At 62.3% G+C, this 46,841-nt stretch carries 46 protein-coding genes and 3 pseudogenes; 26 read left to right on the top strand and 23 right to left on the bottom strand.

What is annotated here, in order from left to right; all coding sequences use genetic code 11:
• Window positions 1-153: 153 nt before the first annotated feature.
• Window positions 154-1,134: a hypothetical protein gene (locus RCCGE510_RS10390; protein ID WP_007629684.1), complete on the top strand. Its 981-nt coding sequence runs from the start codon at window positions 154-156 to the stop codon at window positions 1,132-1,134.
• A 41-nt stretch (window positions 1,135-1,175) separates the two neighbouring features.
• Here RCCGE510_RS10390 and RCCGE510_RS10395 read toward each other — a convergent pair whose 3' ends face one another.
• Window positions 1,176-1,700 (bottom strand): DUF6428 family protein, encoded by a 525-nt coding sequence (locus RCCGE510_RS10395; RefSeq protein WP_007629685.1) that lies wholly within the window; start codon window positions 1,698-1,700, stop codon window positions 1,176-1,178.
• A 42-nt stretch (window positions 1,701-1,742) separates the two neighbouring features.
• Here RCCGE510_RS10395 and RCCGE510_RS10400 point away from each other — a divergent pair, with 42 nt between their 5' ends.
• Genes RCCGE510_RS10400 through arsC form a run of 3 tightly spaced genes read left to right on the top strand, consistent with a single transcriptional unit; the run spans window position 1,743 to window position 3,254 of the window.
• Complete coding sequence (locus RCCGE510_RS10400) at window positions 1,743-2,099, top strand: metalloregulator ArsR/SmtB family transcription factor (protein WP_007629687.1); 357 nt, start codon at window positions 1,743-1,745, stop codon at window positions 2,097-2,099.
• A 37-nt stretch (window positions 2,100-2,136) separates the two neighbouring features.
• Entirely contained in the window at window positions 2,137-2,835 is a 699-nt protein-coding gene (locus RCCGE510_RS10405; RefSeq protein ID WP_007629688.1) for an MIP/aquaporin family protein, read from the top strand.
• A complete protein-coding gene (arsC, locus tag RCCGE510_RS10410) occupies window positions 2,832-3,254 on the top strand; it encodes an arsenate reductase (glutaredoxin) (RefSeq protein ID WP_007629690.1) in 423 nt (140 codons plus the stop codon). Before RCCGE510_RS10405 ends, arsC begins: the two co-directional genes overlap by 4 nt.
• 8 nt (window positions 3,255-3,262) lie before the next feature.
• On the opposite strand, the gene RCCGE510_RS10415 is transcribed toward arsC, so the two are convergent.
• The 5 genes from RCCGE510_RS10415 to RCCGE510_RS10435 form a co-directional block, all read right to left on the bottom strand.
• On the bottom strand, window positions 3,263-3,529 hold the full coding sequence (locus RCCGE510_RS10415; RefSeq protein ID WP_007629692.1) for a hypothetical protein: 267 nt from the start codon (window positions 3,527-3,529) through the stop codon (window positions 3,263-3,265).
• Between the two features lie 112 nt (window positions 3,530-3,641).
• On the bottom strand, window positions 3,642-6,176 hold the full coding sequence (locus tag RCCGE510_RS10420; RefSeq protein WP_007629694.1) for a mechanosensitive ion channel family protein: 2,535 nt from the start codon (window positions 6,174-6,176) through the stop codon (window positions 3,642-3,644).
• Window positions 6,177-6,379: 203 nt separating this feature from the next.
• Window positions 6,380-6,931 carry a DUF924 family protein gene (locus tag RCCGE510_RS10425; RefSeq protein ID WP_007629697.1) on the bottom strand — a complete coding sequence of 184 codons (552 nt, stop codon included), beginning with the start codon at window positions 6,929-6,931 and terminating at the stop codon, window positions 6,380-6,382.
• 242 nt (window positions 6,932-7,173) lie between these two features.
• Entirely contained in the window at window positions 7,174-8,238 is a 1,065-nt protein-coding gene (locus RCCGE510_RS10430) for a histidine kinase dimerization/phosphoacceptor domain -containing protein (RefSeq protein ID WP_007629699.1), read from the bottom strand.
• Window positions 8,239-8,404: 166 nt separating this feature from the next.
• Window positions 8,405-9,850, bottom strand: a complete 1,446-nt coding sequence (locus tag RCCGE510_RS10435; protein ID WP_007629701.1) for an MFS transporter — start codon at window positions 9,848-9,850, stop codon at window positions 8,405-8,407.
• A 539-nt stretch (window positions 9,851-10,389) separates the two neighbouring features.
• On the opposite strand from RCCGE510_RS10435, the gene RCCGE510_RS10440 reads away from it, so the two are divergent.
• The 13 genes from RCCGE510_RS10440 to RCCGE510_RS10500 all read left to right on the top strand — a co-directional run bounded on the left by RCCGE510_RS10440 (window position 10,390) and on the right by RCCGE510_RS10500 (window position 22,219).
• Window positions 10,390-11,715, top strand: a complete 1,326-nt coding sequence (locus RCCGE510_RS10440) for an ABC transporter substrate-binding protein (RefSeq protein WP_007629704.1) — start codon at window positions 10,390-10,392, stop codon at window positions 11,713-11,715.
• A gap of 134 nt (window positions 11,716-11,849) precedes the next feature.
• Window positions 11,850-12,818 carry a sugar ABC transporter permease gene (locus RCCGE510_RS10445; RefSeq protein WP_007629705.1) on the top strand — a complete coding sequence of 323 codons (969 nt, stop codon included), beginning with the start codon at window positions 11,850-11,852 and terminating at the stop codon, window positions 12,816-12,818.
• A complete protein-coding gene (locus RCCGE510_RS10450) occupies window positions 12,815-13,768 on the top strand; it encodes a carbohydrate ABC transporter permease (protein WP_007629706.1) in 954 nt (317 codons plus the stop codon). The genes RCCGE510_RS10445 and RCCGE510_RS10450 overlap by 4 nt, the downstream gene beginning before the upstream one ends.
• Window positions 13,765-13,977: a hypothetical protein gene (locus tag RCCGE510_RS10455; protein WP_007629707.1), complete on the top strand. Its 213-nt coding sequence runs from the start codon at window positions 13,765-13,767 to the stop codon at window positions 13,975-13,977. Before RCCGE510_RS10450 ends, RCCGE510_RS10455 begins: the two co-directional genes overlap by 4 nt.
• Before the next feature lie 3 nt (window positions 13,978-13,980).
• The gene (locus RCCGE510_RS10460; RefSeq protein WP_007629708.1) at window positions 13,981-15,078 is read left to right on the top strand and encodes an ABC transporter ATP-binding protein; all 1,098 of its coding nucleotides are present in this window, start codon (window positions 13,981-13,983) and stop codon (window positions 15,076-15,078) included.
• Entirely contained in the window at window positions 15,071-16,078 is a 1,008-nt protein-coding gene (locus RCCGE510_RS10465; RefSeq protein ID WP_007629715.1) for an ABC transporter ATP-binding protein, read from the top strand. The genes RCCGE510_RS10460 and RCCGE510_RS10465 overlap by 8 nt, the downstream gene beginning before the upstream one ends.
• Window positions 16,079-16,131: 53 nt before the next feature.
• Entirely contained in the window at window positions 16,132-17,772 is a 1,641-nt protein-coding gene (locus tag RCCGE510_RS10470) for a dihydroxyacetone kinase subunit DhaK (protein WP_007629716.1), read from the top strand.
• A gap of 46 nt (window positions 17,773-17,818) precedes the next feature.
• On the top strand, window positions 17,819-18,439 hold the full coding sequence (dhaL, locus tag RCCGE510_RS10475) for a dihydroxyacetone kinase subunit DhaL (protein ID WP_037078271.1): 621 nt from the start codon (window positions 17,819-17,821) through the stop codon (window positions 18,437-18,439).
• Window positions 18,436-18,834, top strand: coding sequence for a dihydroxyacetone kinase phosphoryl donor subunit DhaM (gene dhaM / locus RCCGE510_RS10480; RefSeq protein WP_007629718.1), 399 nt, complete (start codon window positions 18,436-18,438; stop codon window positions 18,832-18,834). Before dhaL ends, dhaM begins: the two co-directional genes overlap by 4 nt.
• Window positions 18,834-19,178 (top strand): HPr family phosphocarrier protein, encoded by a 345-nt coding sequence (locus RCCGE510_RS10485; protein ID WP_007629722.1) that lies wholly within the window; start codon window positions 18,834-18,836, stop codon window positions 19,176-19,178. Before dhaM ends, RCCGE510_RS10485 begins: the two co-directional genes overlap by 1 nt.
• The gene (locus RCCGE510_RS10490; protein WP_007629724.1) at window positions 19,162-20,766 is read left to right on the top strand and encodes a putative PEP-binding protein; all 1,605 of its coding nucleotides are present in this window, start codon (window positions 19,162-19,164) and stop codon (window positions 20,764-20,766) included. The genes RCCGE510_RS10485 and RCCGE510_RS10490 overlap by 17 nt, the downstream gene beginning before the upstream one ends.
• A gap of 1 nt (window position 20,767) precedes the next feature.
• Window positions 20,768-21,175 (top strand): hypothetical protein, encoded by a 408-nt coding sequence (locus RCCGE510_RS10495; protein ID WP_007629725.1) that lies wholly within the window; start codon window positions 20,768-20,770, stop codon window positions 21,173-21,175.
• 51 nt (window positions 21,176-21,226) lie between these two features.
• Window positions 21,227-22,219, top strand: coding sequence for a dihydroxyacetone kinase subunit DhaK (locus RCCGE510_RS10500; protein ID WP_007629726.1), 993 nt, complete (start codon window positions 21,227-21,229; stop codon window positions 22,217-22,219).
• Between the two features lie 21 nt (window positions 22,220-22,240).
• Here RCCGE510_RS10500 and RCCGE510_RS33285 read toward each other — a convergent pair.
• From RCCGE510_RS33285 to RCCGE510_RS10510, 3 genes and pseudogenes are all read right to left on the bottom strand, one after another.
• A pseudogene (locus RCCGE510_RS33285) lies at window positions 22,241-22,699 on the bottom strand (hypothetical protein); the annotation flags it as partial.
• A complete protein-coding gene (locus RCCGE510_RS10505; protein WP_007629727.1) occupies window positions 22,696-23,655 on the bottom strand; it encodes an acetylxylan esterase in 960 nt (319 codons plus the stop codon). The pseudogene RCCGE510_RS33285 and the gene RCCGE510_RS10505, both read right to left, overlap by 4 nt.
• A 129-nt stretch (window positions 23,656-23,784) precedes the next feature.
• Window positions 23,785-24,567: an alpha/beta hydrolase gene (locus RCCGE510_RS10510; RefSeq protein WP_007629728.1), complete on the bottom strand. Its 783-nt coding sequence runs from the start codon at window positions 24,565-24,567 to the stop codon at window positions 23,785-23,787.
• A 789-nt stretch (window positions 24,568-25,356) separates the two neighbouring features.
• On the opposite strand from RCCGE510_RS10510, the gene RCCGE510_RS10515 reads away from it, so the two are divergent.
• The 3 genes from RCCGE510_RS10515 to RCCGE510_RS10525 all read left to right on the top strand — a co-directional run bounded on the left by RCCGE510_RS10515 (window position 25,357) and on the right by RCCGE510_RS10525 (window position 27,265).
• Entirely contained in the window at window positions 25,357-26,127 is a 771-nt protein-coding gene (locus RCCGE510_RS10515; RefSeq protein WP_007629729.1) for a siderophore-interacting protein, read from the top strand.
• 146 nt (window positions 26,128-26,273) lie between these two features.
• Window positions 26,274-26,780, top strand: coding sequence for a MarR family transcriptional regulator (locus RCCGE510_RS10520; protein ID WP_007629731.1), 507 nt, complete (start codon window positions 26,274-26,276; stop codon window positions 26,778-26,780).
• Between the two features lie 71 nt (window positions 26,781-26,851).
• Entirely contained in the window at window positions 26,852-27,265 is a 414-nt protein-coding gene (locus RCCGE510_RS10525) for an NUDIX domain-containing protein (protein ID WP_007629733.1), read from the top strand.
• A gap of 46 nt (window positions 27,266-27,311) precedes the next feature.
• Here the strand turns inward: RCCGE510_RS10525 and RCCGE510_RS10530 are convergent, their stop codons facing one another.
• From RCCGE510_RS10530 to RCCGE510_RS10540, 3 genes are all read right to left on the bottom strand, one after another.
• Window positions 27,312-28,610, bottom strand: coding sequence for an epoxide hydrolase family protein (locus RCCGE510_RS10530; RefSeq protein WP_037078279.1), 1,299 nt, complete (start codon window positions 28,608-28,610; stop codon window positions 27,312-27,314).
• 114 nt (window positions 28,611-28,724) lie between these two features.
• Window positions 28,725-29,810 (bottom strand): DUF3095 family protein, encoded by a 1,086-nt coding sequence (locus tag RCCGE510_RS10535; RefSeq protein ID WP_007629736.1) that lies wholly within the window; start codon window positions 29,808-29,810, stop codon window positions 28,725-28,727.
• Between the two features lie 107 nt (window positions 29,811-29,917).
• Window positions 29,918-30,313 (bottom strand): Ohr family peroxiredoxin, encoded by a 396-nt coding sequence (locus RCCGE510_RS10540; RefSeq protein WP_007629737.1) that lies wholly within the window; start codon window positions 30,311-30,313, stop codon window positions 29,918-29,920.
• A 261-nt stretch (window positions 30,314-30,574) separates the two neighbouring features.
• Between RCCGE510_RS10540 and RCCGE510_RS10545 the strand changes: the two are divergent.
• Window positions 30,575-30,983, top strand: a pseudogene (locus RCCGE510_RS10545) (methyltransferase domain-containing protein); the annotation flags it as partial.
• Window positions 30,984-31,000: 17 nt separating this feature from the next.
• Here the strand turns inward: RCCGE510_RS10545 and RCCGE510_RS10550 are convergent.
• The 3 genes from RCCGE510_RS10550 to RCCGE510_RS10560 form a co-directional block, all read right to left on the bottom strand.
• Window positions 31,001-31,348: a hypothetical protein gene (locus RCCGE510_RS10550; RefSeq protein WP_007629739.1), complete on the bottom strand. Its 348-nt coding sequence runs from the start codon at window positions 31,346-31,348 to the stop codon at window positions 31,001-31,003.
• A gap of 137 nt (window positions 31,349-31,485) precedes the next feature.
• Window positions 31,486-32,790 (bottom strand): extensin family protein, encoded by a 1,305-nt coding sequence (locus RCCGE510_RS10555; RefSeq protein ID WP_007629741.1) that lies wholly within the window; start codon window positions 32,788-32,790, stop codon window positions 31,486-31,488.
• 150 nt (window positions 32,791-32,940) lie between these two features.
• Complete coding sequence (locus RCCGE510_RS10560) at window positions 32,941-34,761, bottom strand: methyl-accepting chemotaxis protein (RefSeq protein WP_007629742.1); 1,821 nt, start codon at window positions 34,759-34,761, stop codon at window positions 32,941-32,943.
• 288 nt (window positions 34,762-35,049) lie between these two features.
• Between RCCGE510_RS10560 and RCCGE510_RS10565 the strand changes: the two genes are divergently transcribed.
• Both RCCGE510_RS10565 and RCCGE510_RS10570 read left to right on the top strand, forming a co-directional pair.
• A complete protein-coding gene (locus RCCGE510_RS10565; RefSeq protein ID WP_007629743.1) occupies window positions 35,050-35,436 on the top strand; it encodes an acyl-CoA thioesterase in 387 nt (128 codons plus the stop codon).
• A gap of 19 nt (window positions 35,437-35,455) precedes the next feature.
• Entirely contained in the window at window positions 35,456-36,043 is a 588-nt protein-coding gene (locus tag RCCGE510_RS10570; protein ID WP_007629744.1) for a hypothetical protein, read from the top strand.
• 122 nt (window positions 36,044-36,165) lie between these two features.
• Here RCCGE510_RS10570 and RCCGE510_RS10575 read toward each other — a convergent pair.
• From RCCGE510_RS10575 to RCCGE510_RS10595, 5 genes and pseudogenes are all read right to left on the bottom strand, one after another.
• Window positions 36,166-36,863: pseudogene (locus tag RCCGE510_RS10575) on the bottom strand (DUF4405 domain-containing protein).
• Window positions 36,864-36,896: 33 nt separating this feature from the next.
• Window positions 36,897-37,379 carry a cytochrome P460 family protein gene (locus tag RCCGE510_RS10580; protein WP_007629746.1) on the bottom strand — a complete coding sequence of 161 codons (483 nt, stop codon included), beginning with the start codon at window positions 37,377-37,379 and terminating at the stop codon, window positions 36,897-36,899.
• A 73-nt stretch (window positions 37,380-37,452) separates the two neighbouring features.
• Entirely contained in the window at window positions 37,453-37,869 is a 417-nt protein-coding gene (locus RCCGE510_RS10585; protein ID WP_007629748.1) for a carboxymuconolactone decarboxylase family protein, read from the bottom strand.
• 23 nt (window positions 37,870-37,892) lie between these two features.
• Window positions 37,893-38,981 (bottom strand): alpha/beta fold hydrolase, encoded by a 1,089-nt coding sequence (locus RCCGE510_RS10590; protein ID WP_007629749.1) that lies wholly within the window; start codon window positions 38,979-38,981, stop codon window positions 37,893-37,895.
• Window positions 38,982-39,122: 141 nt separating this feature from the next.
• On the bottom strand, window positions 39,123-40,022 hold the full coding sequence (locus RCCGE510_RS10595; RefSeq protein WP_007629750.1) for a LysR family transcriptional regulator: 900 nt from the start codon (window positions 40,020-40,022) through the stop codon (window positions 39,123-39,125).
• A 140-nt stretch (window positions 40,023-40,162) separates the two neighbouring features.
• On the opposite strand from RCCGE510_RS10595, the gene RCCGE510_RS10600 reads away from it, so the two are divergent.
• Window positions 40,163-41,152 carry an aldo/keto reductase gene (locus tag RCCGE510_RS10600; protein WP_007629752.1) on the top strand — a complete coding sequence of 330 codons (990 nt, stop codon included), beginning with the start codon at window positions 40,163-40,165 and terminating at the stop codon, window positions 41,150-41,152.
• 221 nt (window positions 41,153-41,373) lie between these two features.
• Here RCCGE510_RS10600 and RCCGE510_RS10605 read toward each other — a convergent pair whose 3' ends face one another.
• The 3 genes from RCCGE510_RS10605 to RCCGE510_RS10615 all read right to left on the bottom strand — a co-directional run bounded on the left by RCCGE510_RS10605 (window position 41,374) and on the right by RCCGE510_RS10615 (window position 44,732).
• Complete coding sequence (locus RCCGE510_RS10605; RefSeq protein ID WP_007629755.1) at window positions 41,374-42,558, bottom strand: DUF1501 domain-containing protein; 1,185 nt, start codon at window positions 42,556-42,558, stop codon at window positions 41,374-41,376.
• A gap of 111 nt (window positions 42,559-42,669) precedes the next feature.
• Window positions 42,670-44,181 carry a DUF1800 domain-containing protein gene (locus tag RCCGE510_RS10610; protein WP_007629757.1) on the bottom strand — a complete coding sequence of 504 codons (1,512 nt, stop codon included), beginning with the start codon at window positions 44,179-44,181 and terminating at the stop codon, window positions 42,670-42,672.
• 203 nt (window positions 44,182-44,384) lie between these two features.
• Window positions 44,385-44,732, bottom strand: coding sequence for a DMT family protein (locus RCCGE510_RS10615; protein ID WP_007629759.1), 348 nt, complete (start codon window positions 44,730-44,732; stop codon window positions 44,385-44,387).
• A 299-nt stretch (window positions 44,733-45,031) separates the two neighbouring features.
• Between RCCGE510_RS10615 and RCCGE510_RS10620 the strand changes: the two genes are divergently transcribed.
• Together RCCGE510_RS10620 and RCCGE510_RS10625 are read left to right on the top strand one after the other, a co-directional pair.
• On the top strand, window positions 45,032-45,865 hold the full coding sequence (locus RCCGE510_RS10620) for an RDD family protein (RefSeq protein WP_037078276.1): 834 nt from the start codon (window positions 45,032-45,034) through the stop codon (window positions 45,863-45,865).
• A 106-nt stretch (window positions 45,866-45,971) separates the two neighbouring features.
• On the top strand, window positions 45,972-46,841 hold an 870-nt coding region (locus RCCGE510_RS10625; RefSeq protein WP_007629761.1), incomplete at its 3' end, for an IS1182-like element ISRsp20 family transposase.

The raw sequence follows: 46,841 nt of genomic DNA on the forward strand, positions 1-46,841 counted from the left end.
ACACGGTTGCTGAGGTGCCCCGGAAGGGCCTCGAAGGACGGGAGTGGGGGTCGCCTGTGGCGAGACACCGCTCCCGCGCGCCCATCGGCTGGCGGCACCCGGCCGAAGCGATTATAAACGGGCCATCAACCCGACCCGCCGAGAGGTTCTCCCATGACCCAATCCGACCCGGTGATCGCATGGCTCCTCGACTCCGATCCGTCGATCCGCTGGCAGGTGATGCGCGACCTCATCGACGCCCCGGAGCGGGAATGGATGGCTGAGCGGGCCAGGGTGGAGACGGAGGGCTGGGGGGCAAGGCTGCTTGCCTGCCGAGATGAGGACGGGCAATGGGCGGGCGGCGCCTTCCTGCCCGCCGGTTTCGACCCCCGGGAATGGCGTGAGCACGGCCAGCCATGGACGGCCACGACCTTCTCGCTGTCGCAACTCAGGGAATTCGGTCTCGATCCCGCCTGCGAGCAGGCCAGGCGCACCGTCGAATTGATCGGCGCCAATGCCCATTGGGAAGAAGGCGGCCAGTCCTATTGGCAAGGCGAAGTCGAAGAATGCATCAACGCCCGCACCGTCGCCGACGGCGCCTATTTCGGCATCGATGTCGCGCCGATCGTCGACAGGCTGGCCAGCGAGCGTCTCGACGACGGCGGCTGGAACTGCGAGCGAACCCGCGGCTCGGTTCGCTCGTCCTTCGCCACCACTATCAACGTGCTGGAAGGGTTGCTGGAGTTCGAAAAATCGACCGGGGGCACGACCCGATCCCGGGAAGCGCGCGGAACGGGTGAGGAGTTTCTGCTCGAGCGCAGCCTCTTCCGCCGCCTCGGCACCGGCGAGCCCGCCGACAAAAACTTCCTGCAATTCTTGCACCCGAGCCGCTGGCGCTACGACATCCTGCGTGCGCTCGACTATTTCCGCGCAAGCGCCATCCTGACCGGCACCGATCCCGATCCGCGCCTTGGCGAGGCGATCGACCACCTTCGTTCCCGGCGCCTTCAGGACGGCCGCTGGCCGCTCGACTGGAGCCTGCCGGGGCGCGTGTGGTTCGATGTCGACGACGGGCAAAGCGAGCCCTCGCGATGGATCACGCTCCGCGCGATGCGGGTGCTCAAATGGTGGGATGCTCAAGCATCTATCGCCTGACGCGGCGAGCCGCTGCCTTGCCGGGCACGATGTGAACCTCTTTAGGCGCAGCAGCGGCTCCGTACCGTGTTAGGCCCGCAGCAGGCCGTCGCCTTGCTGTTTTCTTCAGCCAACCAGCGTTCACGCGGCTTGCAGCTTGCCGGCCGCGGTGAAAGCGCCACATGCACGGCACCGGCGCGGAGAACGGGCGTCGCCGCGCAATAAAGCTGCATCGGCCTCACGCCGTCGCTGACTTCGAAGGTAAGCTTGGCCGAAGCGTCGAGCCGCACGTGCTCCGTCACCTTGCGGACGATGGAACAAAACTTACCGGCCGGCATGTGCTTGCGGTCGCCTTCATCGATATCCCAAAGCTGGATGAAGATCTCCGTCCAAGCCTCGGGATTGGCGCCGCAATCGAGGCCCGCGAACTGGCCCGCCTTGACCTCGGTGACATGATAGCCTGATTTCACCGGCTGGCCGTCGTAGTAGAAAATCAGCGGCGCTTCCTTCTGGCCGGCGAGCATATCGAGCAGCAGGCCGAGACTGATATCATTCTCTTGAATTTTTCCGTTGTCGATCGCGTCCATATCGGCTAATCCTAATTTCAACGATTAAAGGATTATTGAAATATGGACCAACGTCAAGCCCTCGCCGCATTCAGCGCGCTTTCGCAGGAAACGCGCCTGCACATCATCCGCATGCTGGTTGTCTCCGGCCCGGATGGAATGGCGGCGGGCGCCATTGCGGAAAAGGCGGAGGTCTCGCCATCCAACGTCTCCTTCCACCTGAAGGAGCTGGAACGGGCCGGCCTGATTGCCCAGCAGCGCGAATCCCGCTCGATCATCTACACCGCCAACTACGATGCGCTCGGTGGCTTGATCCGTTTTCTGATGGAAGATTGCTGCGGCGGAAACCCGGAGATCTGCGCTCCGGCTGCCGCCGTCGCCGCATGCTGTACACCTGCAGCCAAGGAGGAACTGCAATGACTACAGGCGCAACCACAACACCGGTGACGGCCGGTTGATGGCGCCGTTCGATCTGCCGCGCCGGCTGGTCGCAGAAGCCATCGGCACCGCCATGCTGGTCACAACCGTCGTCGGTTCCGGCATCACGGCGACGTCGCTGACTGAGGATACGGGGCTTGCCCTGCTCGGCAATACGGTTGCGACCGGCGCCATTCTGGTGGTGCTGATCACCATATTCGGGCCGATCTCCGGCGCCCACTTCAATCCAGCCGTCTCGCTGGTCTTTGCGATGTCGCGTTCGCTGCCAAAACGCGACCTGACGGGATATGTGCTGGCACAGATTGCCGGCGGCGTGGCCGGGACGATCGCCGCTCACCTGATGTTCGAACTCCCGCTCGTCGAATTCTCCAGCAAGGTTCGCACCGGCAGCGCGCAATGGTTCTCCGAAGGTGTGGCGACCTTCGGCCTGGTCGCGGTCATTCTCGCCGGCATCCGGTTCGAGCAGAAAGCGGTGCCATGGCTGGTCGGCCTCTACATCACCGCCGCCTACTGGTTCACCGCCTCCACCTCGTTTGCCAATCCGGCCGTTGCGCTCGCCCGCTCCCTGACCGACACCTTCTCCGGCATCCGCCCGGCCGATCTTCCGGGCTTCTGGCTCGCCGAAATCGCCGGCGCGCTCGTTGCTCTCATTCTTTTCACCTGGCTGCTGCAGCCGGCCGAGACATCGTCAACCCTATCCTCTAAGGCGAAGCTGTGAACGTCACCATCTACCACAACCCGGCGTGCGGCACCTCGCGAAACACGCTGGCGATGATCCGCAATGCCGGCATCGAACCGACAATCGTCGAATATCTAAAAAACCCGCCGTCACGTGAGGAGCTGGTCGGGATGATTGCCGATGCCGGCCTCAGCGCGCGCGAAGCCATTCGCCAGAAGGATACGCCCTATGCTGAGCTCGGCCTCGGCAATCCCGACCTGACCGACGACCAGCTTCTCGACGCCATGCTCGCGCAGCCGATCCTGATCAACCGGCCCTTCGTGGTGACACCGCTCGGCACGCGCCTGTCACGCCCTTCCGAAATGGTTCTGGAAATCCTGCCGGAGACGCATAGGGGCGCCTTCATCAAGGAGGACGGCGAGAAGGTACTGGACGCCGAGGGCAAGAGGATCATCTGATCCCCCAACTACTTGACGACGGCCGAGCCCTTGACAATGTCGATCGTCTCGCCGCCGTCGAGACCGATGCGATCTCCGTCGGGCGTCGTCATGAAGCAGCCGGAAGCGCAGAGGTTTTCCGAAGCGCCGGCATCGACCGCGACTTCGACGCGCTGACCGCTTTCGGTGATGACGAGCACCACGGCGGCTGGATCGGTGTTGGTGATGGATGCTGCGTCAGCCGCGGGCGCGACAAGCAGCGGGACAAGCAGAACGGCGGCAAATCTTGCCATCATGTGCGGCGGCGCTGGCGCGCCCTCCCCTCGAACGATCGGTGCTGCCCCCGGCAGCGATCCCGATAGTGAAGATCATGCACATATAGCTGTGAACGATGGCTGAATGACCCGTTCAGCCTTTCCGATTGCCGTCTGCCGTCTTGCTGCGCAATTGCCGCACCGGCTGCTCTCCCTCTTCCATCGGCGTGTCCGCCGAATTTTCCTGCTCGTTGGGTTGATCCCTGCCTGCATCGGCAAGCGCGGGACGGGCCTCCCGATGGATGGTAAGATCGGTCTGTGGCAGCGGGATCTCGATGCCCTCGGCCTTGAAGCGCTTGAGGATCTCGATCCTGAGATTGTTGCGCACCGCCATGCCGTCACCCATGTCGGCCAGGAAGAAACGCAGCTCGAAATCCAGCGAATAGGGCCCGAAGCGCAGGAATTCGACATGCGGCTCGGGATTGCGCATGACGAGCGGTATCCTGGCCGTCAGTTCCAGCAGGATGTCCATCACCTGCTGCGGATCGGCGTTGTAGGCGACGGAAACCGGAATTTCCGAGCGGCCGATCTTGTTGCGGTGTGTCCAGTTACCGACGAGGCCGTTGATCAACTCCGAATTCGGCACGATGATCGACTGCTTGCGGAAGGTCTCGATCTCCGTGGCGCGCACCGAAATGCGTTTGACGATGCCTTCGGCCGTGCCGGAAACGACATGGTCGCCGACCTTGAACGGCCGTTCGACGAGCAGGATCAGGCCGGAGACGAAGTTGGAGACGATGTTCTGCAGGCCAAAACCGATACCGACGGAAAGTGCCGAGGCGACGAGCGCGAAGCTCGATAGGTCGATGCCGGCGGCGGAAACGCCGATGATCGCCGCGATGCCGACGCCGAGATAGCCGATGCCCGTTTTGACCGAATTGCGCACGCCGAGATCGACATGGCTTCTGGCCATCACATTCCCGTCGAGCCAGCGCTGCAGCCAGCGCGTCAGCAGGTAGACGCCGGCAAACAACAGGATGCCGGTGCAGATGCCGAGCAACGAGATGCTGATGCCGCCGAGCCTAACCTCGGTGAACAGCCTATAGGCAAGGATCTGCAGGTCCTGCACATGGAAACCCCAGAGCAACAGGATCAGCGGGATGCCGACGAGAAGCGCCACGGCATAGATCGCAAGGCCGACGAGCAAACCGGCCTGGTCGATTGCCACCGGCCCGAGCTTGAAGCGGCGCGTCAGGAAGCGCGCGAAGAAGGTGTCGCCAAAGCTTTCCTGCCTGGAGATCGCCTTGCCGGAGAGCAGGCCAATATACATGGTGACGACGACCGCGCCGGTGACGATGAGCTGCGTGGCGACGAAGCGCGCCAGCCCCACATAACCGGTCAGCGCGGTGAGGATGAGGCCGGCGCCGACGACGCGCAGGATGATCCCCATGCCGCGTGGCCAATGCCGGCCCGGCGCATCCGGATCGCCGTTCTTCGCCAGCATCGGCTTGCCGAACGACACCGAAATCAGGATGAGGCCGATGATCAACGCGGCAATCAGGCTCCTGACCACGGTCAGCACCAGCGGCGAGCCCATCGTCTCGCCGACGGTCCCGAACAGATAATCGAGCGCGTTGACGACGGCCATTGCCAGCAGGCAATAACCGATCGAGCGCGCGCCGAGATTGGAAAGATGGACGAGCCGCCAGCGCGGTTCGTTCGGCGCAAAAATGGCGTTGACGAAGCGACCGACGAAATAGACGAGCCCGATCGCCCCGAACAGAGCGCCGATGACCGGCGCGATGTCGGGTCGCAGAACGTTGAAACTATTGAGAAAGAAGAATGAGGTGACGAGCAGCACCGAAAGCGCCAGGGTCCGGATCAGCGTCGACCAGAAGGCGATCGACAGCCGGCCGATATAGGACGGGTTTTCGACGGCTTCGTCGCGGCGCAGATACGAGCCGAACAGCCGGTAGCTGCCCGAGAGCAGGATCAGGGCTGAGGCGAGCGACAGGAAGATCGCGGCAAAAAGTGGAAAACGCTTGAATTTCCAGACGAAGACGGCCCAGCTCGACAAGGCTTGCATGAACTCGCTTGCCTCATGCACGAAGGCGCTGGCGGCATCGTCGAGCACCGATACCGAAATTTCGGTCCGCCTGAGCAGCGTATCGGCAAACAACCGTCGCCGCATCTCGGTGATCTCGTTGACCAGCTTCGTCACCGTGATCGACAGGTTTTCGGCATCGCCCGTCACCGCGTTGATCTGCGCGCGCTCACCGGCGAGCGCGTTACGCTCCTGGGTGACGATCCCGGCCTCCGGCGGCTGCCCGTCCTTCGGCGGATCGCCGATCTCGGCAAGCCGGTTCTTGATCTGGTCGAAACGCGGCCTGAGATTGACCGAAATGGTAATGACGGCGCGGCTGAGTTCGTCGGCCTTGGTCGCAAGCCCGACCAGGGCATCGTCATCCTCGGCATTCTGCTTGACGCCGTCCTGGAGCGCCGTCAGCTGGACTTTGGCCTTGTCGATCTCCTTCGTCGCCTGGTCGAGCGGTGTGTCGGCAAGCGGCGCCTGCGCGGCTGCCGATGCCTGCGGCTCCTGCGCGAAGGCAGCAGCACCCTTGAAATGCGCGCCGGCCACCGCCAGCGTCAGCAGAAGAATGGTGCGAAGCAGGATCGGTCTCAGCCGCAAAAGCGCCTCCGGAAAGCTTGTCGTCGGAATAGGTCGGAATAGAATGCCAGCTTGTCATAGCAAAGAAAGGCGACAGAAAGGCGGAAGCTCCTGCAAAGGCTTAAGGCATGTCTCGCAAAAGTGTGAAGCGGTCTTGCGATGATGACATGCGTAGAACAAAGAACGAAAGCGCGACAGGCGAATCTGAAAGATCGCGGCGCGCGTTAGAAACCGGCGCCTGGCGTCGAGAGATAGTCGCGTTCCCTGGCCGTCGACTCCCGTCCCACCATGGCATTGCGGTGCGGAAAGCGGCCATAGGCGGCGATCACATCGCGATGGCGGATCGCATAATCCAGATATTCCGCGTGGCCGAGGGCGGTAAACAATGCCACCGACCGTTCCTGCTCATCGAGGTTTTCGGCATGTTCGAACGGCAAATAGAAGAAGGTGCGGCAGGCGGTCTCGACCGCCTGGTCGCCACCGGCGGCAAGCGCGAGCTTGGCTTCCCGAAGCGCCAGCCCGTCGGTCGCGAAGGCCAGCGGCGTGCTGCGATAGATGTTGCGGGGAAACTGGTCGAGCACGATGATGGCCGCCAACCGGCTTTCCGCATCGGCCCGCCATTCGTCGCTGACACCCGCGGCAAGGGCGAGATGCGTATGGCGGAAACCCTCGCGGATCTCCATATCGAGCTCCGGCGGCGGGCGGAACCACAGCTCCGGGCCGCATCGGATGAACCAGAAATCGTAGACTTCCCGTGGTGTACGGATCGTCGTCATGTTCGTTTTCCCTTGCGTTAGGCTTGGTTGCGGCATCAGTAAGCTATTGGCGAAATTGACAAATGATGTGCCGTGCAACCCCTCATCCGCCCTTCGGGCACCTTCTTTCCGAGGGGAGAAGAGGGAATCGAGACGTCACCGCGAATCTCTTCTCCCCTCGGGGAGAAGGTGCCGGCGGGCGGATGAGGGGGCCATTCAGCACATCCTTCATATTGCCTCCCCCGGCTCTATCGCTCCTGCCCCTACTTCCCCTCCTGCAACGAAAACACCAGCGTCGCCTTCGTCCCATCATGTCCGGGATCATAGGCGAAATCCGATTTCAAGCTCGCGGCCATCGCCGTCAGAATACGTGCGCCGAGCCCCGTTCCCCTCGCCGGGCTCTCCGGATCGAATCCCGTCCCGTCATCCTCGACGACAACCCTCAGCGCCTCGTCCGTCTGATCGACAAAGACGCGGATCTCACCCGGCACGCTGTCCGGATAGGCATATTTGAAGGCATTGGTGACCAGTTCGCTGACGATCAGCCCGAGCGTGATCACCTTGTCGGTCGCCAGATTGACCGGCTCAGCGGTCAGCACGACGCGGTGCGGCCGCTTGTCGTCGCGCATTGAGGCTTCGAGTTCGGTGAGCAGGCTGTTCAGATATTCATCGACCTGCACCGAGCCGACCTGCCGGTTGGTATAGAGCCGGCGGTGGACGCTGGCGATGGCGTTGATGCGCATCTGCGTTTCGTGCAGCGCATCGATCGCCACCTGGTCCTTGGTCATCGAGGATTGCATGCGGATCAGCGCGCCGACGAGGCCGAGGCTGTTGGCGATGCGGTGATTGACTTCGGCAAGCAGCATTTCGGCGAGGTCGCGCTGCTGGCGGATCACCTCCTGCGCCTGCGCCGTCTCGCGGCGGAAACGCGCCCGCTCCAGTGCCTGTTCGAGCGCGGCGGCGAGCAGGTCGAAATAATCGGCAGAGATCGCCTTGAGCATGTAATCGTCGGCGCCGGCTTTGAGCGCCGCGACCGCGATACTGGTATCGTCCGAGCCCGTTGCATAGATGACCGGCGGATGATCCGGCAGCGCCGTGATGCAGGGCAGAATGTCGAGGCCGGTCTCGTCAGCCAGGACATGATCGAGCACAACGGCGTCTATGCCGCCTTTGCCGAGCCTGGCAACGCCGGCCGCACCACTCTCAGCCCATTCGACCGAAAAACCGCGCTGGCCAAGGCTCTTCTGCATCAAGAGGGCGAGCCCCTCATCGTCGTCGATATAGAGGATGTGGATCAGGGCATCCGCATCGCGGCTAGAATTGCTCATTCCGTCTCCCGGCTTTCTCTCGCAGCGACGACCGCCGGCAAGCGTCCGAGTCGTCCGCATGGCAATGTCGTATTGCATTGACCGCCTGAGGTAAACAGCGGTTATCCTTCACTCTTGTCGCAGGCGGCGCGGAACAGGACTGGGGCCGATTGTTTCACAGTGGAGGCTAATTTTTCAGGAATTTCCGGTGTCCGGATACTTCGGCCCCCGCCTCCGCCGGCAATTGCAGGAAACGCAGCACCGAGACCATGCCGATCGCACCAACCACGACGAAAGCCCAACGGAAATCGGCAAGGACGGGATTGTCGGCGCCTCTCAGAGCCGCGGCGATATTGAGGACGGCCGCCGCCACCGCGACGCCGAGCAGCATCGACACCTGTTGCAGCATGCTCGACAGCGTCGAGGCCGAGCTGCGTTGCGCCGGGCCGATATCGGCGAAGGCGAGCGTATTCAGCGCGGTGAATTCCATCGACCGCGACAGGCCGGCGAGGAAAAGCAGCGCATAGGTGAAAAGCAGCGGCGTTGCCTGCGAGAGGAAGCCGCAAGCGGCGATCGAAAGTGCCGCGATCAGCCCGTTGAACACCAGCACGAAGCGAAAGCCGAAGAAGCGCAGGAGCGGCGTCGTCACCGTCTTCATGCCGAGATTGCCGAGGAAATAGACGAGCAGATAGGTGCCGGCAGCAATCGAACTCAACCCGAAGCCGAGCTGGAACAGCAGAGGCAGCAGGAACGGCGTCGCATTGATCGCCACCCTGCAGGCCGTACCTGCCGACAGCGTCGACATCGAGAAGGTCTGGACGCGGAAGGCCGAAAGGTCGAGCAGCGGATTGTCGACGGCAAGGAAATGCCGTGTCGCCATCACAGACAGCACGATGCCCGCCGCCAGCATTGATATGACGGGCAAAAGCCCGCCTTCCCATTTGACCGAAATCTCCAGGGCGGCGAGCAGGAAGGTCAGCCCTGCTGCGCTCAGGATGAAGCCGACAAAATCCAACCGGCCAGGATTGGCCTCGCGCTGCTCCGGCACGAAGCGCAGCACCAGCGCCATGCCGAGAATGCCGATCGGAATGTTGATGAGGAAGTTCCAGTGCCAGCTGGCATAGGTGGTGATGAAGCCGCCGAGCACAGGGCCGATCACCGGCGCCGTCAGCGCCGGCCAGGTGATCAACGCGATCGCCTGGACGAGTTCGGACTTGCGAGCATTTTTCAGCACGATGATGCGCCCGACAGGCGTCATCAGCGCGCTGCCCGCGCCCTGGACCGCGCGCCAGAACACAAATTCCGCCAGGCTGCCGGATAGCCCGCAGAACAGCGAGGCGGCGGTAAAGACGGCGATCGACATCAGGAAGATGCGGCGCGCGCCGAACCTGTCGCCAAGCCAGCCCGACAACGGAATGAAGGCGGCCATCGTCAGCATGTAGACGGTGATGCCGATACTCATCGACACCGGCTGCACGTTGAAGCTTGCCGCCATCTGCGGCAGCGAGGTGGCGACGATCGTGCCGTCGAGGATCTGCATGAAGAAGGAAACGGCAACGACCAGCGCCACGATCTTCGCCTGACGGCCGCTTGCCGCCTCTTGCCCATTCTCGCTCGTCTCTGCCGTGGTCATCGATCTACCAATGAAAAGTCTGGATGCCGCGGCAGGAAAACGGGAGGGAAGGCGATCGGAGATTTGCCGCGCTGGAGAACGCGGAAACGCGCCGCGCACTGGCTGCATACGCTCGTTAGGCACGGCCGGAAAGGCTAAATCTCGCACTGCGAGCGAATATTCCCGACACCGGGGGCGATGCGACTTTAAGAAAAAGGCCCCGCCGGAGCGAGGCCAAGTTTGAACCGCTCCCGGGAAAACAGGAGCGGCGTCGAGGTCCATATCCTGCGGCCCATCTCGCAGCGAGGCCAGATTTCCCCGTATCGGTACGCTCGCGAACGAAATTTCCGAGAAGCGATGAAATTGATCCGCAAAGTCCTCGGCCGCTTGGCGAGTCACCTGTGCAGCGCAGCAACGATTGGCGCTTGCAATGTTTATATAAACTGTTATCACTAAACATATTGCTAAACATGATGATTGAGGAGTTCATGTAAGCATTCTCTGAAATGGGTGAACATGCGACGCCGGCGGGGAGCCGGCATTGGTTCTGGGAGGAACTTATGCAGAAAACATCGAAAGCCCTTTTGGGGCTGGCTGCGGCATTTGTCATGTCGTCGGCATTGCCCAATCTCGCCAAAGCCGATGAACTGACGCTGTGCTGGGCCGCCTGGGACCCCGCCAATGCGCTGGTCGAGCTGTCGAAGGACTTCACCGCCAAGACTGGCACGCAGATGAAGTTCGAATTCGTTCCCTGGACGAGTTATGCCGACCGCTTCCTCAACGAGCTGAATTCCCATGGCAAGCTCTGCGATCTTATTATTGGCGACAGCCAGTGGATCGGCGGCTCGGCCGAGAACGGCCACTACGTCAAGCTTAACGACTTCTTCGACAAGGAAGGCATCAAGATGGATGACTTCGTGCCGGCGACGGTCGTCGGCTACTCGGAATGGCCGAAGAACACGCCGAACTACTGGGCACTGCCTGCCATGGGCGATGTCGTCGGCTGGACCTACCGCAAGGACTGGTTCGAAAAGCCGGAACTGCAGAAGGAATTCAAAGCGAAATACGGTCGTGATCTCGCAGCCCCGAAGACCTACGACGAACTGAAGCAGATTGCCGAGTTCTTCCAGAAGCGCGAGATCGACGGCAAGACCGTCTACGGCGCCTCGATCTATACCGAGCGCGGCTCCGAAGGCATCACCATGGGCGTCACCAACGTCCTCTACGACTGGGGCTTCCAGTACGAGAACCCGAAGAAGCCTTACGACATGGAAGGCTTCGTCAACTCGGCCGATGCGGTCAAGGGACTGGAATTCTACAAGTCGCTCTATGATTGCTGCACACCGCCCGGCAGCTCGAATGTCTACATGGTCGAATCCGCCGATGCCTTCAAATCCGGCCAGGTCGCCATGCAGATGAACTTCGCCTTCACCTGGCCCGGCCTCTACAAGGACGAGAAGGTCGGCGGCGACAAGATCGGCTTCTTTCCCAATCCGGCTGAGAAGGCGCATTTCGCCCAGCTCGGCGGACAGGGCATCTCGGTCGTCTCCTATTCCGACAAGAAGGACGCAGCACTTCAATACATCAAGTGGTTCGCCCAGCCTGACGTTCAGGCCAAGTGGTGGGAACTCGGCGGTTATTCCTGCCTGAATTCCGTCGTCAATGCGCCGGGCTTTGCCAAGAGCCAGCCCTACGCCCAGGCCTTCCTGGACTCCATGGCGATCGTCAAGGATTTCTGGGCCGAGCCGAGCTATGCCACCCTCCTGCAGGACATGCAGAAACGCGTCCATAACTACGTCGTCGCCGGCAACGGCACCGCCAAGGACGCGCTCGACGGTCTGGTGAAGGACTGGGAAGAAGTCTTCAAGGACGACGGCAAGATCTAGTGTCCGATCACAGGACAGGCGGCACCCCTCTGCGCGCCATCCTCACCAGGATGGCGGCCCGGATCGGCAGACGAGCCGGGCCGCCAGATCTCTCAGATCCCAAACGACCCACATCCCAAAGATCGGGTGAAAACTTGACCATTTCCCATTCCTCCATCGTCGAGAATGCAGTCGATGCGACAGCAAGGGCAACGCCGGTCTCGGTCGCCCGGCGCGTCCGCGGCCTTTCCGACAGGGCGATCGCCTGGCTGTTCATCGCTCCGGCCATCATCCTGCTGTTGGCGATCAATATCTTCCCGCTGATCTGGGCAATCTATCTCTCCTTCACCAATTACCGCGCCAACCGGCCGAATGCGCCGGTCCAGGGCGTCGGCCTTGGAAATTACCAGCGCGTTCTGAACGACCCCGATATCTGGCAGGCGATGCAGACCACCGCGCATTTCGTCTTCTGGACCATCCTCCTGCAGACGGTGATCGGCTTCAGCCTTGCCTATCTGATCGACCGCAAGTTTCGCGGCCATGCCTTCTGGACAACGATCATCCTGATCCCAATGATGCTGTCGCCCGCCGTCGTCGGCAATTTTTGGCGCTTCCTCTATGAGCCGCAGATCGGCCTCTTCGCCTATGCGGTGTCGCTGGTATCAGGCATTCCGACCTCCGATATCCAGATGCTCGGCAATGTCACTCTGGCGCCCTGGGCGATCATCATCGTCGATACTTGGATGTGGACGCCTTATGTGATGCTGATCTGCCTCGCGGGCCTGCGCTCGATCCCCGACTATATCTACGAGGCCGCCGAGGTCGACCGCGCCTCGCCGTGGCGCCAATTCTGGTCGATCACCGTGCCGATGGCCCTGCCCTTCATCATGCTCGCTGTACTCTTCCGCGGCATCGAGAATTTCAAGATGTTCGACATGGTGACGCTGCTCACCGGCGGCGGGCCGGGCTCCGTCACCGAGGTCGCCTCGATCACGCTGAAGCGCGTTGCCTTCGAAAGCTGGGCGACCGGCCGGGCCTCCGCTTTCGCGATCGTCCTCTTCGTCGCGGTGTTCGGCCTCGCCAACATCTATGTCAAGGCATTGAACAGGGTGAAGCAACGATGAGCGCCGCCAACTCAGCCCATTCGGTCGTCGTACCGAGCCTCACCAGCAAGCGCATCGCCGGCACCATCGTCGTCGTCTATGCGCTGATCACCCTCATCCCGCTCGTCTGGATCTTCCTGACCAGCATCAAGTCGCCGCCGGATTCGATCAGCTATCCCCCCAAGATCGTCTTCACCCCGTCGCTCGAAGGTTATTGCAACCTGTTCACCACGCGCACGCGGCAGACGCCGGACTATATCGCCTCGCTACCGGCGCCTGTCGGCACCTGCGAGGAGGTGACGCGCAAGCGCAATATGGTAATCGCCGGTCCGTCGAATTTCCTGCCGCGCTTCATCAATTCGCTGGTGATCGCCTTCGGCTCCACCTTCCTCGCGGTTTTACTCGGCACGCTCGCCGCCTATGGCTTCTCGCGCTTCAAGGTGCCGCTCGCCGACGACCTGCTGTTCTTCATCCTGTCGACGCGCATGATGCCGCCGATTGCCGTCGCCATCCCGATCTACCTGATGTATCGCGAGCTCGGCCTGTCGGACACGGCCGTGGGTATGATCCTGCTCTATACCGCCGTCAACGTCTCGCTCGCCGTCTGGCTGCTCAAGGGTTTCATCGACGAAATCCCGCGCGAATACGAGGAAGCGGCGATGATCGACGGCTATACGCGGCTGCAGGCCTTCCGCAAGGTGGTGCTGCCGCAGGCCACCACGGGCATTGCCGCCACCGCAATATTCTGCCTGATCTTCGCCTGGAACGAATATGCCTTCGCAGCCCTTCTGACCTCGGGCGAGGCCCAGACCGCGCCGCCCTTCATCCCGACGATCATCGGCGAAGGCGGACAGGACTGGCCGGCGGTGGCCGCCGGCACGACGATCTTCCTGATCCCAATCCTCGTCTTCACGATTCTCCTGCGCAAGCAGCTGCTGCGCGGCATCACCTTCGGAGCCGTCCGCAAATGAGCCATCTGATCGAAACACGCAGCCCTGTCCGCCCGAAACGGCCGTTCTTCCTGCGCCGCGGCCCGATGGAGACCATCGCCACCGTGCTGATCGGCCTCGGCTTCCTGATGCTGTTCCAGCCCTTCCTGCTGGTGCTCTACACCTATTCGCTGGTCACCCTGCTTGCAGGAACCGTCATGTTCATCATCGTTTCGAAATTCCCGGAGTGAACCATGGCGGACATCCGGATCGACAATCTCCGCAAGGAATTCGGCAGCTTCGTCGCCGTTCAGGATTCGAGCTTCACCGTCCACGACGGCGAGTTCCTGGCGCTGCTCGGGCCTTCCGGCTGCGGCAAAACGACGACGCTTCGCATGATCGCCGGTCTCGAGCTGCCGAGCAGCGGCAAGATTTATCTCGACGGCGAGGACGTTACGTTCAACCGCGCCAGCGCCCGCGACATTGCCTTCGTCTTCCAGCTCTTCGCACTCTACCCGCATATGAACGTCCGCAGGAATATCGGTTTCCCGCTGCTGTCGCAGGGCATGGCCAATGCCGAAATCCGTCAGCGTGTCGAAGAGACCGCTCGGCTGCTGCAGATCGACCATATTCTAAACCGCTCGGTCTCGGGCCTGGCCGGTGGCGACCGGCAGCGCGTGGCGCTCGGCCGCGCCATCGTCCGGCGGCCGAAATGCTTTCTGATGGACGAGCCGCTCGGCACGCTCGACGCCGAGTTCCGCGAGATCATGGTCCATGAGCTGCGCGAACTGCACAACCGCATTCACGCCACAACCGTTTACGTCACCCATGACCAGCACGAGGCGATGGCGATGGCCGACAAGATCGCCGTCATGAACCATGGCGTCATCGAGCAGTTCGGCACACCGCAGGAAATCTATGCAAAGCCGGCGACTATGTATGTCGCCGATTTCATCGGCTCGCCGCCGATGAACTTCATGCGCTTCACCTCCGGCCTGAAAAGCGGCGACCGCTCCATCCTGCTCGACGGCGTCGATGTCGTCGTTCCCGAGATCCACGAGGACATGGCCGAAAGCGAACTGGCGCTCGGCGTGCGGCCGGAGCATATCCGCTTCAGCGACGCCTCGCGGCTGCGCGGCGCCGTCTATGGCAGCGAATATCTCGGCACCAACCAGGTCGTGGCTGTAGAAACCCCTGGTGGACTGATCAAGGCACGTGTTCCCGCCAATCGCAGCTTCCGGATCGGCGAAACCGTCGGCCTCGAATTCAGCCCGGAAAAACTCGCGCTCTTCGACTGCACGTCCGGCCGTGCGGTGCCATCCCAGCTCTATCAGGAGACCCGGCATGGCTGATGTCATCCTCAGGAACCTCGCCAAACGCTTCGGCGATACCCAGGCCTTGGCCAACCTCGATCTTTCGATCCGCGACGGCGAGTTCGTCGTGCTGCTCGGTCCCACAGGTGCCGGCAAGACCACGACGCTGCGGCTGATCGCCGGCCTTGAAAGGCCGGATAGCGGCCGCATCGAGATCGGCGGCCGCGATGTCGCCGCAGAAGCACCCGCCGAACGCGACGTCGCCTTCGTCTTCCAGCAATATTCGCTCTATCCGCACATGACGGTTTACGAGAACCTCGCCTTTCCGCTGAAGGCGCCTGTGCGCAAACTGAGTGCGGAGGAGATCGACCGGCGCGTGCGCGAGGTCGCGCGCATGGTCCGGATCGACCACAAACTGGAGAACCGCTCGACCAGGCTTTCCGGCGGCGAGATGCAGCGTGTCGCGATCGGCCGCGCGCTGGTGCGCCGGCCGGCGATCTATCTGATGGACGAGCCACTCTCCTCTCTCGACGCCAAGCTGCGCGCCGAACTGCGCCTGGAGCTGAAGCGCATCCAGAAGGAACTGGGCTCGACGCTGCTTTATGTCACCCACGACCAGGTGGAAGCCATGACCATGGCCGATCGCATCGGCATTGTCGCCGAGGGGCGGCTGATGCAGGTGGGAACGCCGCGCGAAATCTATGGCAATCCCGCCAACCTGCACGTCGCCGCCCGCCTCGGCCAGCCGCACATCAACCTTCTGCCGGCGGACCTGCTTCCGGGCGGCCAGCCGCCGGCCGGCACGAAGACCGTCGGCGCCCGCACCGAACATCTGGACATCATCGTCGGCAAGGATGCCAATGCCGAGATCGACTGGATCGAGCATCTCGGCGACCAGAACCATCTGCACATCAGGGCCGGCAATCACAAGCTGGTCACACTTGCAGATCCATATCTGGCGATCGCGCCGGGCGATCGGATCAGCCTGACGCTGCGCGATCCGCTTTATTTCGATGCGGCTGGACAGCGCCTTTCCTGACCGGCAAACAGGCATGACGACGGCATGAAAAACAAACAGACGGGTCTCAATCGATGAAACATTTCTTCAACCGCAGGGAAAGCATCGTTACCGAAGCTCTGGACGGTCTGCTTCTGACGAGCGGCAGCGGCCGTCTTGCCCGTCTCGACAGCTATCCCGACATCAAGGTGATCCTGCGCGCGGACTGGGACAAGTCGAAGGTGGCGATCATCTCAGGCGGCGGCGCCGGCCATGAGCCCTCGCATGCTGGCTTCGTCGGCAGGGGCATGCTGACGGCAGCCGTTTCAGGCGAAATCTTCGCCTCGCCGAGCGTCGATGCCGTGCTGACGGCGATCCGCGCCGTCACCGGCTCAAAAGGCGCCCTGCTGATCGTCAAGAACTACACCGGCGACCGCCTGAATTTCGGCCTCGCCGCCGAAAAGGCGCGCGCCGACGGTTTCGAAGTCGAGATGGTCATCGTCGCCGACGATATCGCCATCCCCGGCATCAACCAGCCGCGCGGCGTCGCCGGCACGCTGTTCGTCCACAAGATCGCAGGCCATCACGCCGAAAGGGGCCAGGACCTGAAGACGGTGGCAAGCCATGCCGCGGCGGCTGCCGGCGACATCGTCTCGCTTGGCATGTCGCTCTCCACCTGCAGCGTGCCCGGCCAGGCACATGAAGACCGTCTCGGTGCCAACGAGGGCGAACTCGGCCTCGGCATCCATGGCGAGCCCGGCGTCGAGCGCATCACGCTGCAGCCGGTTGCCGATATTGTCGCTACCATGGTGGCGCGCCTGTCTCCGACATTGCGCGAAGGCGCAAGCCACGCCCTCCTCATCAACAATCTCGGCGCCGTGCCGCCGCTCGAAATGGCGGTCGTCGCCAATGCCGTGCTCTCCTCGCCGCTTGGCCGCCGCGTCCGGCTGATCATCGGCCCGGCGCCAATGATGACCGCGCTCAATATGAACGGCTTCTCGCTGTCGCTGATCCGGCTGGATGCCGAGCGCGAGGCGGCGCTGATGGCAACGGTCGAACCGCACGCATGGATGCCGGCCGTCGAACGCCACGAGATCAGGATCATCGCCGCGCCGAGAACGGCAGCCGGCTTGAACGGCGCGGTGCCGGCCGGGGAGAACACCCGCAACCGTCGCCTGATCACGGCGCTCTGCGAGCATCTTATCTCTCGGGAAAGCGAACTCAACCGCCTGGACGGCCGCGTCGGCGACGGCGATACCGGCTCGACGGTGTCGGCAGGCGCCCGCAGCGTGCTTGCCCGCCTCGACACGCTGCCGCTCGACCGGCCGGCGGCAACGCTTGCCTCGCTCGGCGATATCCTCGGCACCAGCATGGGCGGATCGAGCGGTGTGCTGCTGTCGATCTTCTTCACCGCAGCGGCAAAGGCGATGGCTGACAAGGCCGATATCGCTGCCGCTCTTCTTGCCGGGCTCGACAGGATGACGTTCTATGGCGGTGCGGAAGTCGGCGACCGGACGATGGTCGATGCGCTGTCGCCTGCCCTGCAGGCGCTCGCCTCCGGCGATGTTGCCGCAGCGGCAAAGGCTGCGGCGTCAGGTGCGGAGTCGACGAAGACGATGACGGAGGCAAGAGCCGGACGCGCCTCCTATGTCGGCGAAAGGGATCTGGCGGGCGTCGCCGATCCCGGCGCTGTCGCGGTTGCCGGCGCGTTTGGGGTGGTGGCAAGCCTCGTCTGACCGGAGTAAAGTTGAGAGCCGCGCGGCAGGCGCGGCGACAGGGAGGATGGCAGTGCAGGCGGAACCGGTGCTTGTGGCAGGATTGATCGAAGTGTGCCGCGCAACGATCGCTGAAAACAGCGATCACCTCTGCGCGCTCGATCGCGCCATCGGCGATGGCGATCACGGAACCAATATGCGGCGCGGCTGCGAGGCAGTGAGCGCCGAAGGCGAAAACCTGTCCAGCCTGCCCTTCCCCGACGCCGTGGAAAAGATCGGCTTGACGCTGGTGATGAATGTCGGCGGTGCCGCCGGGCCGCTCTACGGTACGCTGCTGATGGAGATCGGCCGTGAGCTTCGCAAAAGCGAGGCGAAGGCCGATTTTTCGCTGGTGCTGAAACAGGCGATCGACGCTGTGGCCAGACGCGGGCGGGCGCATGCCGGCGACAAGACATTGCTCGACGTGCTCTATCCCGTGCATGCGGCGCTCGCCCGCCGCTCGCCGCTCGGCACGATCGCCCGCAAGGCCGAACGTTCCGCCAGCCGCACGGCTGATATGAAGGCGATGCGCGGGCGCGCGGCCTATCTCGGCGACCGTTCGATCGGCCACGTCGATCCCGGCGCCTCGAGCTGCGCACTATTGACCACGGCGATCTGCCGCTATCTCGGGGAGCACCGTCCGGAATGAATGGAAAGACCGCAAATGTGGGCATCGTGATCGTCTCCCATTCGCCGCTCGTGGCGCGGGGCATCGCCGACATGGTGCGGCAGATGGTCGGCGACTGCGTGCCGCTCTCCTGGTCGGGCGGCAACATCCATGGCGAGCTCGGCACCGATGCCGGCGGTATCCTGAGAGCGATCGAGGCTGCCTGGTCCGATGCCGGCGTCGCCGTCTTCGTCGATCTCGGCGGCGCCGAAACCAACAGCGAAATGGCGATCGAAATGCTGGGCCTTCCCCGCTCGGCGCTCGTCTCCATCTGCAATGCGCCGCTGGTCGAAGGCGCCGTCATCGCCGCTGCCGAGGCGTCGGGGGGCGCCTCGCTAGCCAAAGTGGTCGCCACAGCCGAGGAACTCTCCCCCTGATGACCAGCGGATTGCGTAGTGAAAAACAGGAGCCCGGTCCCTTGCCCGTGAATTGCCAAACGGAGGTGGAAGTCAAGCACGGTGTCGGGCTGCACGCTCGCCCCTCCGTCACCTTCACGCGGCTTGCCAAGTCCTTCCCCTGCTCGATCGAGGTCGCAGTCAACGGCAGCGATGTCTGGCTGAACGGCAAGAGCATCATCAAGATCATGGGCGCGAGAATCCGCAAGGGATCGATCCTCAGGATCCGCGCCGACGGCATTCTCGCAGAAGAGGCGATCCGCGCGCTGAAGGGGCTCATCGAGCGCAATTTCGATGAGGAAAAGAAACATGGCCGGACCGCTTAGGCTGAAGGCGAAGAGCGCATCCCCGGGCATCGCATCCGGCCCGGCCTTTCTCGCGGAGGAGCTGAAGGCTCCTTCCGCTGCCGAGCGGCCGGGCGCTCCCGCCGCGCCTCGAACCGCCGGCGGATACGCCGCGCTGGAAAAGGCGATCGACGTCTCGATCGGCGAACTCGAGCGCCTCGCCGAGGGAGCCGACGCCGAAAGCCGCGATATCATCGATTTCCAGATCGAGGTGTTGCGCGATCCCAGCATCGCGGAAGCGACCGGCGCGCGCATGGAAACGGACGCGAACGTCGTCTTTGCCTGGGTCGCCACCCTCGACGCCTATATCGGCGAACTCGAAGCGGCCGACGAGGAGCAGATGCGGGCGCGTGCTGTCGATATTCTCGACATCAAGAACCGCGTACTCGGCGCGCTCGCCGGCACCCCGATCGCCGATTTCCCGCCCGGCTCGGTCTTTGTCGGCAAGGACATGGAGCCCAGCCGTTTTCTCGCCCACGACTGGTCGAAAGGCGGCGGCATCGCGCTGTTTGCAGGCAGCACCGCCGGCCATGTCGCCCTGCTCGCCCGGGCAAAATCGGTGCCGATGGTGGTCGGCACGGGCCGCTTTTCGGCCGTGGACGGAGATCCTGTCAGCGTCGACGGAGACGCCGGTGCGGTCGTCCTGGAGGCGGGCAGCATGCTGATCCCGCCGCTCGCACCGGGACTAGCGCCTGCCGGCGACACGCAAATCGCCGGCGGTGAGCTGCGCACGGCGGACGGCGTGCCGATCCTGCTTTCCATCAACATCAACGATCCTGCCGAGATCGATGCGCTCGATCCGGCAACGGCGGGCGTCGGTCTGATGCGCTCGGAATTTTCAACTGCCTCGGTTGCAGATGCCGCCAACGAGGAGCGGCAGCTGGCGATCTATCGCCGCGTGCTGGAGCGGGCGGCCGAAAGGCCGGTGACGATCCGCATGCTCGATATCGGCGGCGACAAGCCCCTTGCTGGCCTCGAAGACCTGCCGGCTCTCGCCTCTGGCTTGCGCGGCATCCGGCTGCTGCTTGCCCAGCCGGAAATCGCCCGCGTCCAGGCACGCGCCCTGCTGCGCGCCGCCGTCTTCGGCAGGCTTTCGGTGATGCTGCCGATGGTGACCTTTCCCGACGAAATCGACATGATGCGCGAAATATTCCGCGAGGAGGCCGAAAAGCTCGGCCGCCGTTCCCTGCCCCACCGCATGCCGCCGATCGGCATGATGGTGGAGGTGCCGGCCGCCGCTTTGATGCTCGACACCTTTGGATTTGCGGCGTTCTTCTCGTTCGGAACCAACGATCTTACCCAATATCTTGCCGCCTCCACCCGAGAGGACGTCGACGCCGATGACGGCAAGGCAGCACCCGCCGTGCTCCGACTGATTGCCGAGGCAGTGAAGCTTGCCGGCGGCAAGCCTGTCAGCATCTGCGGCGACATGGCCGGCAATCCCAGCTATCTGCCTGCACTGCTCGCTGCCGGCCTCCGCCATTTTTCCGTGGCGCCGGCCCGGCGTCCCGCGATAAGATCGGCGATCATCGGCCTCAATGCCGATGGCACAAGGGCAGCCGGAGAATAGGATGGCGCGCGAAGACACCGAAGACGCCATTATCGCCTACAAATCCATTCTGGCGCAGATCATCGACAACAGGCCATCGGGCACGCGCCAGCGCCTGGCGACGGCGCTTGGAAAACATCGCAGCTTCGTCACCCAGATCACCAGCCCGACCTATGCGACGCCGCTGCCGGCGCGCCATCTCGCGACGATCGTCGGCGTCTGCCACTTCAGCGCCGCCGAGCAGGAGCGCTTTCTCGAAGCCTATCAAGCCGCCCATCCCGGCAAGCTGCCGGATGTCGGCCACTCAGAGAAATTGCGGCACCTGTCGCTGATGGTGCCTGATTTCGGCGACGACAGGAAAAACCGCCTTCTTGAAGAGGCGATCTCCGATCTGGTGCAGAAGATCGTCGCGATATCGGGTGCGGAATGACGCGTGAGCTGGTTGACGTAACGTAATGCTTTTGGCCTCGGGAGGGGCTTGATGAAAAAGTTCATGAACACTGCGGAAACCATGGTCGCCGAAAGCGTCGAAGGCTTCGTGCGCGCCCATGAGGCCTTCGTGGTGTTCGGGCCTGAGCGCAAATGTATCCGCCGCCGCCATCTCACCCCTGGCAAGGTGGCGCTTATATCAGGCGGCGGCGCCGGGCATGAACCGATGCATATCGGCTTCGTCGGCCACGGCATGCTGGATGCCGCCTGTGTCGGCCATATCTTCACCTCGCCGACGCCGAGCCAGATCATTGCCGCCATCGAAGAGGTCGATACCGGCGCCGGCTGTCTGCTCGTGGTCAAGAATTACGACGGCGACCTGATGAATTTCGAAATGGCCGTCGAGATGGCCGGCGACCGCCACAGCCTCGACATGGTCGTCGTCAGCGACGATACCGAAACGTCAAGGGTCGGCCAAGGCCGCGGCCGGCGCGGGGTTGCCGGAACGCTCATCGTCGAAAAGATCCTGGGTGCTGCGGCCGAACGCGGCATGTCGCTTGCCGAGTTGAAACGGCTTGGCGAGGGGATGAACACACGCATCCGCTCCATGGGTGTGGCGCTGAACGGCGTGACGGTTCCGCAGACCGAGCGTACGACGTTTGCGCTCGGACCCGGCGAGATGGAAATGGGCGTCGGCATCCATGGCGAACCCGGCCATTCCAGGCAGCCCTTCGCTGCCGCCGACGCCATCATCGGCCATCTCTGCGAGACCATCTTTGGCGATATCCCAGTGACGCCGGGCAGCAGAGCACTGCTGTTCGTCAATGGCCTCGGCGGCACGCCGCCTGCCGAACTCTACCTCGCCTATAATGGCGCCCGGCGTTTCATCGAGGAGAAAGCCATCCCGATCGAGCGCTCACTGGTCGGAACCTACGTCACCTCGCTCGACATGCAGGGACTATCGATCACCCTGGCTTTGCTGACCGATGAGGAGATCGCGCTCTGGGACGCGCCGGTGGCGACTGCAGCGCTGCATTGGCCATAAGCGTGTACCACAGACGTCAGATGCGCCGAGGCTGCATCCATGCACGATGGTGCAGTCATGTCATGCGGGTTCTTGGCCGCCATCAGCGGCAGCACCTCATTGAGGATGTAGTCCTCCAGGGCGACATGTCGGCGTATACGCTCGGCCGGATGGCGGTCAGAGCCATAAAGGCTCTCGGCGGCCGGTCCTCGATGCAATAGAGTTGGAGATGGCCGGCCTGCGGCTTGTCGGCTAGGCTTCCAACCAGGCCAAGCTGCTCATATTCCAGGAAGGTCCCGCGTCGGGAACACCAGTACCTTGGCGCCGGCATGGCCGAACACTACAGCGCCGCGCGTCTTCAGACGCGCAAAGGACGCTGTAGCACCTTAAATGGCTGCATAATTTGTCCTTAAATCGATTCCGATTGAAGGAGTTATGCAGCGGCAACTCCATGTCTCGATGCAGCCGCTGGCTATACCAGCTGAGGTATTCGCGGTTCATGGCACCCTGAAAAACTGTCCGATCTTGTCGCGGAGAACCGCCTCTTGCTCGGCACTTCCAGGGTAATCGAAATGCCCGGCGTCCAGGATGAAGTTTTCATTAAATTTCGGTATCGCATTTGCGACAGCGAACTGGCAGGGCGGCGCCACGGAAGGATCGAAAAGCGCCACCGCCGTCAGCATCGGCACCTTGATCCGCCGTGCTGCGGTCGCCGCATCGTAGAAGCTGAGCGTCTCCAGAACATTTCCATGCTCCGCCTGATATTCCTGCACCGATTGCGCGCTGCCGACGCTCGGCAGATCGAGGCGCAGCGGCTGGTGCCCAAAACTCGGTAGCGCCAGATGGCCACGATCGATGCGCTCGTCGTAGGCGATGGCTATTGCCCCGACCCCGCCGCCGAAGCTAATGCCGCTATAGCCGATATGCCCCGAGAGCCAGGGATAGAGCGCGTCAAGCGTCGAGACGGCAAGCCAGATATCCTCGACGCAGCCGCCGATGATGTAGGAGTCCAGCTTGTCGATATCGTGCAGAACATGCCAGGACGGGTTCTCGGAAATCGGCGGATGGGCGCTGAGCGACAGCCCGCGGCAGCAGGGAAAGATCACTGCCGTTTCCTTGACCGGCAGCTCGAAATCCGGACGATCCCGCCCGCCGTAACCGTGCCCGACGACAAGGCCGCGCCGCACCTGCCCCTCACGCGGCAGGATGAGCCAACCGCCGATCCGGAACGCATCCGTGGAGAGATAGACGAGATCGAGTACGTGCCAGTCCGGATGAGTGATCTGGCTGCGCGAAATCACCGGCTGCGGATCGACAGTCAGCGCCTTGCGGTAACGCGCCTGCCAGAAACCGTCGAAACCATCAGGTTCCTCCGGCGGCTTGACGGCCAGAAGCTCTTCGAGCCGCATGCCGTAAGTGGGATCGAAAGCGAAGGGATGTGTGGTGGGAATGCTCATCCGGGCTTTGTCCCGTGAAAAGAGCGACCGCGCAAGCTTCTGCCTTGCCGCGGATGACAAAAGCTGCCGCCGCGGCCCGGTACAGAAGCAAGCCGCCGATCGGTCAGCGCAACTACTTCACCGCCTCGCTCAATCCGTATTCTGCCCGGCCGCCTCCAGGATCAACTGGGTGATCTCGTCGGGATGGGAGATCAGCGATAGGTGGCTGGCCTTCACCTCGACCGTCTTCGCGCCCATGCGCTTGGCCATGAAACGTTCGAGATCGGGATCAATCGTCCGGTCTTCCGTCGAGACGGCATACCAGCTCGGCTTCGAACGCCAGGCGGCCTGCGTAGTCTTGCCGGTCAGCAGCGCCTTCTGGAATGGCTGCTGTACGGCATAAAGTACTTTCGCCCTCGCTTCCGGCAGGTCCCCGGCGAAATCGCGCAGGAAGGCCGCTTCGCTCAAGCGCCCCTCGTCGCCGTCGAAGACGATGCCGGCGGAAGCCGGCGGCGTCGGAAAGGTTTTGGCAAGAGCGGTATAATCCTCACCCGCATCCGGCGCCCGCGCAGCGACATAGACGAGCGCCGAAACGTTGGGATGAACCCCAGCTTCGGTGACCATCATGCCGGAAAACGAATGCCCGACCAGAACCGTCGGGCCATCCTGCCGGTCGAGCACCCGCTTTACCGCCGCAACAGCCTCCGGCAGAGTGGTCAGCGGATTCTGCACCGCCGTAGCGTTCAGTCCGGCCGCCTGCAGGCGCACGATCACCTCGGTCCAGCACGAGCCGTCGGCAAACAGCCCATGCGCCAGCACGACATTGCGTGCCTTTACCGGAGCGAGTGCCGCAGCCATGCCCCGCGTGGAGAGAAGAGTGGCGGCGGCGGCGGCAACGAGGGCGGCCGAAAAAGTCCGTCTGTTCGTCATCATGATCTGGTTTCCTCACATGTTGAGACTGCTGAAGGGACGAAAGCATGGGGCAGAGATCGGGAATCCGGTGGAATTCGGAAGACGAAGATACTGTGTGAACCGCTCATCTCGCCGCTGACTTCCGCCGCGTCGAGAGCTCCTTGTGCATATACCAATTCGGCACTTGCTGCGGTTTGCGTACACAGAACGCCGCCGACTGGAAATTTCAGCCGTTTCATCGAAGCCGGCAAGCTGGCCTGAGTTTGGAATTCCTACGGCACGGGGCAGCTGTATTTATAGGCAATCAAGGTCACCCTCTCCTTTATTCCTATGCTTGTCACAGGAATCCAGTGCGCCCAAGTCCTTGGGCGCGGGAGAATCTCTTTAGGGGGTATTGAAGTCGTTCACCGCGCGGACGCCCGGTGGGTGGCTTCCTGTGACAAGCACAGGAATGATGGAGGGTGGGAGAGCCGGTTTGCTTATTCTCTACCCGCATCCATTGAGGCTCGCGGCGGAGGGAGCACTTCCTCGATCGTGTTGTCCATCGGCCCAGCCCTTCCATCCTCGCGATTGATGGCCGACCTTCCCCGACCGAATTGGCTACGAAAAGTTAAACTTCGGCAATCATTGGATTTCGCAGCCACCATGCGGTTGCACATGCCGCCACCGTCGGCTACATCAAACCCGTCAATGGTCGGCTCGCCCGGCCACGTAAGCGTTAACGTCACTCAACGCGTATGATCGAACGGCTGCGGCTTCGATCTGCGCGACTGTGTCCTGCGGATCGAGCTTTAAGCCCCGGAAGGACACATGGACAACAATCAACCCAAAGACCAGACGTCGCCGGCCCCTGCCATCGAGCGGGTGCGCCACGACACGCGGCGGCGCACGCTGACGGCCGAAAGCGTCGTCGATATCACCCCCGGAATGCGCCGCATCACGTTGACCGGCGACGATCTTGCCGATTTCATCAGCCTTGCGCCTGACGACCACATCAAGATTTTCCTACCGGCCGACGATGGCGGAGAAGAGCGCCGTGACTACACGCCGCGCCGCTATGATAATGCCGGGCGGAAATTGACCATCGACTTCGCCTTGCACGAAGCAGGCCCGGTGACACGGTGGGCGATCGGCGCCCGCCCCGGCGACAGGCTCGAGATCGGCGGGCCAAGGGGCTCCGCCGTGATCTCAAAGGCGGTTACGCGATGGCTGCTGATCGGCGACGAAACGGCACTGCCGGCGATCGGCCGCCGGATCGAGGAGAGCCCCTCCGAAACACTCATCACCACAGTCGCAGCCGTCACCGGCCCGTTGGAAGAGCAGACCTTCGACACATCGGCTGAACTGCACGTCCACTGGGCCCACCGGCCTCTCTCGCAAGCAACCGATGCCACTGCCCTGCTGAAACTCCTGCGCGCGGTCGATATCCAGCCGGAAACATTCATCTGGGTCGCGGCGGAAGCCTCGGTGACACGTGATATCCGCGCCCATCTGCTGGAACGAGGTTGCCCGCTCGGCTGGATCAAGGCATCCGGCTATTGGGTGTTCGGCAAGGCCGATACGACGGAGAAATTCGGCTAGCAGTCAAACGCCAATACTGGCCGCCGCCACTGAAGCTGGGGCGACGGCCGGACAAGCTGTTTGAAAAACACTCTCCGTTTCAGTTGCGATTTAATCGGATACGATATATAAGTGTCCCAGCATTCAAAGCTGAATAGGATGAACCCATGCGCGCGTCTAAAACCGCAAAACAGCCTGGTACGCCGGCACCCGCCTCCCCTCAGGCAGGCAAGGACGGCAGGAAGCTTTCGAATTTCCTGTGCTTTGCGGTCTATTCGGCAAATCTCGCCTTCGGCCGCGCCTATAAGCCGATCCTGGATGAGCTTGGCCTGACCTACACCCAATATATCGCCATGGTCGCTCTTTCCGAAGAGGACGACCAAACGGTCAGCATGCTGGGGGAAAAGCTGTTCCTTGAATCCAATACGCTGACGCCGATCCTCAAGAAGCTGGAGTCGGTCGGCTATCTCACCCGCCATCGCGATCCCACCGATGAACGGCAGGTCCGCGTGAGCCTGACGTCGGCCGGGCGCAATCTCCTCCTCGACGTCGACCCCGGCAGCACGCTGATTGCCGCCACCGGGCTCGGCGACGATTTCCCCGTCGTGCAACAGTCGGTGACGAGGCTGCGCGACAACCTGCTGCGAGCGCACACCGAACCGGGGAAATCATGATCGCCGCGGCTGTCACGAGTTGGTGACATGGTTGCAGCCACGCATTTTTTCTTCCGCAATGAGGAAATCACATGCCAGAGATCGCGATGGGTGCCTTGAGCCGCGACGGCACCATTCTTCTCGCAAAACGAAATTCCGAGCGCAGGATTTATCCGGATCGCTGGAGTCTCCCCGGCGGCCACATCGAGGACGGTGAAGACGCTGAGGCGGCGATGCGCCGGGAATTGATGGAGGAAATAAACGTCACGCCGGAGCGCTGGCGGCCTGCGCGAAAGTTCGTATCCCAAGCTCCGTCCGAGACATCATCCACCTTCCACGTCTATCACGTCGAGAAGTGGCAGGGCTTCCCCCAGCTTATCGGTGATGAACACACAGCGCTCAGATGGTTTACCATGGCCGAGATAGAAACTGAAACCGAGCTGGCGCCACCTCAGCTCGGTCAAATCCTCGCAAAGCTCGTCTTGCAGCAGAGCCGCAAAGAGTGAAAGCGCGTCGCGCGAACCCGGTTCGGCACAACGCGCTTTTTTTGCCTTACTGGCGCAGCGATCGAAACGCCGTCCTCAGCTCAGCCGTCATAGCCACCGGCTGTTCCCAGGCGGCAAAGTGGCCGCCTTTGTCGAGCTTGTTGTAGTGAATGAGTTTCGGATAAGCCTTCTCCGCCCAGCTCTTCGGCGCCGCATAGATCTCGTCGGGAAAGGCACTCACGGCAACCGGAATCTTGATGCCTCTAGGGTCGAAGAAGCCTCCCGATGGAAAATGCGCATTGTCCCAGTAGAGGCGCGCAGAGGAGATTGCGGTATTCGTCAGCCAGTAGAGCGTGACGTTGTCGAGGATATCATCCTTCGTCAGCCCCTCGGGCTTTCCATCAAAAACACGGGCGATCATCTGATAACTGCGTATGTCGTGGTCGAGCATCCAGGCCGCAAGACCGACCGGCGAGTCGACGATCCCGTAGAGGGTTTGCGGCCGGTTGTTCATCTCTATGGCGTAGCCCAGCCCGTTCTTGTAAAAGTCGTCGAGCTGATCCCAGGCGTGCTTTTCATCCGGCGAAAGGCCTGCGGGCGGCGGCTCGCCGGCTGCGAGCGCCTTGGCGATATCGGCCGGAACCGTGGCCGCCATGTTTGTGTGGATGGCGAGCAATCCCGGCGGTTCCTGCAAAGCCATCAGCTCAGTGACCGCGTTCCCCCAATCGCCGCCCTGCGCCACGAACCGTGTGTAGCCGAGGCGCTGCATCAGCGTCACCCAGGCGCGGGCAATGCGAGGAGGGTTCCAACCCGGCGCCGTCGGCTTGCCGGAGAAGCCATAGCCTGGCAGCGATGGGATCACCACATGAAACGCATCCGCTTCGCCGCCACCATGCGCGGTCGGGTCAGTGAGCGGCTCTATGATCTTCAGTTGCTCGATGATCGAGCCAGGCCACCCATGGGTGACGATGATAGGCAGCGCATTTTCATGCTTGGAGCGGACGTGGATGAAGTGGATATCCAGCCCATCGATCTCGGTGACGAACTGCGGCATCGCATTGAGCCCCGCCTCCATCTTGCGCCAGTCGTAATCCCTCGCCCAATGGTTCGCGAGCTTCTGGATCGTCTCGCACCGCACACCCTGGCTATCATCCGTAACGGTCTCTTTGTCCGGCCAACGGGTCGCCGCGACGCGCCGGCGCAGATCGTCGAGCGCCGCCTCGGGGAAGTTGACGCTGAAGGGGCTGATCTCCTCGCCATTCGCCTCGGCGCTGCGCGTTCCGCCAAGCATGCCAATGGCCCCGGCTGCGGCGGTGGCGGCCAGCAGTTCGCGCCGGGTGGGCATTGACAGGGATGTCGGTGACATGACGCTTTCCTCTCCGTTCGATCTGCAGGAATGGACGAGGATCGACTGGCCGACCTCGTTGCAACAGTAGGTCATTCGCGTCTGCCCGGACTATGCGCCCGGGCTAAGTGGGGGTCAATTACCCTGTCGGGCTATGTCTAGACCGCCGCGAATGGGCCTGTCGGGCTGACGCGATGCCACGGCAAGCGCACCCTGCTCCATCATCTCGGCCGCCTTCGCATAACCGCCGCCCATTCCGTCGAGGAAATGCAGATGCGAATCCGGGCGGCCCGCTGGCACGAGGCAGGTCATCAGCGCATGCGACTGGCGATGCAGACCGAAATCGATCTCGCCGCGCGCCCGTGCCGCAATGAGGATGGCTTCGACGCTGTCGATCTGCTTCGGCGTGCAGTCCAGTGTCAGGCGCAGGCCGTCGTCGAACTTGCGGAAATCCGAATTGGAGGCAACCTCCGACCAGCGCGGAGCATCGACTGGCTTTCCCTTGTCCAAGGGGACAGCCATATTTCCGGAAAGCGGATGAGATCGGCGCGGCGCGGCATCGAAAACCGCAAGCACGCGCTTCGCCAGCATCGCAAAGACCTCCGGGCGGGTCTGCTCGCGTGGCTCGACCAAGAGCGACAGGATCTCGCCCCGCTGGCTCGGGAACGGCGCCCAGTCGCAGCTCAGACCGGTCAGGTTGGGCCTCATCGCATAGCGGCCGGGCTTCACCAGATAGCGGCCACTCTTGATCTGCCGCTCCGCCCATTTGAGCCCGCCTCCGGCAAACATCGCATATGTCGCACTCTCGGAAGCGGCATAGCGCGCGATCCTGACGTCGCGCCCGTTCGCGCGGATCTCGCCGACCGTGATGAGCCCGACACGCAGCTCGAGATGAAGATCGGCTTTGGCAAAGCCCGCCACATCAAGCAGGGCCGATGTCGCGGCCATGATGCCATTCGCCGGCAAGGCGAAGGCGGCTCCGTCTCCGCGAAACACGAAGGGAAAATCGAAAGAACCCCAGGCATTCCCGAGGGCGGCGATAACAGATGCGCCGGCATAATTGACGTCTTCATAGCGTCCGGAGCGGATCGCCGCGGTCGAGCTGACGACGTCGGTGATGCCGATCAGCCAATCGCCAGGCAACGGCTCATAGACATCGGGATCGAGCACAAGCGAAAACTCGTCATAGGCCTGGTGCGGCGCCGCGTGGCTATTGATCATGGCACTTCCTCCGGATCGGCAGGGGTTGCTGCCAGTTCAGAAACGGGTCTGCCGCCGATCGGCAGACCCCCGCTTGAAGATGACGGCGCGAGGCCGGCCCTTCCTATTCAGACAAGCGTGGTTTCGACGTCGATATTGCCGTGGACCGCCTTCGAATAAGGGCAGATGCCGTGGGCCGCCTCGATCAGTTCCTCTGCGATCTCGCGATCGACGTCTGCCAGGCTGACATTGAGCCGTGCACGCAGGAAGTATGAGCCGTTATCGCCGTTGAGCGTAATCTCGGCATCGACTTCGGGACCGGCCGGCAGCGTGATTTTCCGCTGCGCAGCGGCAAGCTCGATGGCGCCGATATAACAGGCCGACCAGGCGGCACCGAACAGGTTTTCAGCCGCCGGATGCGGCTGCGGCAGTTTGATGTCGAGCGTACCGTCGCTGCTGCGTGCATAGCCGTTGCGGCCGCCGGCGATGTGGGTCTTGCCGGCGAAAAGAAGCTTCTCAGTCATTGTCGTATCCTTTCGGTTTGATCATTTGTAGCGTGTCCGATTTAATCGGATGCGTGTTGATACACTCAGCCGAATTCGATGTCAACAACGTTCCGATTTAATCGGATGCGATTTATTTCCCTCACGGACGGAAGACCTCGGGGGCGGCCATGCAGGCAGGCTCGGCCGGGTTTGCACCAAGTCACGTCTTGTCCGGGAACGAAGCCCTCGATAGGCTCTGCCTTGAGGCCCGAGGCTTCACTGGGAAGGCGGAGAGTTGAGATGTCCTCCATAACCGAAGGCAATGCGGTACAGTATGGCGACAGCCGCAAGCTCGCCGCCCGCGCCAGGCTCCATACCGAATATACCATCGCCGAAATGGGCTGGTTTCCGTGGGTTGCCGCGCAGTTGCCCCTGAAACCAGGTGATCGCGTCCTCGACGTCGGCTGTGGGCCGGCATGGTTTTGGGCGGCAACGGCAGGTCTTCTGCCGGAAGATCTGACGCTCGCCGACCGTTCGTCAGGCATGATCGACGAGGCAGTGGCGCGCGGCAGCCGCTTCCGCTTCCGCCAGGCCATCGCCGATGCCTTCAGGCAAGACAATGGCGCTCTCGATGTCAGCAAGGAGACCGGGCTATTCCTCAGCAGAAAACCGGCCTGATCGGATCGCCACCATTCAGGATCGCAGCCGGCCGAGGCAGAGCGGCGCTCAGACCTTTTCTTTCTTCTTGATCTTTTCCTTCGGCTCCACCGGTGCATCTGGCGTCGGGGCCAGAAGCTTGCGCAGCGATGAAATCTTGTCCTTCACCAATGGCCGGAAGCGCGTCGCGCGATAGGGCATGTCGGCCGCGCCGTAACCCTCAGGCCCGTCGTCGTTGCCGCGATTGATTTCCGCGAGCTTCACCCCGATGAACGTGCCGTCGACATAATGGGTATATTCGCCGACCCAGCGGATCGTATAAATCTCGCCCTTGCGGATGAGTTGGTCGATGCTGACATGCTTGAAGGTATCATTGATACAGACGACCTTCTGGCCGACATGGAAATCATAGCTCATGGATCAAACTCTCGAACGGCAATCCGCTTGACCGATCTATAGCGCGCCGGACGGCAGGGATGAACCATTTTCTGCCGGCGGGCTTATATGCCGCGACAAAGGCCGCGCCCGCGCCGCACGGTTCAAGATGAAACGTATCAGTCGCAATAGGCCTTGCCGCTCTTGCGGGAGCGAAGGTCGAAGTGGAAGTGGTTCCAGTGTTCGGGGTTGCTGCCGGGGCCGAGCACGGTATTGAAATAGCGGCAGCTGTCGCTGCGCACCGCCTTCAAGAGCCGGCCTTCGCGCAGCGAAAAGAGACCTTTTTTGCGCACGTCGATCTCGTGGCCGTTCTTCAGCACGAACTTGCCGACGTCGATCGCGTTGCCGCGGGCGTGTTCCGACATCGGATTGTATTTCTGCCGACTGTTGTTCATGCGCCGGCAGGAATAGCCGCCGAGCGGCTGGATCGTCTTGATGCCGGTCCAGTAGCGGTAGCGGGCAGACGGCGCCAACTCGTTCTTCACCCATTTGGCGAAGGCGAGTGTCACCTGGCAGTTCAGCGTCACGGCCGGCTGCACGCCGATATTGCCGGAAAGCCCCTTCAGCGACACCGGATAGGGCACCTGACAGGCAGGCCCGTTTGATATCGGCGGCTTTTCGTCGAAGAGCACGCCCATGCGCTTCAGCTCGCGCCGGCAGGCAAGCTCGGAGGTCGGCATGACGCTCGGGTCAACGGGTGCTGCCGGTTCGCTCATCATTGGATTGTTCGGTCGCAGCATCGCGACCTCTTCGCTTTCGTCCTCTTCCGGAACGCGTGACGGCGCCACCACAGGGCTGCCGTCGTTCCAGGCCGGCGCCCGGCTCATCTGCGCCTGTGCCGCCGGCTGCGGCATCGCCCGCGGTGCGGGCTGGCGTAGCGGCTGGTTCACCTGTGTCGGGCTATCGGTGCCGATGCCGTCAACGACCGGCTCGGTCGCATTGCCCTCGGCGATCTGCTGCTGTTGTTCCTGCGCCAACCCGACGACCGGCTCCGCCCCAAGCTCGTCATCCATATTGACGCCGCCGGAGGGGACCGCAAGGTTCTGCGTGCCGCCCCAATTGCCGCTGGGCTGGCCCGCCGCCAGCGCCTCGTCGCTGTCAATCATCGGCAGGCGCCCCCCGCGCGCCGCCGGCGCGGCATGGCCGGTGCCGGCAAGGTTCGGCGTATCGAGGTAGTCGACGGGCCCCTGGCTATTGCCGCCCGGCGCATTGGAAACGGGATAGGAGGCCTGGCTTTCCACCGGTGCCATCCGCACAGCAGGCGCCATCCGCGCTGTCCCCCGTGCCGGCGAGATCGAGCTGACCCTGGTGCCGCTGTCGACATTGGCCGGCGGCACCAGCCCGTCGCTGATCGAACAGGTCGTCAGCGCCGCCGAGAGCAGCAGGGGCAAAAGGGCTCGCCGAGGAAAGGAAACAAACGCCATACTCTTATCGCTTCCGCAGGCCGACTGGGCAGTGACAGAAAAAACTCACTCCAATTTTAATTAAAAACGGTGAACGAAAACTTACCGGCACAATCTGAACGCGACGGAGATGAAAAGGCCGCTTTCGCGGCCTTTGATCTGTCGTTCAATTCACGCTGCCCGTGTGTACCGGGCTCCAGGCGATTGCCCTGCCCCCCGCAGGCGGAAATTCGAAAGCAGCGTCTTCAGCTGGGTGCTTTCGTCGGCGAGCGTGCGGCTGGCCGCCGTCGTCTCCTCGACCATCGCGGCATTCTGCTGCGTCATCTGGTCCATGTGATTGACGGAACCGTTGATCTCGTGCAGCCCGGTCGACTGCTCGCGCGCCGCCGTCGCGATCGACGCGACGTGATCGTTGACCTGGTTGACCAGCGCCTCGATCTCCAGCAGCGCCTCGCCCGTCGAGCGCACCAGCGCCACCCCGCCCTCGACTTCCGTTGTCGACCGGCTGATCAGTTCCTTGATCTCCTTGGCTGCATTGGCCGAACGCTGGGCGAGTTCGCGCACTTCCTGGGCGACGACGGCAAAGCCGCGGCCCGCCTCGCCCGCCCGCGCCGCCTCGACGCCGGCATTCAGCGCCAGAAGGTTCGTCTGGAAGGCGATCTCGTCGATCACCGAGATAATCTGGTTGATGCGGCTCGACGATTCCTCGATCCGGCCCATCGCCGTCACCGCATTGCGGACGATATCGCCGGAGCGGCCGGCGCTGGCCTTGGTCTCGGCCACCATCGCGCGCGCCTCGTTCGCCCGCTCGGATGCCGTCTTGACCGTCGCGGTGATCTCGTCGAGCGCTGCCGCCGTCTCCTCGAGTGCCGCCGCCTGCTGTTCCGTGCGCTTCGACAGGTTGCCTGTGGCTTCGCTGATGTCGGAAGCGCTCTCGTTGACGACGTGGCTCGATTCGGCGATTGCGTGGATAACGCCGTTCAGCGCATCGACGGCGGCGTTGAAATCGCCCCTGAGCTTGGCGTAATCCTCGCCGATATCGCCGATCGCAACCGTCAGATCACCGCCCGCGAGCTTCTCCAGGCCGACGCCGAGCGCCTGCATGGCTTGGGTTTGCCGCTCGGAGGCCGAGCGCAGGCTGGCCTCGTTGCCGCGTCGCTCATCCTCGATCTGCCGCTGCCTTTCGTCTTCCCGTCCCCGCAGCGCGCTGCGCTCGTCGACAGAATCGCGCAGCACCAGCAGCGCCTTGGCCATCTGGCCGATCTCGTCGCGCCGATCGCTGCCGGCGATCTCCACCGATGCCTCTTCGGCGGCGATTGCATTCATCGCCGTCTTCAGCCGGGCGATCGGCACCGTGACGCTGCGCACGATCGCATAGGCGATCGCTATCGTCGCCGCCGCACCGAGCAGGCAGAGCACCGCCGCCCAGATCGCGTTCTGACGATAGAGCGCGGCAAGGTCATCCGCATAGACGCCGGTGCCGACGATCCAGCCCCAGGGCTCAAAACCGGCGACATAGGAATATTTCAGCACCGGCTGATCGGCGCCCGGCTTCGGCCAGTAATAGTCGACGAAGCCCTTGCCGTCCTTCTTCACCTTGTTGACGAATTCGACGAACAGGAACTTGCCGTTCGGGTCTTTCATCTGCGAGATGTCGGTGCCATCAAGCGCCGGCTTGATCGGATGCATCACCATCACGGGATGCATGTCGTTGATCCAGAAATAACCGTCGGTGCCGTAACGCATCGCGCCGATCACGTCCTTGGCGGCAGCCTGCGCCTGTTCGCGGGTCATCGTGCCCGCCTGCTCCATCTTGTAATATTTGTCGAAGATGCCGAGCGCTGTCGCCTCCATCTTCTCCAGCCCCGCCTTCCGCTCCGCCTGCAGCTCGGAATAGGAATAGTTCAAAAAGAAGACCATCGTCGCCGCCAGCACGGCAAGCGTAAATCCGACGAGGCAGTAGAGGCGGGTGGAAATCTTGACGTTGCGCATGAGGTTCCCGGCGATTCTCGTAAATGATGTGGACCATCTTGAATTGCCGGAATTACTGGAGCGTAAAGCTTAATTAGAGGATGATTAAATACCGTAAGGGAAGGCAGAAACACTCGAAATCAACTGTTTGAAATTGAATGGAATTTCAATAGGCAACGGCTGCAATATTTTTCCCGGCCGTTAGCTGCAGCGCCGGGCCATGCCGTCTTTTACAGCCCACAGCCTTTGCACTAGGCTATCGTCGAGTGAATCGCCGGCCCATGGCCCGCACCAGATGGAGAACCCCTGATGACCGATGCCGCCAAGCCGAGAGGTGAACTGACGCTCCGGACGCTCGCCATGCCCGGTGATGCCAATCCGGCTGGCGATATCTTCGGCGGCTGGGTCATGGCGCAGATGGACCTTGCATCCGGCATCCGCGCCACTGAGCGCGCCAGAGGCCGTGTCGTCACTGCCGCCGTCAAGGAAATGGCTTTCGAGCTGCCGGTCAAGATCGGCGATACGCTGTCGGTCTATACCGATATCGAGCGCGTCGGCCGCACCTCGATCACGCTGATCGTCGAAGCCTGGGCGAACCGCGCACGTTACGCCAAGATGGAAAAAGTGACGGCCGGCACCTTCATCATGGTGGCGCTCGACGAAGAGGGCAAACCGAAACAAGTCCCCGAAGCGTGACAGACCGGGGGTCGAGAGCATGGAAACGGTCGGCTCGCCGGAGGTCTTCCTTCACATCAAGGTGGTGATGGGCATGGTCATCAGCCTTTCGCTTGCCAGAATGCTGACCGGGGTTGCCGGTATCGTCCAGCATCCCACCAAGGCCAAAGTCTATGCCGTCCATCTTGGCTGGGCGCTGTCGATGTTCCTGTTCATCATCCATATCTGGTGGTGGGAATATCGCCTGCAGGCCGTGCCGGCCATCGGCTTCGGCATCTACCTCTTCCTCGTCTGCTTCTGCAGCCTGTTCTTCCTGCTCTGCGCCCTGCTCTTTCCGGCGAGCCTCGATGAATATGGTGGCTACGAGGAATATTTCATTTCCCGCCGCAAATGGTTCTTCGGCATCCTCGGCCTCACCTACGCCGTCGATATTCTCGACACGGCGATCAAGGGCCATGAGCGCATCCTCGCGCTCGGCTGGGAATACCCCACCCGCAACATCGTCTACATCATCCTTTGCACCATCGCCGCCTGGACCCCGAACCGCCGCTTCCACACTGTCTTCGTCATCGCCAACCTGGTCTATCAGGTCAGCTTCATCTTCAGGCTTTATGATGTACTAGGGTGAGATGCGGACCCGCGAAGCGGGAGCAATCGATCCAGTGAATCGATTGCAGCATCGAACGCCCTGAGCTGGAAGCGAAGGGCCGGGCAGCCGCAAACTCCATATCCCCAAAACCGTCGCCAACATCACCCGTCGGCATCCGTCACCCGCCGCACCCCACCCGCCCCTCTAAGCCAGACAGCCGCATAATGCGCAGCGCAAGCACCCCCCCGAGGATCGCGATGTGATGCAAAAAGAAGCCCGCGGTCGATTCCTGAAAGTCCCAGAAATAGATCGACGGCCGGCCGACGAGCCTATCCCCAATTCCCATGACGAACATGCCGTGGATGCCGCACGCCGCTATCGCGCCTGCGACTCCTCGAAGGGCAGCGGTCCTGATCGCATCCGGCGGCCCGACCCGCAACAGCTTGCCCATGACCGCCATGATCATCGACCAGTGAAGGCCGAGATGGACAGCAGCGAGGATGAACGGCCAGTAGGCAGCAAGGATGTGAATTTCACGCGCCGTCTGTCCGCCTCTGACGGGAAGGAAAGCAAACACGCTACGGGACATCAGCAGGCTAGTCGTCAGCAATGCGGCCATTGCCAGGGCAATCGAGATATTCGACGCAATTGTCAGAAAGCTCGGCTTGCCGCGCGCCACCTTTGGAAGCCTCGCCCACCACCGCCTGTTGAAGACGTTGTGCGATAGGAGAAGGATGAACATGCCGGTGCCGATCAGCTCGTGCGAGGTGTTGTCGAGCCACCAGTAGGCGAGCGCGGCCAGAAGCAGCCCGGCGGCGGTAAAGTCGAGCACGAGGCGGATCACGAAAAAAGGACTCATGATGCGACGCCCTCGCCGGAGATTCGATCCGGCCTAGTCAATGACGGCTCCGTTAAATTCCTTGAGAGCATCGAGGGTATAGAGGAAGTCTTCGTCGGCCCTGGACGAATGACAGGACTGGCATCGCGCCGTGTTCTCGGCCATGTTGACGCTGCCATCCGGCTTGAACCATTGGAACTGCCAGTCGCCCGTGCGACGGTCTTCGTCATAGTCGCCGCCCCAGCTGGAACCCTTTTCCATGACGAAGGTGCGATAGATTTCCCCGTCGCGGTAATCGACCAGCACGAAGTGTGTGCCCGCGGGAACAGGCTGTCCGTTCTTCACCGCCTGGATGGCTTCCCTCGTCGTCATGATGCGCTCGGTCACGTTGCCGCGCCTGACGGTCGTATAGTGAACGAGGCCTGCCAATTGGGGCAGCGTCGTCCGGTTCGGCTCGGCGTCGACTTGCCAGCCGACCAGAATCACGGCGCCTGCCATGGCAAAGAGAATGGAAATGCGCTTGATGAGATGACGCATGAATGTCTTTTCCCGGTTTTGTGCGGAAGATGTTCGGGCAGCCGGCTCCGGCGAAAGCGGAGGGCTACTCGCCTTATTCGCGTCCGAACACGTCTTTCGCGACGGCAACCGCCGAGACCGCATTCGGCCAGCCTGCATAGAAGGCAAGATGGGTGATCGTCTCGATCAGCTCGCCCTCGGTCACACCGTTCTGGCGGGCAATGGCCAGATGGGATCTGAGCTGGTCGGGCCGGTTCATGGCGAGCAGCGCGGCCACGGTCACCAGGCTGCGATCCCGCTTCGAGAGCTGCGAGCGCTCCCATATGTCGCCGTAGAGGACATCGTCGGTCAGTTCAGCCAGCTTCGGCGCGGTCGCACCCATCAGCTGCTGGGCGCGCGAGCGCCGGGACTTGTCGTCGCCTTCGGCTGGTGTCTGAGCGCTGACAACGCCCGGCAGAACGGCCAGCATCATGCTGGCCGACAGCATCAGGTTTCCTAACAGATGTTTCATGGGGTTCACCTCTATTTCCAGGATCAATCGAGCTTCTTCTGGCGGAGGAACGTCGCGACTAGGTCGGCGATCTCCACGTTGTTCAGGTCGGAGAACGCGAAGTGGGTGTTGCCGCGGATGCCGATCTCGGGAAGGTGCACGACGGTGACGTCGCCGCCATGCCTGTTCACCGTGTCCCGCCACAGGCGAGCCATCACCAGGCGCACGCGCCAGCTATCCTGTGCCGGCATCGACGTCGGCCGGTCGGGAATGTTGTCGCCGTAATAGATGACGATCGGGATCTTCGTCAGCCTGATGAAGTCGTTCATCGGCACCGGCACGCCCTTCAGCGTGTCGAAGGCGCTCGGCATATCGGCGGGAACCTCGCCTGCCGGGAACACGAAGCTGCTGCCGGGTTCGAAGGCGACGATGGCTTTGACATTGTCGCTCTTGATCGCCGTCAGCCAGCCCGGTCCACCGCTCTGCGAGTGGGTAAAGAGGATTCCAGGCCCGATCTTCTCGAACAGCTTCGCCACCGCATTCGACACGACGTCCATGTCGAACGGACCGGTGTTCGGGGTCATCGCGCGAAAATACTGGTTCAGCGCTTCCGGCTGGCGCGAAAACTGCACGCCGTCGAAATAGTTCGGCCAGAGGCCGACACGGAACTGGTTGAACCAGAGCTGCTCGTCCGGGGTCGGCTTCACTGGTGTCTCGGCCATACTGCGTCCGGCTCCGCCCCGGCGCGGCTGGTCGACGAGATAGGTGGAGAAGCCGCGACGCAGGAAGATGTTCTGGAATCCTTCGCGGCCGTCAGCCGTCGTCTCCCAGGTTTTGGAGAATTGTCCGGCACCATGCCACATCACGATCGGATACGGACGCGGGTTCACCGGCACCTGATAGAAGGCAAAGGCGTGATCGCCATGATAGGTCTGTCCTGCGGGATCGAGAGGTTTCAGCGGATCGAAGGTTCCGGGCGCTGCCGTGCTCGTTCCGCCGACGGCAAAGCTGCCCTGCTCCTGGATGATCAACGGCTCCGGCTTTACCGCATCGGCAGCCGTCGCTGATGTGGCGGTAAGCTGCGATGCGCCAAGCAGCAATGCGGCCAGAGTGTTGGACAGTCCATATCGCATGTCGCTTCTCGCTCCGTATTCGGGTGGCGAGAAGGTAGCGGCATCGGGCGGACAGGATTAGACGGCCCGGACAGCTAGGGTCTATTAGCCGACCTAATTAATCACAAGCTGTTGATAAGCCGTTATGGAATAAAATCGGATTTATTTTCCTCTATAGCGGATCGCCTCGACGAACAGGCTAAAGGCCGGAGATGCATGCCGCCTGTTTGGATAGTAGAGATGGTATCCGGGGAAAGGCTGGCACCAGTCCTCCAGAACCCGGATCAGTCGCCCGTCTTCGATGTAGGACTGGACCTGGTCGTCGGGCATATAGGCGAGCCCCAGCCCGTCCAGCACGGCGCCGATCCTCATGGCGATGTTGTTGAACACAGTCTGGCCCTCCACCCGGACGCGCAATTCTCGCCCATCCTTCTCGAACTCCCAGGGATAGATCGTCCCATGGGTCGGCAGCCTTATGTTGATGCAATTGTGGGCCGTCAGATCCTGAGGAACATCCGGGCGCGGATGATGCTCGAAGTAGGAGGGCGCTCCCACCACCGCCATGCGCATCTCAGGACCGATGCGGACCGCGATCATGTCCTTTGCCAAATGCTCACCGAGCCGGATGCCGGCGTCGTAACGCTCGGCGACGATGTCTGTCAGACCGTAGTCGACGATCACCTCGACGTTGATATCGGGATTATCGGGAAGAAACCGCGCCAGCATCGGGGCGAGAATGGAAATCGCGGAATGCTCACCAGCCGTAATGCGAATGGTGCCGGCCGGCCGCTCGCGCATTTCGCTCAAGGCGGCGATTTCGGATTGGATTTCCTCAAATCTCGGTCCCACTCGTTCCAGCAGGCGGTCTCCCGCCTGCGTCGGCGACACGCTTCTGGTCGTGCGGGTCAAGAGGCGAAGCCCGAGCTTCTCTTCCAGACCACGTACCGTCTGGCTCAGCGCGGATTGCGACACGCCGAGCTTGGCGGCGGCCCTGGTGAAGCTCCGCTCCCTGGCAACGGTCAGAAAGGCCACGAGTTCGTTGAAATTGTTGTCCTGGGGCATTCATTAGTCCGTCTTATAGGTGCATGCGCATTACAGCATCTAATCGAAAGCTGACACGAGGACTAAGTTCACGTCAACTCAACTGCGAGACCGGCGACACCGTCCCCCTCGCCCATAGGAAGCCACGAACGGACACGACCATGAAAATACGCAATATCGGCGGTATCGAAGTCTCGGCACTCGGTCTCGGCTGCATGAGCCTGAGTGCCGCCTATGGCCCGCCCGCCGACGAAGGCGACATGATCAGATTGATGCGCACCGCCCATCAGCAGGGCGTGACCTTGTTCGATACCGCCGAAGCCTATGGCCCTTTCGCGAATGAAGAGCTGGTCGGCAAGGCGCTCGCACCGATCCGCGACCAGGTGGTCATCGCCACCAAATTCGGCTTCGATATCGATCAGCAAACCGGTGAACGCCGCGGCGGCACGAATAGCCGCCCGGAGCATGTCAAGGCGGTTGCCGAGGCTTGTCTGCGCCGCCTGAAGACGGACCGCATCGACCTGTTCTACCAGCATCGCGTCGATCCCGATGTGCCGATCGAAGACGTGGCCGGCGCCGTCAAGGACCTGATCGCCGCCGGCAAGGTCAAACATTTCGGCCTTTCCGAAGCCGGCGTTCAGACGATCCGCCGCGCCCATGCGGTCCAGAAAGTGACCGCCGTCCAGAGCGAATATTCGCTCTTCTGGCGCGGTCCCGAGGCCGAACTGCTGCCCGTCCTTCAGGAACTCGGCATCGGTTTCGTGCCCTTCAGCCCGCTCGGCGCAGGTTTCCTGACCGGCAAGATCGACGAGAACACCAAGTTCGATCCGAGCGATTTCCGCAACAGCGTACCGCGCTTTTCACCCGAGGCGCGCAAGGCTAATTTTGCGCTCGTCGAGCTGATCAAGCGGATCGGCAACCGCAAAGGCGCAACACCCGCGCAGATCGCCCTCTCCTGGCTGCTGTCCCAAAAGCCATGGATCGTCCCGATCCCGGGAACAACGAAGCAGCATCGGCTTGAAGAGAATCTCGGGGCGGTAGACGTCGACCTGCTCGCCGACGACCTCGCCGAAATCGACGCCGCCCTCTCCAACATCGAGGTCCAAGGCGAGCGGCTTCCCGAGGCAGCACTGAAGATGACCGGTAGGTAGAGCCCTCACACACACTCTCTCTCCAGCCTTATCCTCGAAGGACGAGGCTGGCCACCCGCTTCGGCAAATGCGGATGCTGGCGTGGCGCCTAGCCACCCGCCCCCGTGGTTCGAGACGGCCCTTCGGGCCCCCTCACCATGCGGGCTGGTTGGTGTGCCGTACCGCTCCTCCCCTCCTTACAACCTGTCACTCAGAAGAGGCAGCACACACCGCCCGCCGCCTCACCCCTTCAAAAACTGCGACCCCTTATCAAACCCCAGCCCCGGAAAAATCTTCCCCGTCAAATCGTCCGCACTAACATCGAACTGCCGATAAAGCATTGCCGCCGCCAACTCCCGCACATCCGCCGTCGGCATCAGGTCGCGGTCGTCAAGCAGTTGGCCACCGCCAATGCCCGGCCAGCGGCCGAGGATGCGGCCACCGTTAATGGCGCCACCGGCAAGCAGCGCGCAGCCGCCGGTGCCGTGGTCGGTGCCGGCCGAGCCGTTCTGACGCACGGTGCGGCCGAACTCCGTCATGGCAAGCACCACCGTCTTTGCCCAGATCTCGGGCCCGAGCGTGGTCTTCAACGTATTGATTGCCTGCGAAAGGTCCTGCACCGGCCGCTTGAACTGGCCGGCCTGGCCGATATGGGTGTCCCAGCCTGATATCGAGAAGCTGGCGATGCGGTAATCGCCCTTCAGCATGTTGGCGGCGAGCGCCGCCACATCGGCGATCTTTGCGCCGTGCTGGCCCTCCGGCTCGACCATCATCGACGCGCTGTTGGCCCGAGTCGCCTCGGCAAGCGCCTCGGCGAACGGCGGATCGCCGGCATAAAGCCGCGTCAGGAATTGCATCTCGTCGCGCGCCGGCGCCAGATTGGAATCCGATGCCCAGACATCGACATCGTTCGGCCCGGAGAGGATCAGCTCTGTCGAGGTGTTGATGTCGATTGCCTTGCGCGCATCCGAGCGCGGAATGACGGCGAGCGCCCGGTTCAGCCAGCCGGTCTTTTCCTCCGCGACATGTTCGCCACCGGATTCCAGCATGTCCTGCCCGTCGAAATGGCTGCGCTGGTCGCGATAGGGCGTCGACACCGCGTGCACGAAGGCAAGCTCCCGGCTCTTCCACAGCGGCAACAGTTCGGCAGCGGCGGGATGGAGGCCGAAATGCCCGTCGAGATCGAGCAGCCCGGTGTCGGGCGTCAGCGCCAGCGTCGGTCTGAGCGCGGCAAAACCCGCATCGCCATAAGGCTGCACCAGGTCCAGCCCGTCCATCGCGCCGCGCAATACGATGGTGACGAAACGATTGTCTCCCGGCATCGCCGCAAAGGTGACCGGCGTGAAGACGGGGGCGGCGGCCAGACAGCAGGCCGACGTCAGAAAGCCGCGGCGGGAAAGCGAGAGCCGGTTCATCGACAGCGTCATGACGAGCCTCCTGAGCAGGTTCCGGAAAAGTGTCCAGCGGTTTTCCGGTCAGAACCTGCGACAAACAAATGAGCTAAGCAGACGACGCGCTGGCTTGCCAACGAACGCTGCTTAGCGGCGATTGAATTCGGGCGATGCCAGTACCAGCGTCAGGCCGCTGATCTTGTTGGGCGCCTGCGACACCACGCGGATGGTCTCGTCACGCGCCGCATCGGCAAGCGTCGATTTCAGAAATTCGCGCGGATCTTCGTCGCGGCCAAATTGCGCCGCCGCCCGCCTCGCCCAGGCCAGCCGCTCGGCAAGCTGGCTGCCGGTGATCCAGGCGGAGAAGCCTTCCTCGAAGCCGGCCGGGCTCGGCGGCAGCCAGGTCGGCTGGCCCATGCGCTTCAGCGCCCCCTGTCCCAGCGCCCTTGCCGTCCGGAAGGCCTTGAGCCGCGTGTCCTTCGCCTCGCCGGCGGGACCCGTCGCTATAGGCGACCCTGCCATTCCAGGCGTATTCGCCGCCATGTCGCCCTCATCAGTGCCTTGCTGGTTGGCCACCAGGAAACTGCCGACGACGCCGTTGACCGGCCCCACATTTAGCGCCCTCAGACCTGCAATGACATAATCGAAAGGCTGGCGCGCCTTGGCCCCTTCGTCACGCCAGGCGGCAGGATGGTCGAGCATGGCGGTGTAGACGGCTGTGAGATCGCCATCCGTCTTCTTCCAGGCCATGGCCATGTCGGACACCATCCCCTCGTCGGGCTGGTCGGAGATAAAATGCACTGCCAGCTTGCGGCTGATATGCGCCGCCGTCTTCGGATGGACGGCGAGATCGTCGAGCATGTCGAGATAGTCGTCGCGCGAGCGCTTGCGCCCGCCATAACTGACGCCAAGCACTTCATGCGTGCCGGGCTCTGAGATATTCGGCCGGAAGGCGATATCCATCTCCTTGCGGTCGATGGTGAGCCCCGTTAGAATCATGGCCGCCGCCGTGACATCCGCCTGGCTGTAGCCGCTGCCGGCGCCGAGCGTGTGCAGCTCCAGCAGTTCGCGGCCGAGATTTTCGTTCAGCCCCTTGTTGCGCTTGATGCCGCCGGCTGAATCCGGCCCGAGCGAATCCGCCTGGTCGAGATAGATCAGCATGGCCGGATGGGCCGTGGCACTGCGCAGCAGATCGCCGAACCGGCCCGACATGAACGGCCGGATCGCCTCGGCCTCATAGAGCGGTACGATGAGGCGCATCGGCAGGCTTTTATTGGCGCTGGTGGAGAAATGATTGGTCCAGAAGGTCGCCAGCCGCTCGTAGAAGCCGTACGGCGACAGCACCGCCTGCATCAGCCGCAGATTGACATCGTGCTGGAACTGCTGCTGCGCTTGCCGCTGCACGCCCTGTCGCATCTCGCGCTGCGTCGTATCGTCGGTCACCGACTTGGCATCCCGGCGGATTTGCTTCAGTTGCTCCTGCAGGCTGAGGATCGCGCGGTGGCGGGTCTCGGGACCGCCGAGCGGAAAGTCCGGCGTTGCCGCTGCCCCCTTGCTGAGTTGGCCGATCAAGTCGTCCTTGCTTTGCGGCGGCGCCTCACCCGGCCGGAAACCATAGCCGAACCGGATCGCCGCCATCGTCGGGAAAGAGAGGCTCATGGCCGATCACCTCCTTATCACTGCTGAAGCAATTCCAGCAAAAGTACGTAGCGGTTTTGCGTCCGGAATTGCGCAAACAAAAAAGAGCATTTCAAGGAAATGCTTGAGGTGAAAAGGTTGCCAGCCGATTGCGACGCCAATCTGTAGGAAATGTGGCGATTTCCGGACATGGACGATTTGTAATCTGTTGAAAAAACTAAAGTTTATGCCCGGAAGATAAAGGATGCCCCGATCGCGATGAGCGCGAAGCCGATCGCATGATTCCACGTCAGGTTCTCGCCGAGCCAAAAGATCGAGAAGCCGGCAAAGACCAGCAGCGTGATCACCTCCTGCATCGTCTTCAACTGGGCCGTCGTATAGACCGCCGAGCCGATGCGGTTGGCCGGCACCGCCAGGCAATATTCGAAGAACGCGATGCCCCAGCTGACGATAATGGCAAGGAAGATGGCGCTGCTCTTATGCTTGAGGTGCCCGTACCAGGCAAAGGTCATAAAGATGTTGGAGGCAAACAGCATGACGACAGGCCAGAGGGCGGCGGGAGAAAACGACATGGAATAACTCGCGGCTGTGGAGCAGGTATAGGTGATCCGGCCAAATACCGGCAGGCCTTACCTAGCACGCCGCCATTCGACGGCAAGCCCGCAAGGCTCGGACCGATCGTCTCACGCCGCCGGGACGAGGCGGATATCAGCTCCCCCCGCGGCAGTTCGCGTTCCCAGCGCAGAAATTGCGCCGAATTCGGACTTTAGCGAGAGCACGGCGCTTCTCTCAAAAACTCCGTGCAATTTCCACTTAATGTTGAAACGAATCAACGGGCCGGACTAGGTTGTGCGGATACATAGGGGGCGACATGGACACTATATCGCAGATGCCGCAATACGCTACTTTGCCTTCTCGCCACTTCTGGCGACGCGCCGTGGCCTGTATCGTCGACATCATCATCTTTCAGGCCGTCATTCTCATAGCCGTCTACTGCATTTCAACAGTTATTCCCCTGGACTTCCGTTTTGCCGGCTGGAGTTACACACAGTGCGGCGTGGAAATGCCGGATCAGCTTGCAAAACGAATTGACGCCGGATGGCCGTTGAGATCGGGGGAAGTTCGCATCAATCAGATCTGCGAAGTCAGCCAAATCGGTTCGGAAAAACAAAAATACCTGCAGACGGGTGTCTCCCGCCAAACGGACTACGGGACATCAGCCCAGTGGCTGACCATCCCTGTGGACGCGGACAGCAATCCGGTGGTCGGGACCGAGCCCGTCTACCCCAGCTTGATCTCCGGCATCGTCAACATTGCACTTCTTGCGTTGGCTTTTGCCTATTTTTCCGCAAATGGCCGCCGCACGATCGGAAAAAAGCTGATGGGCCTGAGAGTCCAATCCGTCGATGGTAAAAACCCCGGCCTCGGCACCGCGTTTAGACGAGAGATCTTGAAATTCAGCCCGTATCTGCTTTTCAGCACTGCCGAATTCGCGTTTTCGCTGTTTCCGGTCTTTCCCACGGAAGACTTCGATGCGTTGCTGCGCATGTCCCGCGACGGATACACACTTTGGGACAATAGTGACGCAATGTTCGGCATCATCCTGGGTATAGCTGCCCTGATTTGGTGGTTCTTGCCCCTCATCTTCTGGCAAGGACAGACCTTTTACGATCGCATCTGCGCCTGCAAGGTGGTGAAGATTTGAAAAGGCATTTCCGGCCGAGTGGCGGGGCTCACCTCAGAGCCTGTGAATGTTTGGTGGCGGCGGCGATTGGATTGTGATTCTGTTGGGTGATTGATTTGCTTGGGGGATGATCGTGAGCGACGAGCTGTTCGAAGGATTGCCGGTGCATGGATCGTGGCGCAGTGCTCAGGTGGGGCGCGGGGCGGCGCGCATGCGCGAGCCGGTGCGCGATCAGATCGAGTTGCGAGCCGTGGATATCGACAGCTTGATTGGCCAGGATCACGCAGTGCGCGTTATTTGGCGCTATGTCGAGGGACTGGATCTGAGCGCGCTTGAAGATCGGATCAAAGCGCGTGAGCACCGGCCGGGTCATCCGCCGATTTCGCCACGGCTTTTGCTGGCGCTGTGGCTCTATGCCAGCAGCGACGGCGTCGGCAGCGCGCGGGCGCTGGAACGGCTGTGCGGGAGCCACGACGTCTATCGCTGGCTGTGTGGCGGTGTCTCGGTGAACTATCACACGCTGGCGGATTTTCGGGTTGGTTGCGCCGATTTGCTCGACCGACTGCTGGCCGAGCATCTGGCGGCGCTTGCCGATGCCGGCCTCGTCGTTCTCGATAGTCTGGCGCAGGATGGCGTGCGGGTCCGGGCGAGCGCGGGGGCCGCCTCGTTCGGCCGCAAGGCGACGCTTGATCGGCATCTTTCCATTGCCGAGGCGGTTGTGGATCAGCTCAAGCACGAGGTCGATGCGCGTTCGGATGCCAGCACTCGGCGCATCGAGGCGGCCAGGGAACGAGCGGCGCGTGAGCGCGGCGAGCGGCTCAGAGCAGCCCAGGTGGCCCTTGACGAGATCCAGCGCCATCGCCAGGCGCGCGAAGAAAAGCGCGGCAATGGCAAAAAGCCGAAGGAGCCTCGCGCCTCCAGCACAGATGCACAGGCGCGGGTGATGAAGATGGCCGACGGCGGCTTCCGTCCGGGTTATAATGTGCAGGTTGCGAGC

The sequence above is a fragment of the Rhizobium sp. CCGE 510 genome (assembly GCF_000292525.1).
In the GTDB taxonomy this organism is placed as follows: Bacteria; Pseudomonadota; Alphaproteobacteria; order Rhizobiales; family Rhizobiaceae; genus Rhizobium.

What these genes read in the sequence shown, in the direction of transcription:
- RCCGE510_RS10395 (WP_007629685.1), bottom strand. Translation starts at nt 1,700, where the DNA reads ATGGACGCGATCGACAACGGAAAAATTCAAGAGAATGATATCAGTCTC.
- RCCGE510_RS10505 (WP_007629727.1), bottom strand. Translation starts at nt 23,655, where the DNA reads ATGAGCATTCCCACCACACATCCCTTCGCTTTCGATCCCACTTACGGC.
- RCCGE510_RS10400 (WP_007629687.1), top strand. Translation starts at nt 1,743, where the DNA reads ATGGACCAACGTCAAGCCCTCGCCGCATTCAGCGCGCTTTCGCAGGAA.
- RCCGE510_RS10585 (WP_007629748.1), bottom strand. Translation starts at nt 37,869, where the DNA reads ATGAAACATCTGTTAGGAAACCTGATGCTGTCGGCCAGCATGATGCTG.
- RCCGE510_RS10580 (WP_007629746.1), bottom strand. Translation starts at nt 37,379, where the DNA reads ATGCGTCATCTCATCAAGCGCATTTCCATTCTCTTTGCCATGGCAGGC.
- RCCGE510_RS10620 (WP_037078276.1), top strand. Translation starts at nt 45,032, where the DNA reads ATGGACACTATATCGCAGATGCCGCAATACGCTACTTTGCCTTCTCGC.
- RCCGE510_RS10560 (WP_007629742.1), bottom strand. Translation starts at nt 34,761, where the DNA reads ATGCGCAACGTCAAGATTTCCACCCGCCTCTACTGCCTCGTCGGATTT.
- RCCGE510_RS10550 (WP_007629739.1), bottom strand. Translation starts at nt 31,348, where the DNA reads ATGAGCTATGATTTCCATGTCGGCCAGAAGGTCGTCTGTATCAATGAT.
- RCCGE510_RS10605 (WP_007629755.1), bottom strand. Translation starts at nt 42,558, where the DNA reads ATGACGCTGTCGATGAACCGGCTCTCGCTTTCCCGCCGCGGCTTTCTG.
- RCCGE510_RS10515 (WP_007629729.1), top strand. Translation starts at nt 25,357, where the DNA reads ATGGACAACAATCAACCCAAAGACCAGACGTCGCCGGCCCCTGCCATC.
- RCCGE510_RS10430 (WP_007629699.1), bottom strand. Translation starts at nt 8,238, where the DNA reads ATGAGCAATTCTAGCCGCGATGCGGATGCCCTGATCCACATCCTCTAT.
- RCCGE510_RS10465 (WP_007629715.1), top strand. Translation starts at nt 15,071, where the DNA reads ATGGCTGATGTCATCCTCAGGAACCTCGCCAAACGCTTCGGCGATACC.
- RCCGE510_RS10490 (WP_007629724.1), top strand. Translation starts at nt 19,162, where the DNA reads ATGGCCGGACCGCTTAGGCTGAAGGCGAAGAGCGCATCCCCGGGCATC.
- RCCGE510_RS10530 (WP_037078279.1), bottom strand. Translation starts at nt 28,610, where the DNA reads ATGTCACCGACATCCCTGTCAATGCCCACCCGGCGCGAACTGCTGGCC.
- RCCGE510_RS10540 (WP_007629737.1), bottom strand. Translation starts at nt 30,313, where the DNA reads ATGACTGAGAAGCTTCTTTTCGCCGGCAAGACCCACATCGCCGGCGGC.
- RCCGE510_RS10485 (WP_007629722.1), top strand. Translation starts at nt 18,834, where the DNA reads ATGACCAGCGGATTGCGTAGTGAAAAACAGGAGCCCGGTCCCTTGCCC.
- RCCGE510_RS10415 (WP_007629692.1), bottom strand. Translation starts at nt 3,529, where the DNA reads ATGATGGCAAGATTTGCCGCCGTTCTGCTTGTCCCGCTGCTTGTCGCG.
- RCCGE510_RS10565 (WP_007629743.1), top strand. Translation starts at nt 35,050, where the DNA reads ATGACCGATGCCGCCAAGCCGAGAGGTGAACTGACGCTCCGGACGCTC.
- RCCGE510_RS10570 (WP_007629744.1), top strand. Translation starts at nt 35,456, where the DNA reads ATGGAAACGGTCGGCTCGCCGGAGGTCTTCCTTCACATCAAGGTGGTG.
- RCCGE510_RS10610 (WP_007629757.1), bottom strand. Translation starts at nt 44,181, where the DNA reads ATGAGCCTCTCTTTCCCGACGATGGCGGCGATCCGGTTCGGCTATGGT.
- RCCGE510_RS10390 (WP_007629684.1), top strand. Translation starts at nt 154, where the DNA reads ATGACCCAATCCGACCCGGTGATCGCATGGCTCCTCGACTCCGATCCG.
- RCCGE510_RS10590 (WP_007629749.1), bottom strand. Translation starts at nt 38,981, where the DNA reads ATGCGATATGGACTGTCCAACACTCTGGCCGCATTGCTGCTTGGCGCA.
- RCCGE510_RS10520 (WP_007629731.1), top strand. Translation starts at nt 26,274, where the DNA reads ATGCGCGCGTCTAAAACCGCAAAACAGCCTGGTACGCCGGCACCCGCC.
- RCCGE510_RS10405 (WP_007629688.1), top strand. Translation starts at nt 2,137, where the DNA reads ATGGCGCCGTTCGATCTGCCGCGCCGGCTGGTCGCAGAAGCCATCGGC.
- RCCGE510_RS10510 (WP_007629728.1), bottom strand. Translation starts at nt 24,567, where the DNA reads ATGATGACGAACAGACGGACTTTTTCGGCCGCCCTCGTTGCCGCCGCC.
- RCCGE510_RS10435 (WP_007629701.1), bottom strand. Translation starts at nt 9,850, where the DNA reads ATGACCACGGCAGAGACGAGCGAGAATGGGCAAGAGGCGGCAAGCGGC.
- RCCGE510_RS10450 (WP_007629706.1), top strand. Translation starts at nt 12,815, where the DNA reads ATGAGCGCCGCCAACTCAGCCCATTCGGTCGTCGTACCGAGCCTCACC.
- RCCGE510_RS10455 (WP_007629707.1), top strand. Translation starts at nt 13,765, where the DNA reads ATGAGCCATCTGATCGAAACACGCAGCCCTGTCCGCCCGAAACGGCCG.
- RCCGE510_RS10470 (WP_007629716.1), top strand. Translation starts at nt 16,132, where the DNA reads ATGAAACATTTCTTCAACCGCAGGGAAAGCATCGTTACCGAAGCTCTG.
- RCCGE510_RS10495 (WP_007629725.1), top strand. Translation starts at nt 20,768, where the DNA reads ATGGCGCGCGAAGACACCGAAGACGCCATTATCGCCTACAAATCCATT.
- RCCGE510_RS10525 (WP_007629733.1), top strand. Translation starts at nt 26,852, where the DNA reads ATGCCAGAGATCGCGATGGGTGCCTTGAGCCGCGACGGCACCATTCTT.
- RCCGE510_RS10500 (WP_007629726.1), top strand. Translation starts at nt 21,227, where the DNA reads ATGAAAAAGTTCATGAACACTGCGGAAACCATGGTCGCCGAAAGCGTC.
- RCCGE510_RS10555 (WP_007629741.1), bottom strand. Translation starts at nt 32,790, where the DNA reads ATGGCGTTTGTTTCCTTTCCTCGGCGAGCCCTTTTGCCCCTGCTGCTC.
- RCCGE510_RS10615 (WP_007629759.1), bottom strand. Translation starts at nt 44,732, where the DNA reads ATGTCGTTTTCTCCCGCCGCCCTCTGGCCTGTCGTCATGCTGTTTGCC.
- RCCGE510_RS10600 (WP_007629752.1), top strand. Translation starts at nt 40,163, where the DNA reads ATGAAAATACGCAATATCGGCGGTATCGAAGTCTCGGCACTCGGTCTC.
- RCCGE510_RS10425 (WP_007629697.1), bottom strand. Translation starts at nt 6,931, where the DNA reads ATGACGACGATCCGTACACCACGGGAAGTCTACGATTTCTGGTTCATC.
- RCCGE510_RS10595 (WP_007629750.1), bottom strand. Translation starts at nt 40,022, where the DNA reads ATGCCCCAGGACAACAATTTCAACGAACTCGTGGCCTTTCTGACCGTT.
- RCCGE510_RS10440 (WP_007629704.1), top strand. Translation starts at nt 10,390, where the DNA reads ATGCAGAAAACATCGAAAGCCCTTTTGGGGCTGGCTGCGGCATTTGTC.
- RCCGE510_RS10535 (WP_007629736.1), bottom strand. Translation starts at nt 29,810, where the DNA reads ATGATCAATAGCCACGCGGCGCCGCACCAGGCCTATGACGAGTTTTCG.
- RCCGE510_RS10460 (WP_007629708.1), top strand. Translation starts at nt 13,981, where the DNA reads ATGGCGGACATCCGGATCGACAATCTCCGCAAGGAATTCGGCAGCTTC.
- dhaM (WP_007629718.1), top strand. Translation starts at nt 18,436, where the DNA reads ATGAATGGAAAGACCGCAAATGTGGGCATCGTGATCGTCTCCCATTCG.
- dhaL (WP_037078271.1), top strand. Translation starts at nt 17,819, where the DNA reads ATGGCAGTGCAGGCGGAACCGGTGCTTGTGGCAGGATTGATCGAAGTG.